Source organism: Haladaptatus cibarius D43, from assembly GCF_000710615.1.
In the GTDB taxonomy this organism is placed as follows: domain Archaea; phylum Halobacteriota; class Halobacteria; order Halobacteriales; family Haladaptataceae; genus Haladaptatus; species Haladaptatus cibarius.
Genome location: NZ_JDTH01000002.1, coordinates 1 through 55,676, shown reverse-complemented (window position 1 = coordinate 55,676; position 55,676 = coordinate 1). Strand labels below are relative to the sequence as shown.

At 59.5% G+C, this 55,676-nt stretch carries 59 protein-coding genes and 1 tRNA gene (1 of these 60 running past the window's edge); 33 read left to right on the top strand and 27 right to left on the bottom strand.

What is annotated here, in order from left to right:
• The 3 genes from HL45_RS05460 to HL45_RS05450 all read right to left on the bottom strand — a co-directional run.
• Window positions 1-493: the 5' portion of an HAD family hydrolase gene (locus tag HL45_RS05460; protein ID WP_049970145.1), read on the bottom strand. The gene continues 26 nt to the left of window position 1, outside the view; 493 of the gene's 519 nt are visible here — the first part of the coding sequence; its start codon is at window positions 491-493; its stop codon lies off the left edge, out of view.
• A gap of 67 nt (window positions 494-560) precedes the next feature.
• Window positions 561-965: a hypothetical protein gene (locus tag HL45_RS05455; protein WP_049970144.1), complete on the bottom strand. Its 405-nt coding sequence runs from the start codon at window positions 963-965 to the stop codon at window positions 561-563.
• Window positions 966-1,025: 60 nt separating this feature from the next.
• Window positions 1,026-2,150: an acyl-CoA dehydrogenase family protein gene (locus HL45_RS05450; protein ID WP_049970143.1), complete on the bottom strand. Its 1,125-nt coding sequence runs from the start codon at window positions 2,148-2,150 to the stop codon at window positions 1,026-1,028.
• 125 nt (window positions 2,151-2,275) lie between these two features.
• Here HL45_RS05450 and HL45_RS05445 point away from each other — a divergent pair, with 125 nt between their 5' ends.
• A complete protein-coding gene (locus HL45_RS05445) occupies window positions 2,276-4,273 on the top strand; it encodes a prolyl oligopeptidase family serine peptidase (protein ID WP_049970142.1) in 1,998 nt (665 codons plus the stop codon).
• Between the two features lie 15 nt (window positions 4,274-4,288).
• Here HL45_RS05445 and HL45_RS05440 read toward each other — a convergent pair whose 3' ends face one another.
• Together HL45_RS05440 and HL45_RS05435 are read right to left on the bottom strand one after the other, a co-directional pair.
• Window positions 4,289-5,587: a serine-tRNA(Ala) deacylase AlaX gene (locus tag HL45_RS05440; protein WP_049970141.1), complete on the bottom strand. Its 1,299-nt coding sequence runs from the start codon at window positions 5,585-5,587 to the stop codon at window positions 4,289-4,291.
• A 49-nt stretch (window positions 5,588-5,636) separates the two neighbouring features.
• Window positions 5,637-6,146, bottom strand: a complete 510-nt coding sequence (locus HL45_RS05435) for a helix-turn-helix domain-containing protein (RefSeq protein WP_049970140.1) — start codon at window positions 6,144-6,146, stop codon at window positions 5,637-5,639.
• A gap of 117 nt (window positions 6,147-6,263) precedes the next feature.
• Between HL45_RS05435 and HL45_RS05430 the strand changes: the two genes are divergently transcribed.
• Entirely contained in the window at window positions 6,264-6,467 is a 204-nt protein-coding gene (locus HL45_RS05430) for a TOBE domain-containing protein (RefSeq protein WP_049970139.1), read from the top strand.
• A 69-nt stretch (window positions 6,468-6,536) separates the two neighbouring features.
• The gene (locus HL45_RS05425) at window positions 6,537-6,887 is read left to right on the top strand and encodes a glyoxalase/bleomycin resistance/dioxygenase family protein (RefSeq protein ID WP_049970138.1); all 351 of its coding nucleotides are present in this window, start codon (window positions 6,537-6,539) and stop codon (window positions 6,885-6,887) included.
• A 9-nt stretch (window positions 6,888-6,896) separates the two neighbouring features.
• Here the strand turns inward: HL45_RS05425 and HL45_RS05420 are convergent, their stop codons facing one another.
• Window positions 6,897-7,091 (bottom strand): hypothetical protein, encoded by a 195-nt coding sequence (locus tag HL45_RS05420; protein ID WP_049970137.1) that lies wholly within the window; start codon window positions 7,089-7,091, stop codon window positions 6,897-6,899.
• Between the two features lie 109 nt (window positions 7,092-7,200).
• Here HL45_RS05420 and HL45_RS05415 point away from each other — a divergent pair, with 109 nt between their 5' ends.
• Window positions 7,201-7,602, top strand: a complete 402-nt coding sequence (locus HL45_RS05415; protein ID WP_049970136.1) for an acyl-CoA thioesterase — start codon at window positions 7,201-7,203, stop codon at window positions 7,600-7,602.
• A gap of 37 nt (window positions 7,603-7,639) precedes the next feature.
• Window positions 7,640-7,792 carry a hypothetical protein gene (locus tag HL45_RS20745; RefSeq protein WP_158413664.1) on the top strand — a complete coding sequence of 51 codons (153 nt, stop codon included), beginning with the start codon at window positions 7,640-7,642 and terminating at the stop codon, window positions 7,790-7,792.
• 243 nt (window positions 7,793-8,035) lie between these two features.
• Here HL45_RS20745 and HL45_RS05410 read toward each other — a convergent pair.
• Window positions 8,036-8,120: transfer RNA gene (locus HL45_RS05410), tRNA-Leu, on the bottom strand.
• 141 nt (window positions 8,121-8,261) lie between these two features.
• Between HL45_RS05410 and HL45_RS21130 the strand changes: the two genes are divergently transcribed.
• The 3 genes from HL45_RS21130 to HL45_RS21125 all read left to right on the top strand — a co-directional run bounded on the left by HL45_RS21130 (window position 8,262) and on the right by HL45_RS21125 (window position 9,269).
• Window positions 8,262-8,402, top strand: coding sequence for an FmdB family zinc ribbon protein (locus HL45_RS21130; RefSeq protein WP_162833852.1), 141 nt, complete (start codon window positions 8,262-8,264; stop codon window positions 8,400-8,402).
• Between the two features lie 58 nt (window positions 8,403-8,460).
• Window positions 8,461-9,021: a DUF420 domain-containing protein gene (locus HL45_RS05405; protein WP_049970135.1), complete on the top strand. Its 561-nt coding sequence runs from the start codon at window positions 8,461-8,463 to the stop codon at window positions 9,019-9,021.
• Window positions 9,022-9,092: 71 nt separating this feature from the next.
• Window positions 9,093-9,269: a hypothetical protein gene (locus tag HL45_RS21125; protein WP_162833851.1), complete on the top strand. Its 177-nt coding sequence runs from the start codon at window positions 9,093-9,095 to the stop codon at window positions 9,267-9,269.
• 599 nt (window positions 9,270-9,868) lie between these two features.
• Here the strand turns inward: HL45_RS21125 and purF are convergent.
• The 4 genes from purF to HL45_RS05390 all read right to left on the bottom strand — a co-directional run bounded on the left by purF (window position 9,869) and on the right by HL45_RS05390 (window position 13,020).
• Window positions 9,869-11,332, bottom strand: coding sequence for an amidophosphoribosyltransferase (purF, locus tag HL45_RS05400; RefSeq protein ID WP_049970134.1), 1,464 nt, complete (start codon window positions 11,330-11,332; stop codon window positions 9,869-9,871).
• A 192-nt stretch (window positions 11,333-11,524) separates the two neighbouring features.
• The gene (locus tag HL45_RS19830) at window positions 11,525-11,701 is read right to left on the bottom strand and encodes a 50S ribosomal protein L37e (RefSeq protein ID WP_084156807.1); all 177 of its coding nucleotides are present in this window, start codon (window positions 11,699-11,701) and stop codon (window positions 11,525-11,527) included.
• Window positions 11,698-11,880, bottom strand: a complete 183-nt coding sequence (locus HL45_RS05395; RefSeq protein WP_049970133.1) for an LSM domain-containing protein — start codon at window positions 11,878-11,880, stop codon at window positions 11,698-11,700. Before HL45_RS05395 ends, HL45_RS19830 begins: the two co-directional genes overlap by 4 nt.
• 72 nt (window positions 11,881-11,952) lie before the next feature.
• Window positions 11,953-13,020, bottom strand: coding sequence for a M20/M25/M40 family metallo-hydrolase (locus HL45_RS05390; RefSeq protein WP_049970132.1), 1,068 nt, complete (start codon window positions 13,018-13,020; stop codon window positions 11,953-11,955).
• A gap of 111 nt (window positions 13,021-13,131) precedes the next feature.
• Here HL45_RS05390 and HL45_RS05385 point away from each other — a divergent pair, with 111 nt between their 5' ends.
• Both HL45_RS05385 and HL45_RS05380 read left to right on the top strand, forming a co-directional pair.
• A complete protein-coding gene (locus tag HL45_RS05385; RefSeq protein ID WP_049970131.1) occupies window positions 13,132-13,329 on the top strand; it encodes a hypothetical protein in 198 nt (65 codons plus the stop codon).
• A gap of 82 nt (window positions 13,330-13,411) precedes the next feature.
• Window positions 13,412-14,368 carry a zinc-dependent metalloprotease gene (locus HL45_RS05380; protein ID WP_049970130.1) on the top strand — a complete coding sequence of 319 codons (957 nt, stop codon included), beginning with the start codon at window positions 13,412-13,414 and terminating at the stop codon, window positions 14,366-14,368.
• A gap of 4 nt (window positions 14,369-14,372) precedes the next feature.
• Here the strand turns inward: HL45_RS05380 and HL45_RS05375 are convergent, their stop codons facing one another.
• A complete protein-coding gene (locus tag HL45_RS05375) occupies window positions 14,373-14,561 on the bottom strand; it encodes a hypothetical protein (protein ID WP_233274696.1) in 189 nt (62 codons plus the stop codon).
• A gap of 217 nt (window positions 14,562-14,778) precedes the next feature.
• Window positions 14,779-15,342, bottom strand: a complete 564-nt coding sequence (locus tag HL45_RS05370) for a hypothetical protein (RefSeq protein WP_049970128.1) — start codon at window positions 15,340-15,342, stop codon at window positions 14,779-14,781.
• Between the two features lie 681 nt (window positions 15,343-16,023).
• On the opposite strand from HL45_RS05370, the gene HL45_RS05365 reads away from it, so the two are divergent.
• Complete coding sequence (locus HL45_RS05365) at window positions 16,024-16,467, top strand: hypothetical protein (RefSeq protein ID WP_049970127.1); 444 nt, start codon at window positions 16,024-16,026, stop codon at window positions 16,465-16,467.
• Window positions 16,468-16,534: 67 nt separating this feature from the next.
• Window positions 16,535-17,506, top strand: a complete 972-nt coding sequence (locus tag HL45_RS05360; protein WP_049970126.1) for a D-2-hydroxyacid dehydrogenase — start codon at window positions 16,535-16,537, stop codon at window positions 17,504-17,506.
• A 34-nt stretch (window positions 17,507-17,540) separates the two neighbouring features.
• Here the strand turns inward: HL45_RS05360 and HL45_RS05355 are convergent, their stop codons facing one another.
• Both HL45_RS05355 and HL45_RS21120 read right to left on the bottom strand, forming a co-directional pair.
• Entirely contained in the window at window positions 17,541-18,416 is an 876-nt protein-coding gene (locus HL45_RS05355; RefSeq protein ID WP_049970125.1) for a hypothetical protein, read from the bottom strand.
• A gap of 141 nt (window positions 18,417-18,557) precedes the next feature.
• The gene (locus HL45_RS21120; RefSeq protein WP_162833850.1) at window positions 18,558-18,710 is read right to left on the bottom strand and encodes an HVO_A0556 family zinc finger protein; all 153 of its coding nucleotides are present in this window, start codon (window positions 18,708-18,710) and stop codon (window positions 18,558-18,560) included.
• 87 nt (window positions 18,711-18,797) lie between these two features.
• Between HL45_RS21120 and msrB the strand changes: the two genes are divergently transcribed.
• From msrB to HL45_RS05330, 5 genes are all read left to right on the top strand, one after another.
• A complete protein-coding gene (msrB, locus tag HL45_RS05350; RefSeq protein WP_049970124.1) occupies window positions 18,798-19,199 on the top strand; it encodes a peptide-methionine (R)-S-oxide reductase MsrB in 402 nt (133 codons plus the stop codon).
• 60 nt (window positions 19,200-19,259) lie between these two features.
• Window positions 19,260-19,844 carry an SHOCT domain-containing protein gene (locus HL45_RS21555; RefSeq protein WP_049970123.1) on the top strand — a complete coding sequence of 195 codons (585 nt, stop codon included), beginning with the start codon at window positions 19,260-19,262 and terminating at the stop codon, window positions 19,842-19,844.
• A gap of 100 nt (window positions 19,845-19,944) precedes the next feature.
• Window positions 19,945-22,047: a ribosome rescue protein RqcH gene (rqcH, locus tag HL45_RS05340; RefSeq protein WP_049970122.1), complete on the top strand. Its 2,103-nt coding sequence runs from the start codon at window positions 19,945-19,947 to the stop codon at window positions 22,045-22,047.
• 164 nt (window positions 22,048-22,211) lie between these two features.
• The gene (locus tag HL45_RS05335; protein ID WP_049970121.1) at window positions 22,212-22,904 is read left to right on the top strand and encodes a DUF4013 domain-containing protein; all 693 of its coding nucleotides are present in this window, start codon (window positions 22,212-22,214) and stop codon (window positions 22,902-22,904) included.
• 90 nt (window positions 22,905-22,994) lie between these two features.
• Entirely contained in the window at window positions 22,995-23,918 is a 924-nt protein-coding gene (locus HL45_RS05330; protein WP_049970120.1) for a DUF4013 domain-containing protein, read from the top strand.
• 10 nt (window positions 23,919-23,928) lie between these two features.
• Here HL45_RS05330 and HL45_RS05325 read toward each other — a convergent pair whose 3' ends face one another.
• On the bottom strand, window positions 23,929-24,636 hold the full coding sequence (locus HL45_RS05325) for a DUF4013 domain-containing protein (protein ID WP_049970119.1): 708 nt from the start codon (window positions 24,634-24,636) through the stop codon (window positions 23,929-23,931).
• Between the two features lie 113 nt (window positions 24,637-24,749).
• On the opposite strand from HL45_RS05325, the gene HL45_RS05320 reads away from it, so the two are divergent.
• Entirely contained in the window at window positions 24,750-25,835 is a 1,086-nt protein-coding gene (locus HL45_RS05320) for an mRNA surveillance protein pelota (RefSeq protein WP_049970118.1), read from the top strand.
• Here HL45_RS05320 and HL45_RS05315 read toward each other — a convergent pair.
• Window positions 25,820-26,032, bottom strand: a complete 213-nt coding sequence (locus HL45_RS05315) for a hypothetical protein (RefSeq protein WP_049970117.1) — start codon at window positions 26,030-26,032, stop codon at window positions 25,820-25,822. The two genes, HL45_RS05320 and HL45_RS05315, sit on opposite strands and share 16 nt — an antisense overlap.
• 83 nt (window positions 26,033-26,115) lie before the next feature.
• On the opposite strand from HL45_RS05315, the gene HL45_RS05310 reads away from it, so the two are divergent.
• On the top strand, window positions 26,116-26,709 hold the full coding sequence (locus HL45_RS05310; RefSeq protein WP_049970116.1) for a hypothetical protein: 594 nt from the start codon (window positions 26,116-26,118) through the stop codon (window positions 26,707-26,709).
• Window positions 26,710-26,733: 24 nt separating this feature from the next.
• Here the strand turns inward: HL45_RS05310 and HL45_RS05305 are convergent, their stop codons facing one another.
• Window positions 26,734-27,465: an MBL fold metallo-hydrolase gene (locus tag HL45_RS05305; RefSeq protein WP_049970115.1), complete on the bottom strand. Its 732-nt coding sequence runs from the start codon at window positions 27,463-27,465 to the stop codon at window positions 26,734-26,736.
• Window positions 27,466-27,583: 118 nt separating this feature from the next.
• On the opposite strand from HL45_RS05305, the gene HL45_RS05300 reads away from it, so the two are divergent.
• Complete coding sequence (locus HL45_RS05300) at window positions 27,584-28,003, top strand: SRPBCC family protein (protein ID WP_049970114.1); 420 nt, start codon at window positions 27,584-27,586, stop codon at window positions 28,001-28,003.
• A 114-nt stretch (window positions 28,004-28,117) separates the two neighbouring features.
• On the top strand, window positions 28,118-30,964 hold the full coding sequence (locus HL45_RS05295; RefSeq protein WP_049970113.1) for an ATP-dependent helicase: 2,847 nt from the start codon (window positions 28,118-28,120) through the stop codon (window positions 30,962-30,964).
• A 36-nt stretch (window positions 30,965-31,000) separates the two neighbouring features.
• Here HL45_RS05295 and HL45_RS05290 read toward each other — a convergent pair whose 3' ends face one another.
• The 3 genes from HL45_RS05290 to HL45_RS05280 form a co-directional block, all read right to left on the bottom strand.
• A complete protein-coding gene (locus tag HL45_RS05290) occupies window positions 31,001-33,475 on the bottom strand; it encodes a hypothetical protein (protein WP_049970112.1) in 2,475 nt (824 codons plus the stop codon).
• 170 nt (window positions 33,476-33,645) lie between these two features.
• Entirely contained in the window at window positions 33,646-34,869 is a 1,224-nt protein-coding gene (locus HL45_RS05285) for a lactate racemase domain-containing protein (RefSeq protein WP_049970111.1), read from the bottom strand.
• 33 nt (window positions 34,870-34,902) lie between these two features.
• A complete protein-coding gene (locus tag HL45_RS05280; RefSeq protein WP_049970110.1) occupies window positions 34,903-37,599 on the bottom strand; it encodes an AAA domain-containing protein in 2,697 nt (898 codons plus the stop codon).
• Between the two features lie 246 nt (window positions 37,600-37,845).
• On the opposite strand from HL45_RS05280, the gene HL45_RS20285 reads away from it, so the two are divergent.
• Entirely contained in the window at window positions 37,846-38,295 is a 450-nt protein-coding gene (locus HL45_RS20285; protein WP_144240014.1) for a hypothetical protein, read from the top strand.
• Between the two features lie 50 nt (window positions 38,296-38,345).
• Here HL45_RS20285 and HL45_RS05275 read toward each other — a convergent pair whose 3' ends face one another.
• On the bottom strand, window positions 38,346-39,548 hold the full coding sequence (locus HL45_RS05275; protein ID WP_049970109.1) for an amidohydrolase: 1,203 nt from the start codon (window positions 39,546-39,548) through the stop codon (window positions 38,346-38,348).
• 72 nt (window positions 39,549-39,620) lie between these two features.
• Window positions 39,621-40,400 carry an enoyl-CoA hydratase/isomerase family protein gene (locus HL45_RS05270; RefSeq protein ID WP_049970108.1) on the bottom strand — a complete coding sequence of 260 codons (780 nt, stop codon included), beginning with the start codon at window positions 40,398-40,400 and terminating at the stop codon, window positions 39,621-39,623.
• A 161-nt stretch (window positions 40,401-40,561) separates the two neighbouring features.
• Here HL45_RS05270 and HL45_RS05265 point away from each other — a divergent pair, with 161 nt between their 5' ends.
• On the top strand, window positions 40,562-41,932 hold the full coding sequence (locus HL45_RS05265; protein ID WP_049970107.1) for an NAD(P)/FAD-dependent oxidoreductase: 1,371 nt from the start codon (window positions 40,562-40,564) through the stop codon (window positions 41,930-41,932).
• A gap of 869 nt (window positions 41,933-42,801) precedes the next feature.
• Here the strand turns inward: HL45_RS05265 and HL45_RS05260 are convergent.
• Both HL45_RS05260 and HL45_RS05255 read right to left on the bottom strand, forming a co-directional pair.
• Complete coding sequence (locus HL45_RS05260) at window positions 42,802-43,647, bottom strand: transcriptional regulator FilR1 domain-containing protein (RefSeq protein WP_049970106.1); 846 nt, start codon at window positions 43,645-43,647, stop codon at window positions 42,802-42,804.
• Window positions 43,648-43,913: 266 nt separating this feature from the next.
• Complete coding sequence (locus HL45_RS05255) at window positions 43,914-44,306, bottom strand: cupin domain-containing protein (protein ID WP_049970105.1); 393 nt, start codon at window positions 44,304-44,306, stop codon at window positions 43,914-43,916.
• A gap of 439 nt (window positions 44,307-44,745) precedes the next feature.
• Here HL45_RS05255 and HL45_RS05250 point away from each other — a divergent pair, with 439 nt between their 5' ends.
• The 5 genes from HL45_RS05250 to HL45_RS05230 all read left to right on the top strand — a co-directional run bounded on the left by HL45_RS05250 (window position 44,746) and on the right by HL45_RS05230 (window position 50,189).
• Window positions 44,746-45,738 carry an extracellular catalytic domain type 1 short-chain-length polyhydroxyalkanoate depolymerase gene (locus HL45_RS05250; protein ID WP_049970104.1) on the top strand — a complete coding sequence of 331 codons (993 nt, stop codon included), beginning with the start codon at window positions 44,746-44,748 and terminating at the stop codon, window positions 45,736-45,738.
• Window positions 45,735-47,219 (top strand): extracellular catalytic domain type 1 short-chain-length polyhydroxyalkanoate depolymerase, encoded by a 1,485-nt coding sequence (locus HL45_RS05245; RefSeq protein ID WP_233274695.1) that lies wholly within the window; start codon window positions 45,735-45,737, stop codon window positions 47,217-47,219. Before HL45_RS05250 ends, HL45_RS05245 begins: the two co-directional genes overlap by 4 nt.
• Before the next feature lie 578 nt (window positions 47,220-47,797).
• Entirely contained in the window at window positions 47,798-49,066 is a 1,269-nt protein-coding gene (hisD, locus tag HL45_RS05240; protein ID WP_049970103.1) for a histidinol dehydrogenase, read from the top strand.
• A 72-nt stretch (window positions 49,067-49,138) separates the two neighbouring features.
• Complete coding sequence (locus tag HL45_RS05235) at window positions 49,139-49,792, top strand: helix-turn-helix domain-containing protein (RefSeq protein ID WP_049970102.1); 654 nt, start codon at window positions 49,139-49,141, stop codon at window positions 49,790-49,792.
• Window positions 49,793-49,853: 61 nt separating this feature from the next.
• Window positions 49,854-50,189, top strand: coding sequence for a HalOD1 output domain-containing protein (locus HL45_RS05230; RefSeq protein WP_049970101.1), 336 nt, complete (start codon window positions 49,854-49,856; stop codon window positions 50,187-50,189).
• 4 nt (window positions 50,190-50,193) lie between these two features.
• On the opposite strand, the gene HL45_RS05225 is transcribed toward HL45_RS05230, so the two are convergent.
• A complete protein-coding gene (locus HL45_RS05225; RefSeq protein ID WP_049970100.1) occupies window positions 50,194-51,378 on the bottom strand; it encodes a pyridoxal-phosphate-dependent aminotransferase family protein in 1,185 nt (394 codons plus the stop codon).
• 192 nt (window positions 51,379-51,570) lie between these two features.
• Between HL45_RS05225 and HL45_RS21550 the strand changes: the two genes are divergently transcribed.
• The 5 genes from HL45_RS21550 to HL45_RS05195 all read left to right on the top strand — a co-directional run bounded on the left by HL45_RS21550 (window position 51,571) and on the right by HL45_RS05195 (window position 55,116).
• Complete coding sequence (locus tag HL45_RS21550; protein WP_233274694.1) at window positions 51,571-52,302, top strand: four-helix bundle copper-binding protein; 732 nt, start codon at window positions 51,571-51,573, stop codon at window positions 52,300-52,302.
• Window positions 52,303-52,506: 204 nt separating this feature from the next.
• Window positions 52,507-53,460 carry a metal-dependent hydrolase gene (locus HL45_RS05210; protein ID WP_211250836.1) on the top strand — a complete coding sequence of 318 codons (954 nt, stop codon included), beginning with the start codon at window positions 52,507-52,509 and terminating at the stop codon, window positions 53,458-53,460.
• A 33-nt stretch (window positions 53,461-53,493) separates the two neighbouring features.
• The gene (locus HL45_RS05205; protein ID WP_049970097.1) at window positions 53,494-54,105 is read left to right on the top strand and encodes a hypothetical protein; all 612 of its coding nucleotides are present in this window, start codon (window positions 53,494-53,496) and stop codon (window positions 54,103-54,105) included.
• Window positions 54,102-54,767 (top strand): hypothetical protein, encoded by a 666-nt coding sequence (locus HL45_RS05200; RefSeq protein ID WP_049970096.1) that lies wholly within the window; start codon window positions 54,102-54,104, stop codon window positions 54,765-54,767. The genes HL45_RS05205 and HL45_RS05200 overlap by 4 nt, the downstream gene beginning before the upstream one ends.
• A gap of 148 nt (window positions 54,768-54,915) precedes the next feature.
• Complete coding sequence (locus HL45_RS05195; protein WP_049970095.1) at window positions 54,916-55,116, top strand: dodecin; 201 nt, start codon at window positions 54,916-54,918, stop codon at window positions 55,114-55,116.
• 49 nt (window positions 55,117-55,165) lie between these two features.
• On the opposite strand, the gene HL45_RS05190 is transcribed toward HL45_RS05195, so the two are convergent.
• Window positions 55,166-55,531, bottom strand: coding sequence for a HesB/IscA family protein (locus HL45_RS05190; RefSeq protein WP_049970094.1), 366 nt, complete (start codon window positions 55,529-55,531; stop codon window positions 55,166-55,168).
• Window positions 55,532-55,676: the final 145 nt, after the last annotated feature.

Sequence of the window (55,676 nt, the reverse complement as noted above, 5' to 3'; positions counted from 1 at the left end):
CGCGTTCTGCGGTCAGTTCGTCCCGACGCGAATCCCCGACGAAAACGGCGTTTCCATCCACACCGAGTTCCCGTAGGGTCGCACGCAGCGGTTCCGGATGGGGCTTTCGCGTTGAAACCGAATCCCGTCCGACGACGGCATCGACGTGTCTCGCAAGTCCGTGCGTTTCGAGGCCGACGTGGCAGGCCGATTCACAGTTCAGCGAACACACGCCGACGGGAACATCACGGGAAAGCAGTTCGTCCGCGTGCGGGAGGCGAGTCGAACGTCGCGCGCCATCACGTTCGTGCTGGCCGATTATCGTCTCGATTTCTCGCCGGACATTCGCCTCGTCGGCTAAATCGAGCATCCGCCAGAGGTCGGCGTCGCTCGCATCGACGCCGTGAGTTTCCAGTTCCATCGCTACGTCCTGTGCCACCGCTTTCCAGTTCACGATGAGTTGCACGAGCGTTCCATCGAGGTCGTACACCACCGCTGCAACGTCGTCAGTCACAGGTTGCTGTAGGAAGGTCGGGCGCAAAGGGACTTCGGTCGGTGAACCACTCGGTTGTTCGGTCTGATTACTCGATTACCTCTTCCACTGTCTCGACCAGCGCCGTCACGTCGGAATCCGTGTCAACCGTGAAAAATAGTCCCTCTTCGCCGACGAGCACCCGAACGAGGATGACGTGATCCATGAAGGTAGCAAACGAACGGACGCTGCCCGCATCGCGGAACACCTCCTCGAAGAGGTCTTTTTCCATGAAATCGACGTGGACGTAGGAGAGGACTTCCTCGAAGTGGTCTACCATTTCCCGTTCGCTGTCGTACAAATCGAGGGTCATCTGGTCGGCATACAGGGTGTTGAAATTCTCGGTGTCGTACTCGACGCAGAGGTGAACAGAATCGCCCGCCGCGTTTTGAAGCGCAGAGACTGCCGAATCGACATCGAAGGAGACGAGGGATGAACGGTTGGAGATAGTCATCGAATCACGAAACTGGGTATCGAATCAGCCATCCCGGCGATGTGGCATAAATCTATGGGGTTAGCCCAGCAGATTGCGGGCGATGACCTTCTTTTGAATCTCGGAGGTTCCCTCGTAGATGGTCGTGATTTTCGAATCGCGGTAGAGGCGTTCCACATCGAAATCCGTCGTGTAGCCGTAGCCGCCGTGAATCTGCACCGCCTCGTTCGTGATTTCGACGGCGGACTCGCTGGCGAAATACTTCGCCATGCTCGCCGCCATCTGGTGTTCCTCGCCAGCGTCCGCGAGTCGGGCGGCATCCCGAGTCAGCAGACGCCCTGCCTGTAGTTTCGTCTGCATGTCCGCGAACTTGTGCCGAATAGTTTGGATGTCGGCAATCGGCTTGCCGAACTGCTCGCGCTCCTCGGCGTAGTCGATGGCTTGGTCGAGTGCGGCCTGCGAGAGTCCGACCGACTGACTGGCGATGCCGATACGGCCGCCGGTCAGAATGTGCAGTGCGGCGGAAAGTCCCTTGCCCTCTTCGGTGAGTCGGTAGTTGGCGGGAATCCGCACGTCGTCGAAAATGAGACTCGTCGTGTCGCTCGCGCGCAGACCGAGTTTCTCCTCTTTCTTCCCGACTTCGACGCCAGCGTCCTTCGGAACCACGAACTGCGTGACGCTTCGCGGGTCGTCCCGGTCGGTTTTAGCGAACAGGACGATCACGTCGGCGCGCTTGCCGTTCGTAATCCACTGTTTTTTGCCGTTGATGACGTACTCGTCGCCCTCCTTTCGCGCCTCGGTGGACATCTCCGCCGGGTTCGACCCGGCTTCGGATTCCGACAGCGCGAACGCACCGACAGGTCGTCCCTCGGCCATCTCGGGAAGCCAGCGTTCTTTTTGCTCTTCGTCGCCGAACTCCGCGAGACAGGACGTTGCAAGGCAGTGAACCGACAGCGCCGTGGCCACCGACAGCGCGCCGTAGGCGACTTGCTCGTTGGCGATGCTGTAGGTCATCTTGTCCACGTCGATGCCGCCGTACTCCTCGGGCACCGTCATGCCCGTCAAATCGAGTTCTGCGAGTCCGTTCCACACGTCCTCGGGGAATTCTTCGTTCTCGTCACAGTCCGCCGCAGTCGGCTGGATTTCCTCGACAGCGAATTCCCGAACCACGTCACGAATGGCCCGTTGTTCCGGGGAGAGGTTCATGGCGGTTCTTCGAGTGCCGGGGGAAAAAGATACCCGTTTTCCGTGACACAGGGATACATTTCAGCATCCTCGACGCGTTGCCGGTTCCCGACAACGTATTAGTTTCCTCCGTGACGAGTGACAGTATGTCAACAGACCCTCCGAAAACCGAAAGACGGGAAACCAGCGAGACGATGCACGGCGAGGATATTTCCGACCCGTATCGGTGGCTGGAAGGTGACGACGGGGCAGTGCAGAAATGGATTTCCACCCAGAACGAATACGCCGACTCCCATCTTCAGACGACGGCACGCGACGAACTCAGACCACAATTCGAAGCTCTCGCAGAAATCGCGGAGTTCTTCCCGATTAAACCCACTTCCGGAGGCTACTTTCAGCGAGTGTCGTTTCCGGACGACGACCTGCCAGTTCTGTCGAGTCGGGACGTGTTCGATGGCGAGCGTCGCGTCCTCGCCGACCCGAACGAGTGGAGCGACGACGGCACGCTGACGATAAACTGGTTCGTCCCGTCACCTGACGGGTCGCTCGTCGCCTATGGCGTCATGGAGGGTGGCACCGAGCAGTACGATATTCGCGTCATCGATAGCGAAACCGGTGGCCTCGTGGACGAACTCCGAGACGTCGGACGAAGCGGCGAGTTCTCCTTTGCGTGGGACGAAACCGGATTTTACTACGGTCGAACCGGAACGCTGGACGAGGAGGGGCAACTCGACAAGTCGCTTGCCTACCACCGACTCGGTGATGACGGCGACGACCACGAGTTCGCAATCGAACTCGACGACCAAACGTGGGGACGCCTCCATACTGGCGGCGACGGCGAGCACGCCGTCGCTGCGCTCATGCGCGACTGGGAACGAACTGACGTGTACTACGAGCAAAACGGGGAGTTCGAGCCGCTCGTCGTGGGCGAAGACGCGATTTTCGACCCGCAAATTCACGACGACCGGGTTTTCTTCCGGACGAGCGCTGACGCCCCGAACTACCGAATCGCACGAACAAATTTCGACGGAGGCGACCGCACCCCGAACGACCTTGAATCGGTGATTCCGGAGAAAGAAGCGATTCTGTGGAAGTTCGCCATCGCGGGCGACCATCTCGTCGTGCAGTACGAACGCAATGCAATTTCCGAACTCTCGGTGTTCACCCTTGACGGCGACCACGTCGAGGACGTTTCCTTGCCCGGAACCGGTTCCATCGACGGATTGCATGGCGTGCGCGAAAGCGGCGAGTGCTTCTTCCGGTTTCAGTCGTTCGACCAACCGCCGACAGTTTATCGGTACGTCGTCGGCGACGGCCTGACAGAAATCGACCGACCGGCGGTGTCCATCGACGCTGACCTCGAAGTCGAACAGGAGTGGTACGAGTCGAAGGACGGTACGGAAGTTCCGATGTTCATCGTCCACGCCGGAGTCGAACTGGACGGCGACAACCCGACAGTTCTCTACGGCTACGGTGGATTCGACCTCAGTCAGTCCCCGACCTTCCGGCAGTACACGATTCCGTTCGTCGAACGGGGCGGCGTCTTCGCCGTCGCAAACGTTCGCGGCGGCGGCGAGTTCGGCGAGGAATGGCACCACGCCGCGCGAAAGGAACGAAAGCAGAACACCTTCGACGATTTCATCGCGGGGGCGGAGTACCTCGCAGAGCGAGGCTATACCCGACCCGAACGTCTCGGAATCGAAGGCCGAAGCAACGGCGGGCTAACTGTCGGGGCGACGCTTACTCAGCGTCCAGACCTATTTTCGGCCTGTCTCTGTGCCGTTCCCTTGCTCGACATGCTCCGGTTCCACAACTTCCTGCTCGGCGCGTCGTGGACTTCCGAGTACGGGTCGCCCGACGACCCGGACGATTTCGAGTACATCCGCGAGTACTCGCCATATCACAACGTCGAAGAACGGGAGTATCCCGCGGTGCTGTTCAAAACCGCCGAAGGCGACAGTCGGGTGCATCCATTTCACGCTCGAAAAATGACCGCGCGAATGCAGGGACTGAACACCGCAGACCGACCGGTTTTGCTCCGCGAAGAACAGAATACGGGCCACGGAACCGGAAAGCCGACGGAGATGGTCGTGCGAGAAAAGCTGGACGAATGGTCGTTCTTTTTCGAGCAGTTAGCAATCTAACACCGGTTTCGGGCACTATTCACGCAAAAACGAAACTACATCTTCCGGTTCAGCCGACAGTCCGCCACCCTGCGCAAACGCCGAACTGCCGCCGCCACCGCCGCCGAACTCGGCGGTTACCTCGTCTATCACGTCACCTGCGGAAATGTCGCCGTCTGCACCAACCACGAGGAACGTCGCGCCGTCTTTTCCTGTGAGTGCGACCACGTCCGCCGCATCGCCTGCAAGTTCCCGGACGCGGTCTGCGAGTTCGTTCGGGCCGACGCCGTCGATGGTGCCGACCAGCCACTCACTGCCGTTTCGGGATGTCGTCTCGTCCGCCAACTCCTCTATTTTCTCGCCAACGAGTGTGGATTTCGCGTCCGCCAGTTCGCTTTCGAGGCTGTCGAGTTCGTCGGTGAGTCTATCGATTTCCTCGGGCAAATCTTCGACACTCGTCCCCGCGATTCGCGCCGAATCGAGCGCCGAGGATTTTTCGTCCGCTTGCTGTTGGATTGCTGGCGGGCCGACGGCGAACTCAACCCGAGTCAATCCCTCGCCGGGGTTCGACCGTGAAAGCATGGTAACCGGGCCGATTTCGTGCGTATTTTCGACGTGTGTTCCGCCGCAGGCCGCCACGTCCCACTGCTCTATTTCCACGACTCGAACCATCTCGGAATCGCTCAGGACGCCCTCCTCCGTTTTGGTGTTGAACGCGATGTCCTCGCGTTGCATCGCTTCTTCCTTCGGGATTTCTTCCCACGACACCGGAAGCGAATCCCAAACCGCGCGGTTCGTCAGGCGTTCGAGTTCCACGAGAATTTCGTCGTCGATGTCCGTCGAGGTTTCGAAATCGACGCGAATTTTCTCCTCGCCGATGTCGAAGCCACCGTAGCCGAGGTCGTCCAAAATTCCCCGACCAGCACCGTAGAGGGCGTGGCTTGCGGTGTGCGCTCGCATGCAATAAGTTCGGAAGGCTTCGTCTATCTGCCCGACGATGGTATCACCCGCTTCGAACTCCGGGCTGGCGGCCGAATCCGGGTTCGATCCGGATTCGGCCGCGATTTCGGCTCCTGAGTCGGCTTTCGTTTTAGTTCCCGACTCGGATTCCATTTCGACTCCGGACTCGATTTTCGTTCCGAGCGTGTGAACCACTTCTCCGTCGTGTTTCTGTACGTCAACGACCGGAACGCCACCGAGGGTTCCTCTGTCGGCGGGTTGACCGCCGCTTTCGGCGTAAAAATACGTCTCCGAGAGAACCACGTCGCGCCCGTCTCGTCGTTCGACAGTCGTTTCGAAGCGCGTTCGATAGGGTTCCGCTGGCGCGCGAGTCATACTCCGTTCTCCGAAACCGGCGGACAAAAACGCTCCGCCGATTCAAACCCTACGCCGATTCCGAGAGCGTCACGTCGAGGTGGTCTTCCAACGCTTCGATGACCGATCCGCCGACGCCCGCCCGGTTTGCCCGGTTCTGTTCGACCGCGAGAAGGTGTTTTTCCGGAATGTCGAGTTCGTCGGCGAGTTCCTCGCGCTGAAGGCCCGCGTCCTGTCGCGCTTCCACGACGTTGTCGCCATAGTTGGAGACGAGGTACGGTAGAGGGTCGCTGTCGTAGTTCGTCCCCTCTTCCTCCCAGTGGCGGGAGTCGCCCTTTCGGGCGTCATCCATCCGCGCCGTCCGCTGGGCGGCCCGGCGCTTTCTGTCCTGTTCGCTGGGTTCTCGGTTCTCGGTTTTCGTGGGCTGTGCCGCGTCGTTGTGGCTCGCACAGTTCTCGCAGACGGACAACTGCGCGCCCGCGACACTCGCCTCGGTCAGCGAATCGGTCGCTTTCCCGCAGAGTTCACAGGAACCGCTGCTACCGCCGCCGGAGGAGTTCCCGGTCGAATATTTAGCCATACACCTGTTAGGGAGGGGCCACATTTCAATATCGCGTTTACATTCCGGAGCAAAGTCGCGGAAACGCGCCCGAACGTTTATTCTCGGCGTCGTCGTCTCCTTGCCGGGGGAATTTGGATGCTAAGCGCACGAAACCGACTGACGGGAGAGGTAGTAGAACTCCAAACCGGTGACGTGACCGCCGAGGTTACAATCGACGTAAACGGCGAGACGATAACCGCGGTCATCACCCGCGAATCGGTCGAAAATCTCGAAATAGAAGAAGGAATGGAACTGACTGCGGTGGTCAAAGCGACCGACGTGATGGTTCGGTCGGACTGATCGAGTGGGGAGTGGCGAAAATCAAACGCGGACGAAAACGCTTTTTCAGCGCGTCGTGTCGTTCGAAATATGAGTGGAATCATCTTTTTCGCCAGCGAAAATCGCGCGGAAACCGTCGAATTCTACACCGATCGACTCGGTGCGGACGTGTGGCTCGAACAAACCGACTGTACGATTCTGAAATACGACAACATGCTGTTCGGATTCTGCGCGCGTGACTCGGCAGACACGGATGGAATTTTGACCTTCATCACCGACGACCGCGCGGGTGTCGATTCGCGGTACGAAGAACTGGCGGACTGTGCACGCGAGGAACCAAATGCGAACCCGGAGTACGACATCTATCACTTCTTCGCGGACGACCCGGAAGGGCGAGCCGTCGAAGTGCAGACGTTCGACCACGAAACTGAATCGGTGTGAATGGAGGAGTTATTTTTCCACCGCGTCGGCGATTCGTTCGACTGCCAGAACCAGTCGCCACATGAGATACAAGAATACGAACGGAACAATCGCACCGAACCACGCCAAAATATTCCCGATAATCAAAAAGCTATACAGTAGCGCGGCAAGCGCGATAACTCCGAGTCCGGCGATGAAAATTCGATCTTTGGAGTTGGAAGACATTCTTGACTGATATACTCATTTGAAGCACACACATTTTTCGAATCACCGAAGGTACACAGATTCGCGCCGAACCAACAGACCGATTTACCCGCTTCCGGTTACGGTTTGCATGGACGAGTTCGGCTACACCACCAAGGTCGAAACGCGGTACAGCGACTTTGACACGATGGGCCACGTCAACAACGCGGTGTACGCGACGTACCTCGAACAGGCGCGAATCGACTATTTTCGGGACGTTATCGGGATTCCACTGAACGAAATCAGCGGCGTCATCGCGCATCTCGAAATCGACTACCGCCGGTCGATAACGCCCGAAGACGAGGTGACCGTCGCCATGGCGGTCACGGAACTCGGCGAATCGAGCATCACGATGAAACACGAAATCCGCGCGGGAGACGATGTGGCCGCCACTGCCGAAGTCGTGCAGGTCGCCATCGACAGGGATACCGGCGAACCTCGCTCGATTCCGTCCGAACTGCGCGACAGAATAATCACGCACGAAGACTGCTAACCGAAATCGCTTTTTTACCCGGTTGTCATCATCTAGCATGAATACCGTTTTTCACGTCTCGACGCCCGAGGCCGCCGAACGCTCGATTGCGAAAGTGCAAAACCTCGTCGCGGGCGTCGAAACCGTTTCTTCGGGAGTGGGTGAACTAACCCGACTCCAGACGCGTGGCTACGCCTCTATTCGTCTTTGAGTCAGTGTAAAAGAAATCAACCAGCAGTTGCTGGTCGGTACAAATACGGACAACGCTCACCAGCAATCGCTGGTGAATGTTGTTTCAGTAGGATTGTGCGTGGGTGATGTCCTCGAAGGGTAACACCGGAACGGCAAACCCGTCCCGGCTAACGGCCAGAAATCACGGTTTCTGGCCACACCACCTGCATCGTGTTCGGCGGTGAAACCGCCTCACGTGTTCGCGGCAAAGCCGCGCATGCGATGCGTGGGACCGGATTTGAACCGGCGGACCCCTACGGGACAGCGCCCTCAACGCTGCGCCGTTGGCCTAGCTTGGCTACCCACGCTCGCTGCGTCTTTCTGCACTCAATCGTAGACGGTGGCCTAATAAAAGACCTTTCATTTGAATCGCCGACGCGAACGGTTCGCACAGAAATGATAGTCGAGGGCCACTACTTTCATATCGTTTGAACCCGTTCGGAAGAAAGATGTCCCTCCGGCGACTCATCAATCGGCTTCGAAACAACCACATCGACTACGTCTGTGCGAACTGCGGGCGGGCGTTCGACCTCCCGCTTGATGCCTGTCCTTCGTGTGAGGGTGAACCCCTGCATCGAATCGTAAAATGACGGAGATGCGATTCGCCGTAAAGTAACTGGTATGCCGCGGGAGTCCTAACGCACGGGCATGGAGTCTACGGTTCGAAACAACGTTCCGGCGCTGACCGCGCTGTTGACGGTCGTTTCGCTCGCGTTAGTGTTTGCCGCGGTGCTCGGAATCGTCCCCAAGGGGTCGATTCCGCGCGCACCCGATTCGGTTCTCGGCGCGATTCCGCACGCCAACGCCGTCATCAGCATCGTCGCGGTTGCGGTCATCGGAACCGCATGGCGCGACATTCGACGTGGAAACGTTGCCCGCCACCGCGCCGGGATGCTGACGGGCGTCGTGCTGTTCGTCGCCTTCCTCGGTCTGTACCTCTACCGCGTGTCGCTGGAGGGGCCGACCAGTTTCGCAGGCCCGGAAACCGTCTACCAGTTCGTCTACCTGCCGGTGCTGGCGATTCACATGCTGTTGGCCATCGCCTGTATTCCCCTGCTCTACTACGTCCTCCTGCTGGCGATTTCGCACCCAATCAACGAACTGTCGCAAACGAACCACCCCCGAGTTGGCCGAATCGCGGCGAGCCTGTGGCTAATTTCCTTTTCGCTCGGCGTGGTCGTTTACGCGCTGTTGTACGTGGTGTACTGAACACGACGACTGTCGGATTCTGGACGCCAATCTGCCACACGATATTTCCGCCAGCAACGCCAATGACACCTATGCCAGTTCCCGGGTACGACGAGGACGATTTGGACGAGATGCTCGAAGAACGACTGGAAGAACGCGACGAACAGTTTCTCACGGCAAGTCAGCGCGAAGAGTACGAAAACGGCGGCAGCCTCCTCGACATCCTCAGCGAGGACGACATCCACCGACTGCTGGACGACGACGAGTGAGTTTGGGATGTGAGAGTGCGAGATGAAAATGGCGTGACAGCAGACCGTTTTCGCCCCGTCTCAGAATCTACACGCCCGGCCTGCGGACCTCGGTGTCCTCGTGAACGACAAAGGAGAACGAGGGCTTGTCAGAACGTGCTCTGACAGTGGATGAAGTGCGAACGAAAGAGGTGCGAGTGGCGAAGCCACGAGTACCGACTGAGTGAGGGCTTCGTTTGGGGCCGAGATTTGATGTCACTCCGTCTGAGTCAGTATCGTTCTCAACCACGGTTACAGAGATGCTAGCTGATGCCGACTCCAAACGAAGCCTGCGAAAAACAGAGTCTTTCGCGGTACCGGAAAACCAAGGATTTTCCGTAGCTCGCAAACGCGAATCGTTTGCTCACCCGTGAAAATCTCCGATTTTCTCCGGCCCTCAGTCATCTCGAAAAACTCGTTTCACTCGTCTTTGTTCGACTCCTTCGCCCTTCATCCGCCAAGGAAAGTGGATGTGAAAATGCCGTTTCCCGGTTGGTTCTCCTGCCTATCGCTCGCGGACGACTCGCTACGCTCGTCGTCCTCGCTGTCGTTCGAAATGCGTTTTCTCTCGAAACTCGTTCTCAGTCGCTCTCGCCTGCAATCACGGGACGCGAAACGTCGCGGTCGGTTTCTTCGTCTTCGATGTCGTAGGGATATTCACCAGTCACACAACCCAAACAGAGGTCACCCTGCTGGACGGCGAGCGATTCCGCGATGGCCTCCTTCGAGAGGTAGGCGAGGCTGTCCGCCGCGATGGCGTCCCGAATCTCCGCCACGGATTTGTTCGAGGCGATGAGTTCTTCGCGGGTGGCCATGTTGATGCCCATGTAGCACGGCGCGACGATTGGCGGCGCACCGATTCGCATGTGGACTGCTTCTGCCCCGCAGTCCTTGAGCAGTTGGACGAGTTGCGTCGAAGTCGTCCCCCGGACGATGCTGTCGTCGATGATGGTCACGGTTCTGCCTTCGACGGTCGATTTGATGGGGTTGAGTTTGAGGCGCACCGCGCGCTCGCGCTCGTCCTGCGTCGGCATGATGAACGTCCGCCCGACGTAGCGGTTTTTCATCATCCCTTCCGCGAACTCCACGTCAGAGCCGTCCTCCTGTGCGGCCTCGGCGTATCCTGAGGCAAACGCGCGACCCGAGTCGGGCACGGGCATGACGACGTCGCTCTCGATGCCGCTTTCCTCCCAGAGTTTTCGGCCGAGTTCCCGCCGCACTTCGTAGACGAGACTGCCGTCGATGACACTGTCCGGGCGCGCGAAATAGACGTGTTCGAAAAAGCAGTGGGCGGTTTGCTCACGCTCCACGAGTTGGTACGAATCGTATCCTTCGCCGTCGTCTTGGAGGACAACGAGTTCGCCGGGGCGCACGTCGCGGACGAGTTCGCCGTCGATGGTGTCGATGGCCGCCGATTCGGAGGCGATGACGTAGCCGTCGTCTACTTTTCCGATGACGAGCGGGCGATTTCCTTCCGGATCGCGCACGCCGAGGACGGTGTCGTCGTGCATGATGGCGAGCGAGTACGACCCATGGATTCGGTTCATCGTTCGCTTGACTGCACGGATGAGGTCTTCTTTCAACAGGTTGCGCGCCAAATCGTGTGCGATGACTTCCGTGTCGCCGTCGGAAGTGAAGGCGTGGCCCTTTCCGGCGAGTTCGTCCCGAATCTCGTCGGAGTTGACCAGATTGCCGTTGTGCGAGAGCGCGAGCGACCCGCTCTTGAACGAGACGGTGAACGGTTGCGCACAGCTTTTGTCCACGCTTCCGGCGGTCGGATAGCGAACGTGGCCGATTCCGGCGCTTCCGTTGAGTCCGTCGATGTCCCCTTCGTCGAAGGCGTCCCCGACGAGGCCCATCGAAACGTGGTCGTGCTGTTGAAACCCGTCATGAGTCACGATGCCCGCCGACTCCTGTCCGCGGTGCTGGAGGGCGTACAGCGAGTAGTAGAGGGGGCGTGCCGCGTCTCGACCTGCGAGTGACGCGCCGACGACGCCGCATTTCTCCGTCGGCCCGCCGAGGTTCGCGTCCCGGCCAGTTGACATAGCTACCCATTGTGCGGGTGGGTAGTAAAAACCCTCGCTATCGTGCCGTATTCAGCACCCCGAAGACATTAAATATGCACATTTATGCATTCTTCATGCACGCAGAAATCTGTTCTTCAAGTTTCATTTCCGACCGACGAGCCAACGGCTCGTCGGTCGAACGAGTAAGAGGGGAAAATCAGCGGCAGGCGCTTAGTTGTCGTCTGTTCGACTCTGCCACTCGTAGCTTCGTTTCTTACTCGACTTACCGAAGCCGCACGACGAGCATTCCTTCTTGCGCGAGTGGTAGGATTTCTCGCCACAGCGGCGGCATTTCACGTGTGTCGTCTTATTCTTCTTGCCCTGGCTCGGGGTTCCTGCGCCAGTCATGGATTAATCGAAACGACGTTATCGCCGCGTATAATGGTTGTGTCTTCGTCTTCGATGACGAGGTTCATGTGCTGGTCGTAGCCGGTGAGTGTGCCGGTGTACTCCTCGCCACCCTTCAACTGTACGGTCACGACAGAGTTCAGCGACGCTTCGAGAACGTCGAGTGGTCGTCCGCTCATATCAACAAACCCAGTGTTTGCGTTCATAAACGTACCGGAACGCGAGTCGGAAACCTTCGTTTTGACCGGAATTTAGAGATCGACCGCGAACCCGTCGCGGTCGCTCGCTCGCACGGCGAACTCGGCGAGCAGGTCGGCGGACAGTTCCAGATCGTCCGTGTCGATGACTTCCACGGGGGTGTGCATGTAGCGATTCGGCAGACCGAGGTTGAGCGACGGCGTGCCGCCGCTGGCCGTGTAGAAGGCGTCAGCATCCGTTCCTGTCTGAACGCCTGCGGCTTGCAGTTGGACGGGAATGTCGGCGTCCTCCGCCGCCTCGCGGATTGCTTTGACCACTTCGATGTGGTTCGTGCTTCCGCGTGCGACGACTGGCCCGCCGCCGAGGTCGATGTCGATGTTCTTGAACTGCTCTTCGTTGGTCACGTCCGGGCTATCCATCGCGTGAGTCACGTCCACGGCGACGATTGCGTCGGGGTCGAGGTCGAAGCCGACCATCTTGGCACCCTGCAATCCGACTTCTTCCTGCACGGTACTCACGGCGTACACAGTCGCGTCCGCGCCGCGCTCTGCCGCGCGGCGCAACGCTTCCGCGGCGACCCACGTTCCGACGCGGTTGTCGATACCCGGCCCGGCGAGTCGCGTGCCGTGAAGTTCCTCGATGTTCGGGGTGAAAACGATAGGGTCGCCGACGTCCACGAGTTCCTCGGCTTCCGATTCACCGCTCGCGCCGATATCGACGTGTTGTTCGGTGATGTCTTCGAACTCGTCGTCCGCGGGGTCGCGCAGGTGAATCGCTCGCTGGCCGACGACGCCGTTGACCACGCCGTCGTCGGTGTGTATCTCGACCTGTTGTCCCTTCGTGACGGTTCTGTCGGAGCCGCCGATTGTATCGACGCGGAGAAATCCGTCTTCGTCGATTCCGGCGACGATGAGGCCGATTTGGTCGGCGTGACCCGCAAAGGCGATTTCGGGGTCGTTACCCTCCACGACGGCCACTGCGTTTCCGTATTCGTCCGTTCGTACTTCGTCCGCGAACTCGGAGACATACTCGACCCACGCGCGCTGTCCGGGAACTTCGAATCCCGACGGACTGGGTGTCGTCAACAGCGTCTGGAGAAACGCACGATGTTGTTCGTTCATATCGGTGTAGGAGAGACGATGTCTCTTCAACCTCCCGAACATCGTCACATAGTGTAACAGTCTAGAGGTTTGTCCCGAACCGATAAGGCCGAGATTACCGAATGGGTGGCTATGGGGGTTTTCGAACTGCACCTACACGAACCGACCGTCACGCTCAACACCGGCAAAAATGGGTCGAAATCGGAGTTGGGTTGGAATCAAAGCGATAGTAGCGAAGAACGACCGCCGATTGCGGGAAAACTCGGGCCGGTGTTCATACTGCTTGCAGTCATCGTTTTCGCCGTTCTTCGAAATCGACGCCGGGAGTAGGAGGACGACGGACGAACGACTGAGAACGATCGAAATCGGCGCGGACAGAAGGATTTTGTCCGCGCAACTACAACGTAACCGCGTGAATATCTATCGTAGTGTGCGTGCCGTCACCGGCGCGTCCGGAAACGGCCCAATCGACTGGGCCGCGGTCGCCGAGGCGGCGAAGTCTGCGACGGAACCGGGTTCTATCGAACTCTCCGACGAACAGAAAACGGGGTACGCGACCGACGTTCGTGATGCTCGCGCCCGCGTCCGGGAGGTTTCGGGCGTCTCGTTCGACGTGCCAGACACCATCGAAATCCAGAATCGCCACCACTGGATAGACGCGAACATCACCACGTTCAAGCGCGTGATGGAACCTGTGGAGGAACACGGCCCAACGGTGCTTCCCGGCGTTTCCCGCGTCGTCAACACGGGCACGATGTCGTTCATGCTCGCCCTCCTCGGCAACAACGTCCTCGGGCAGTACGACCCACTCCTCCTCGCGGATGGCGACGCCGACGACCACGCGCTCTACTTCGTCCATCCGAACATCGAGCGCATCGCCGGAAAGTTGGACGTGGATTTCGACCGATTCCGACGGTGGATAGCCTTCCACGAGGTGACCCACGCCGCGGAGTTCGGCGCAGCCCCGTGGCTCTCCGGCCACCTCGAATCGCGGATGGAATCCGGCATCGAAGCGCTGGCCCACGGCGAAGTTGACCGCGAGGCGTTCCGCGAACTCGACGCCGTGATGACATCCGTCGAAGGTTACGCCGAACTCCTCATGGACGAGGCCTTTGACGACGAGTACGAAGACCTGCGGCGGAAAATCGAGGCTCGCCGAAAGGGAATGAATCCTCTCTCGAAACTCGTCCGGCGGATGCTCGGCCTCGGCATGAAACGCAGACAGTACGAGCGCGGCAAGGAGTTCTTCGAGAACGTCGTTGACGCCGAAAGCGTCGAAACCGCGACGAAAGTGTGGGACGGCCCCGAGAACCTACCCAGTGACGACGAACTCGACCATCCGGAACGGTGGCTTGCGCGAATCGAATAGGAAATCACCGCATAATCCACGTCAGATACCACGTCAACAGCACGCCCAGAAGAAGACCGCTGACCGTTGCGGCGAGCATTCCGACCGTGTTCGCGCCGCTCTGAAACGCGATGAGGCCGCCGGACGCGCCGACCAACAGGACGATTGCGATTTTCAGGCGACTCATCGCCGACGACCGGTCTTCACGACTCATCGGCGCGACCATCATCGCACCCGAAATTTGTGCGTCGCTCGTTGGGTTCGGAGATTCATCTGCGTGCCATCGCCGCGTTCCGGGTGTACTGCCCCCATGAAAACAGGCGCGGTTGGAAGGTTCTTAAACCCCGACGGGACGAGGCTCCGACTGGAAATACGATTCCGATTGGAGATGCGATTCCGACTGAAAATTCGAGTCTGGGATTGAGTGATTGCTACTGGAACCCTCTGCCCACTTCGTCCTCGTCTATGAGGTCGTCTAGTTCTTCGGTCAGCAGTTCCTCGCTCTCCTCGAACGTTTCTGCGAGGTCGCTGACCGATTCCGGGCGGTCGTAGCCGTCGAAATCCATCGGGCCGAACGCCGGACTTTCGACGACTTCCATCACGTCATCGAAGAGGTCTGCGCCCGACGTCGGGGCGTCGGCGTGCGCCTTCAGCACCTCGCCGAGATGCTTTGCGCGCGCCTCTGCTTCTTTTTCGTCGGGCGTTTTTTCCTCAGGATTTCGAACCGCAAACCGCCCCTCGCGAGAATCCGTTTTCGGGAGATAGCTTCCGATTTCGTCGTCCAACTTTCGGGCGACTTGTGCCCCCACGCCGCGAACCTCGTAGGGATTTTTCGCGTAGGTTTTCAGGTGATACAGTCCGGCCTTCTGGTGGCCGAGATACAAATCCTCGCCGACACCGCCCGCTCTCTGCCCCCCTGCGGCCCGCCACCCGTCCGGGTCAACGTCGCGGTCGATAACGTCCTGTAGAATTTCCTGCCACTCTCGAACCCGCATGGGTACACCGTGACACGCCGGGGAGATTAACGTGTCGCTTCCGCTGGATAGTTCGCCAAGGTGAGTTCGGGGTATTTGATTCGGTTTTGTTGTACTGATTCGGCTTTATGACACGAAAATCGGACGGTCGCCATGAAATTAGTTTTTGAGAACGGTGTTACTAGGTAATCACGACTCCAAAATAACCGCTACCGCCCACATGCCTCCCCAACCGATTCCTTCGTTCACTGCGCTCACTCAGTCATCCCTCGCGCGGAAACTGGCAGACCCGAGGACACGTCGTTCTCGGGTCTGCCAACGCACGCGCCGGAGTGGATGTGAAAATTCCAGTGATTCGACTATTCAATGTGGCGCGCGCTGATGAAACTTCGAGGAGTTCTCCTCCGAGAAGTCGAATCAGAGTCGCGCGAGGGATGAGCGAACGAGCCCCAGCGAGTGAGCGAATCGGTCGGGGAGGGTGTGGTGAACGAGATTTCTGCGAAATCTCGCGAGCGAGCGGTGCAACCGCGAGCGCGGTGCGGGGCGGTATGATTGGAGTCGTGACTACCTAGCACCACAACGAACAAACGATATTTATCAAATAAATCTCACCTACCATACCGAGAAGAACCATCTCCAAAACCACCCTTCAAATCCCAGTTCTGTAGAAGATTGATAACGAACACCATCGCACGCTGATATGTGACATACGACCTCGCCGACCTCGGATTCCGCGACACGAACCACCCGACCGCCAGACTGCTGTCCACAACCAAACACCCCGTGGTCGGCGTCCTCGGCATCTGTACGGTCGTGGCGATTGTCGCGCTTCCAGACCCACTCCCGGAACTCCCGGTCGCGCTCTACGCCCTGCTCGGCATCGCGGAAGGGTTCGGACTGGCAGTCGCGGCGGAGAATCTGGTTGCGCGCCCGACCAAACGATTTCGCTTCCGTCGCGCAGTACACACGGTCGGGATGGTCACCGGGGCCGTCCTGACGTTCGTCGCCGCGATGGCGATTTTGGGCGTTCACCTGACGCTCCGCGATTGGGCGCTGTTGGGTGGCTTTTGCGTCTCGGTTCCGACCTCGCTGGCCCTCATCGACTATCTGAAAGACAGGGTTCGAAGGGAACTACACCCCAAATAAACTATCCCTCGAACGCACAGTTACCGCGACACCCAGTTCTATTTCCCTCCGGGAGAAACCGGAGGCCATGACCGACGAAGAAAGCGACTCGCCCACGGTTCTCGTCCTCCGGCGCGGAACCCACGGAATGCCCGTTTTCGACTACGTCGCCGAACTCAGAGAACGGTTGCCGAACCACGAAATTCTCCACGCGAGAACGCCCGAGGAAGAACGCGAGTTTATCGCCGACGCCGACATCGTGGCGGGCATGAGCATTGACGAAGAACTGCTTAGCCACGCGAAGAACCTGCGTCTGTTCGCCTGCGCCTACGCCGGGACGGGTCACCTCCCGCTTTCCGCACTCGAATCGCAGAACGTGGCGGTGACGAACGCCTCGGGGGTTCACGGCCCCAACATCGGCGAACACGTCCTCGGTGCAATTCTGACGTTCAGCCGCGATTTCCTCCGTGCGGGCCGACAACAGTCGCGCCGGGAGTGGCGCCACTTTCAGGCCGACGAATTGCAGGGAAGCACCGTGACCGTCGTCGGACTGGGCGCAATCGGGGAGGCAGTAGTCGAACGATTGGACGGTTTCGGCGTCGAAACCATCGGCGTGCGCTACTCGCCCGAAAAGGGCGGCCAAACCGACGAAGTGCTGGGATTCGACGAGTTGCACGACGCGTTAACCAGAACCGACTACCTCGTGCTGGCCTGCCCGCTGACCGACGAGACTGAAGGATTGCTCGGCACCGCGGAGTTCGACACGCTCCCGCCGAGTGCCGTGCTGGTGAACGTCGCCCGTGGGAGGGTTGTCGAAACCGATGCACTTCTCTCGGCGATTCGTGGGAATCAGATTCGCGGGGCCGCGTTGGACGTGACCGACCCCGAACCACTGCCGGAAGACCATCCGCTGTGGAACTTCGAGAACGTACTCATCACGCCCCACATGGCGGGTCACACGCCGAAATATTTCGCCCGACTCGCGGACATTCTCGCCGAAAACGTTCGGCGCGTGAGCGAAACCGGAGAATACCAGGAACTGCGAAATCAGGTTCGATAGTGGTTTCGGATTCCGCGGTGCCGCGGAATTCGCCTCAGGTTCGGTAGTCGTAAGCGAGGTAGAGAAACAGAAACCCGAACACACCGACCATCGGGGCAAGCAGAACGATGGCGACATCGTCCTCGACCGCGGCGCGACCCACGACGACGATACCGACAGCAGTTCCGAGGAACAGCAGGCCAAACGCCACGAGCGTTGCTTGCACAGTTCGATTCACTTCGGTCGGTTGGCTCGTCGGTTCGTGAGCGATTCCGTCCTCGATACCCTGCTCCACGTCCGGTGCGACCGACGCGGGAACCGTAAGCCACTGTTTGTTGCTCAGGCGTTGTGCCTCGGAGGAGAGCCGAAAAACGGTCATTCCGGCGAGTTCGAATCGGCGGAATCCGTCGTAGTCGTCGAACGTGAGTTCGCGGGCGGGGCGAAAATTGGAGCCGTCTAGTTTGAGAACGCGCCGAGTCAAGTCTAACTCGCCGGAGGCTTCGAACGTCCTGACGACGACGAACATCGCTCCGTAGAGAACCGGAAACAGCAACCACAACCACGGGGCGACCATCGCCACGGCGATGGTCGCCACTGCACTGACGACAGACGCGGCGACCAGCGGGAGCGGTCGAAGATGCTCGGCAAATCCCAGAAATACCGGCTGGTTCGACTCGGTAAACAGTGGTAGCAGATAGAGCAGGGAGAACGGCCCGCCGACCAATCCGAGAAGGAGGGCGAGCGCGAGAATCTCGAACTGGCCCGAGAGCACCGTCGTCACGCCGACGAATGCGATTCCGGACAGTACAATGAGCGTCACGCCGCCGATGATTCCGTAGGCTCCGTGCAGGCAGATGAGTGCGAGACGACTGTCCGTCGGGTCGAGCGACCATCGAATCGTCTCGTCGGAGGACGCGTCGCGGGAAGACACGTTCTACTCACTGTGTGTCAACATCATATACATTCCGTCGAAAAGTCGGAGGGGGGTTGGATGGTAGTTGAGTGGTGATTCGGTCGGGGAAAGGCGGTCGGATAGCAGCTCAGTCGGGAGACGGCGGTTCGGCCAGCCTCCTTACCAGAGCTGTGCGGCGGGCGTCTCGCAAGCGTCACAGACGACCGCGTCGTTTCCTTTGTAGGTGCCTTGCTCCAATCGGCCGTCGTGGCACCACTGGCAATCCTCTCCTTCAAGGCGTCCGATGACGCTCGACTGGGTCGTCAAACTCATCTCGTTCGCACGTTTCGTCGCCCGCGCTATGAATTTGCTGGCCCACCTTGCAGGGAGTTTATCCTTCGTGGCGCACTAGGAATGGACATGAGCGAACAGCAATCCGACCTGCCCGAGAACGAAGACGAATGGCGCGAGCGACTCTCCGACGAGGAGTACCACGTCCTGCGCGAGCAGGGTACCGAACGCCCGGGAACCGGCGAACACCTCGATAGAAAGGACGACGGAACCTACGTCTGCGCCGGTTGTGGCGCGGAACTGTTCGACTCGGACACGAAGTACGATTCGCACTGCGGGTGGCCGAGTTTCTACGACGTGCCCGAGGGGAACGTCGAAACGCGAGAGGACAGGAGCAACGGCATGGTTCGAACCGAAGTCGTCTGTGCGAACTGCGGCGGCCACCTCGGCCACGTCTTCGAGGACGGCCCGGAACCGACCGGACAGCGCTACTGCATCAACAGCGCGGCGATGGATTTCGACGAGGAGTAATCCAAAACGTTCTCGTTTCCTGTCGATTCGTTTTTCACACAGTATCTCTATCGCTCGATTATGGGTCGCCCGAGCGAGAAAACAATCGAACTCTCCACGAAAAAGGTCGTCATCGCGTTCGTGGCGATTGTGCTAAGCCTCTGTGGTGTCATGGTCTACGCCGGGGGAAGCACCTCGGGTGCGCTGTTGTTGTGGTTTCTCGTCGCTATTTCGCTCGGTGGACACCTACTTTTGAAACCGGAGAACGCAGCGGAAGACGAAACCGAGGACACGTCTTCAACTGTCGAATCTCCCTCGCAGGACGACGGGAGTGAATCGGGCGAGAATATCGATAACTCGACGGATACCGCCAACAGTGAATCTCACGACCGCGACCACACCACCGACGACGCGCTTGCCGAACTCCGCCAGCGATACGCTCACGGCGAGGTGAGTGAGGAGCAGTTCGAACACCGTCTCGAAGCGCTCCTCGCCAGCGACGACGGCGGAGATGCGGCTATCGCCGCACTCCGCTATCGCTACGCAATGTGCGGACTGACGGATGAGCAGTTCAAGCGAAAGTACGACCAACTGCGAGCGACGGACACAGTGGAGAACGCTGAAGATAGTTTCAGTCGGTCGGAAGCGATTTCGGAAGGGGAGTGAGTTACGCGCAGGTCGGCAGGCGCGATGTATTGCGCCTGCCGACCAACTAGACCCGCCTGCCGAACGACACGCCTTTCCTCCCGCCCGAGAAAATCCGGATATGGACAGAAAGCGAGAGCTTTCGAGCATCGACCTCGCCGCCGTCGTCCGCGAACTGGCAAGCTACGAGGGCGCGAAGGTCGATAAAGCGTACCTCTACGGTGACGACCTCCTGCGCCTCAAAATGCGGGATTTCGACCGGGGACGCCTCGAACTACTCATCGAAGTGGGCGAAATCAAACGCGCCCACACCGCCGCGCCGGAACACGTTCCCGCCGCGCCGGGTAGACCGCCGAACTTCGCCAAGATGTTGCGAAATCGCCTCTCAGGAGCCGATTTCGCGGGCGTCGAACAGTTCGAGTTCGACCGCATCCTCCAGTTCGAGTTCCGGCGTGAGGACGGCGATACGACCATCGTCGCGGAGCTATTCGGACAGGGCAACATCGCTGTGCTAGGCGAGAACTACGAAGTCGTAGACAGCCTCGACACGGTTCGACTCAAATCCCGAACCGTCGCCCCCGGTTCGCGCTACGAGTTCCCCGACTCGCGGGTGAACCCGCTCGAAATCGACTACGAAGAGTTCGAATACCGGATGAACGATTCGGACACCGACGTGGTTCGGACGCTGGCGACCCAACTCAACTTCGGCGGCCTGTACGCGGAGGAGGTTTGTACCCGCGCGAACGTCGAAAAAGCGATGGACATCGCGGACGCGGGCGAGGAGGAGTACGAGCGACTGTACGCCGCCATCGAGCGACTGAAAGAACCGCTGGAGACAGGGGATTTCGACCCGCGCGTTTACTACGAAGACGACACTCGCGTTGACGTGACGCCGTTCCCGCTCGAAGAGTACGAAGAGCGGGACGTGGAAGCGTTCGACTCGTTCAACGCCGCGCTGGACGACTATTTCACGAACCTCGATTTGAGCGACGACGGCGACGGCGGCGGAGCGAACGCCCACGAACCGCAGAAACCGGATTTCCAGAGTCAAATCGAGAAACAACAGCGCATCATCGACCAACAGCAGGGCGCAATCGAGGGCTTCGAACAGCAGGCGGACGTCGAACGCGAGAAGGCCGAACTGCTGTACGGCAACTACGGCTTTGTCGATGAAATCCTCTCGACGGTGCAAAACGCCCGCGCCGAGGACACGCCGTGGGCGGACATCGAAGCCAGATTCGAGGAGGGCGCGGAGCGCGGAATCGAAGCGGCGGCGGCCGTGCAGAGAATCGACGAGAGCGAGGGAACCGTCACCGTCGAAATCGACGACACCGAAATCACCCTGCTTCCGGGCGACGGGGTCGAGAAGAACGCGGACAGATTGTATCAGGAAGCGAAGCGAATCGAGGAAAAAAAGGAAGGTGCACAAGCCGCAATCGAGGACACCCGCGAGGAACTCGAAGCCGTGAAAAAACGAAAGGAGGAGTGGGACGCCGAACCGGCGGAAGCGCGGGACGACGACGAACCGAAGGACATCGACTGGCTGTCGCGGGCGTCGATTCCGATTCGGAACCAAGAGCAGTGGTACGAGCGATTCCGCTGGTTCCGAACCTCCGACGGGTTCCTCGTCATCGGCGGGCGCAACGCCGACCAGAACGAAGAACTGGTCAAAAAATACATGGACAAAACCGACCTGTTCTTCCACTCGCAGGCCCACGGCGGCCCGATTACCATCTTGAAAACGTCCGACCCGAGCGAACCGTCGAAAGACATTGACGTGCCAGACCAAAGCAAAGAGGAGGCCGTCCAGTTCGCGGTATCCTACTCGTCGGTCTGGAAGGACGGACGCTTTTCGGGCGACGCCTACATGGTGTCGCCAGAACAGGTGTCGAAGACGCCCGAAAGCGGCGAATATCTGGAAAAGGGCGCGTTCGCCATCCGCGGCGACCGAACCTACTTCAACGATACGCCGGTCGGCATCGCGGTCGGTATCACCGCCGAACCGAACACTCGCGTCATCGGCGGCCCGCCGTCGGCAATTGAATCGCAGGCCGAAACCCACATCGAAGTCGAACCGGGCCAGTACGCCCAGAACGACGCCGCGAAGCGACTGTACCGCGAGTTCCGTGAGCGATTCAAAGACACCTCCTTCGTTCGCAAGGTGGCGAGTCCCGACCTGATTCAGGAGTTCCTGCCCGCCGGGGGCAGTCGAATGGTGGACTAAGTCAGTTGAACGGTGGACAGAGTTTGTCAGATGGTGAACCGAGACAGTCGAACGGTGAACTGACACGTCCGGTTTTCGCAAAGAAGGGTTAAGCTCTTAGCAAGCGTTCCTCTAGTAGAGTCAGCGGTTTTGCCCGGTGCATAAACCGCGCTCGGGGGATAAAAATGTTCAACGACAGCATCAATTATCTGAAGGACAGTGACGACGCCGCGAAAACCGTGCTCATCGGCGGAGTACTCGCCATCTTCGGCTTCCTCATCATCCCGGCGCTCATCGTGCAAGGCTACGTGATTCGCGTCCTGCGCCACGTGTCGGCGGGCGACAGCGAAGCGCCGACGTTCGGCGATTGGGGAAAACTCACGGTTGACGGCCTGAAAGCCGCCATCATCACGCTCGTCTACTTCCTCGTGCCTGCGATACTCGCCGCGGTATTCGTCGGCGGAGGAGTCGCGCTCGCAAACGACGTGCCGTTTATCGGTGGACTGGTGGCCCTGCTCGGCGGCTTGCTGACCCTGCTTGCGACGCTCGCAGTCTGGTACGTGGTGCCCGCCGCACTCGTCCGGTTTGCCGAGGACGGGACGATGGGGGCGGGATTCGACTACGAATCGCTCACGCCCATCGTCCGCGACAGGGAGTACGCGACCGGCTGGCTCCTCGCACTCGGCGTCATCGTCGTGGCCGGTGTCATCGTGAGCATCGTCGCCGCCGTTCCGCTGATTGGCTGGCTGGCAGCGGTGTTCCTCGGCTTCTACGCGCAGGTGACTGCGGCGTACATCTACGCCCGGTCGTATGCGGAAGCCACCGAACACCAACTGCGTGAGGGGCCGGAAGTGGACGACCGCAGACCGGCGGTCTGATAGTTCACCGTTCCTTTTTGCCCGCGTACAAGAATAGTTGTATCCGGAACAGCTAATTGTCCAGAAAAGCTAGTTTTAGTCGAGAGAATCGTGATAGCCGACGCGCTTCGATACCCTGTTTCCGGCGACCGTCCGCGACGAACGGTCGCCATCGGAATGCTGTTGAGCGCGCTCGGCGTGTTCGTGATTCCGATGGTGTTGGCAGTCGGCTATATCGGGCGAGTGCTGGATTCGAGTTCGCGTGGCGAATCCGTTCCCCCGTTCGAAAACTGGGACGGCCTGTTCGAAAACGGCTTGCTGGCCGGGTTCGTTCTCGTCTGTTATGCCGGTATCGGCGTCGCAGGCTTCGCCGCAATCGCCCTGCTCTCGCTGTTCTTCAACGAAATCGGTTTCGGCGGGGCCTTCGTCGGCGTTCTCTTTTTCGTTTTTCTCGCGCTGTTTCTCCTCGTCGTAGCGTTGCCGGTGTGGTTTTTCCTCCCTGCCTTAGTGACGAACGTCGTGCGAGAACGGCGACTGCATGCTATGCTCGACTGGGAGACGATTCGGTCGGTTTCCTTCGATATGGGGTATCTGCGTCGTTGGTTCGTCGGGTGTTGTTTCGTCGGCGCGGGGTCGGTCGTCTACACCCTTCTCGGCGGAACCATTGCGACGGGCGTTCTCTTCGCCGAGTACGGTGATTCGGCACTCGTGAGCGCCGTTCAAAGCATCGGTCACCTCGTCGGTGCTGGCGTCAACTTCTACTGTCAGGTGGCCGCCGCCTACTGCTTCGGTCGCGGCTATGCGATAGCAACCGACCGTTCGGTGGCGGACGAACAGCACCGACCAACTCGAATTGGTGCGAGCGGGCGACAGACGGGAGAGCGGCGGGAAGAGAACCGACGAATGGGCGAGGAAGAAAAAGGCGAGAAAAAAGTCGTCGCGGGCGGCATCGACGAACGGCCCGAATGGGGGGCAGAAGCCGCGGCGTGGAGGGAACAACGCAGACGCTCCCGACGGTCAAAAAACGGAGAATAATAGAGCGGTTTTAGTTTGTGAACGATGCGTTCGTTTCCGGTGGCTGGTTTTGCTGGCTTTGTGTCGTCTCTTTGAATGCGAGGCCGAACATGTAGCTTCCGGCGAGATAAACCCAGAACATGGCGAACGGGTAGAACACGTAGCCGAGGCCGAAGGTGAAGATGGAGACGATGGAAAACACGACGCCGACCGCCATGAGGATGAAGAACGAAAACAGCGCACCGAAGAAGTATTTCTTGGTGGTCACGACTGGTTTGAGCGTCCCGAAGTCGAATGCCGAACCCATCTTCCCGGTTCGCCCGAGGTTCGTGTACGCCGCCGGAATGATGTACGCAATTGGCAACGAGAGAAGGAATCCAACCAGCACGCCGACGAGGGAGACGATACCCAAACCGGCACCTAATCCGCTCGTGTCCGTGCTGCCTGCGCCGCTAAGTCCGACGACGATCGACACGATGATGATAAGAGTCGGGACAATCGTGTAGGCGAGGTTGACGACGAACGATTTCAGACCCAACATGAGCAGGTTACCCCAATCCTCGAACGCCGGAAGCTCTTCTTCGCCACGCGAAACGGCGGCCAGTGTCTCGATGACGTAGCCCATCGCAATAAGTCCGGGAATGATGAAAAGAGAGAACAGCATCAGGGCACCACCGATGAGTAGTCGTGCGAGGCCGTTGTCCCCCTTCGTCGGATACGATAATGCGTCTTCTAACATACCAGATGGGATATCAGATGGGTCGCATTTAAGCCTGTCTGATAACTTCCAAAATGCACGACCGAACGCTCCGAATAGCAGGGCACTTATCATCGGAACACACAGTTCTAACCATGCAGATACACGACCGAACGTCCCTCGACGGGAATCGCGAGCAAATTACGCTCGTTCCCGAGAGTTTGGACGACCTCTGGCATCTCACCTATCTCCTCGAACCGGGCGACAGCGTCACGGGCGACACGACCCGGCGTATCCAGCGCGCGGACGACCAGATGCGAGATACGGGCGGCGAGCGAGAACACATGCACATCACGCTCGACGTGGAGGACGTGGAGTTCCACCGATTCGCCAACCGCGTCCGCGTCGGCGGCATCATCACGGACTGTTCGAGAGAAGACCAGTTGGGGTTGCATCACACGGTAAACGTCGAAGAACGTGAGAAGATTTCCATTGCGAAGGTGTGGAAACGCGACCAGTTGGACAGACTGGACGACGCCGTCGAGGCGACCGAAAATCCGGACGTCGTCATCGCCACCGTCGAGGAAGGCCAAGCCCACATTCACACCGTCGCGCAGTACGGTGCCGACGAGTACACCTCGTTCAGCGGAACGACCGGCAAAGGCGAGTACGCGGGTGGCCGAACCGAACTGTTCGACCAGTTGGGGTCGGCGTTGTCCCATCTCGACGTGGACGCCATCATCCTCGCCGGGCCGGGGTTCACGAAACAGGACGCCTACGACCATATCGCGGAGAACTATTCCGATTTGACCGACCTCATCACGCAAGTAGACGTGAGTGCGGTCGGCGACAGAGGTGTTCACGAAGTGTTGAAACGCGGTGCCGTCGCCGAGGTGCAAGAGGAGACGCGAATCGGCGAAGAAGCGGAACTCATCGACGAACTGATGCGGCGAATGGCGGAGGGTGCGAAAGCCGCCTACGGTATCGAGGAGGTGGCGAAAGCCGCCGACTTCGGTGCGGTCGAGCGGCTGCTCGTGCTAGACGAACGCCTCCGAAAGGAGCGCGGCGCGCTCGGCGAGGACGAAGCGGGCGGCGAGTGGGCAATCGACGTGAACGAGGTCATCACCGACGTAGAGAGGAAAGGCGGGGACGTGACTGTCTTTTCCCACGAGTTCGCGCCGGGCGAGCAGTTGTCGAACCTCGGCGGAATCGCGGCCCTGCTTCGCTATCGATTGGAGTAATCTCGCCGAAACACGTACAGCATGAGTCCCGCGAGGCCGAGAAAGCCGACGGCGATACCTCGCGCAATCGGACGATTTTGCTCGCGTCGGACTGAATCCCAGTAGACGTAGTAGCCGACGGTCGGCCAGAAAACCAGCAGATAGAGGGCGATTCGAACCACCGCACCGTTTCCGGCGGTCAAGGTTTGGGCGTCCATTCGTGACAGTACGACAGATAGTATCATATCGTTTTTCCATCGGCAGGAACGTTTAACCGAAATCCGAACCAAATTTCGGCTCGATGTGGCTGTATCTGGTGGGGAAGTTGGCCATCGTGGCGGTGTACTATCTCGTCAGGCTCGTCCCAGTCGTCGGCCTCAAACTCTCCGACAGGTACGAACACGAACTGTTCGGCCCGCTGGTTGACGACCTCTCCGTCGCCGACGTTCGCGCGGAGCGGAACGAAAAGATAGGTTCCGACGGCGATTCGAACCAATCCGGTCGTTCCGTCGTTGTCGAACTCCAGTTCGACAACGACAGCACGCTCGATGCGCGAATCATCGGCGGAACGATTCGATTCGGTCACACGGAAGACGGCGAAACAGCCTGCAACCTCGTCTGGACGGACGATTTCGACTCGGTTCCGAAAAACATCGGAACGGCCAAAATCGAGTCGGAGAGTTCCGGAACCCTCCAACTCGAACGTCGTTTCGACGGCGACGAACTGCATTTGGACGGAGAACTTCGGTTGCGACGAATCGTGACGATTCGTGACCGGGAACTGCCGTTCGGCGTCACTAGTTTCACCGTGTCCGAGCAGGCAATTCACGTCGGAGGAGACGGGAAGAAATTGGATGCTGAATCGAAACCGCCAGAGGGAACAGTGGAGCAGTAGATAGTTCCGAGGGGAAAACCGCGATTAGAGTTCGACCGAAAACAGGTCTTCCGCGAATCGAACGTCGCCGTCGTAGTTCTTCGCAACCGAGGACACCATGGCCTCGTGTTTGCCGTCAGTGTGCGGATAGAGATGCGTCAGATACACCCGGTCGATGTCCGCGCCGGAAAGCGCCTCACCGAGTTGCGTTGGCGTCGGGTGATTCGCCACGTCCACTTCGTCGGGGAACGAACAATCGTGGACGAGGACGGAACAGCCGTCCGCGAAAGCTGTGAGTCCCGAAAACGCCTCGCTGTCGCCGCTGAAAGTGAAATCGTCGCCGAATCGGTAGGCGAGGCAGGGCATCGAATGGCGCGCTTCGAAGCCTTCTACGTCGAATCCCGCGACGGAAAACTCCTGTGCTCCGACTTCGCGGACTTGGAGTTCGACTCGCCCGTCGAGATAGTCGTGAACCGAAAGTAGGCCGTCGAGCAGGGCTTTCGTGCCTTTCGGGCCGACGACTTCGAGATGTTCTTCCCCCGCAAGCCAGCGGGCTTTGAGCAGTGGGAGGAGGTCGGAGACGTGGTCTACGTGATGGTGAGTCAGCAGAACGGTAGAGATATTTTCGTAACCGATTCCCGACTGCTGAAGGCGGTGGAGAACGCCACTGCCACAGTCCACGAGGAGGCGATTTCCGTCGTCTTCGACGACGAGGCCGGTTTGAAACCGCTCGCCGGTCGGCATCGCACTTCCCGTGCCGAGGAATGTGACTCGCATGTGTGGATTCCCGTGCGGGAGGGTCAAAAAGGTTCAGCCGTGCCGGAAGGTAACGTTGGGCGTCGGTTCGAGGGAATCACGCCACTAACGATTTGCATTTGCCGTCCGTCTTTCAGCCATGCAGAGCGAGGTTCGCGTCGAGCGGGATTCCAACGGACGCTATCTCGCGGTTTCGCGCGCAATTGACGCCCCGGCGGAGCGCGTCTGGGACGTGCTGACCAATACGGCCTGCTGGCCGAAATGGGGACCGTCGGTGCGGGCGGTGGAGTGTGCCGATAGAAACATTCGACTCGGTTCGACTGGGAGAATCAAAACGCCGCTCGGAATCGAGTTGTCATTCGAAATCACGGCCTACGACGAGTACTACTGGTCGTGGGATGTCGCAGGGCTTCCAGCAACGGGCCACCGAATAGAAGCGTTGACTGACCGGAACGGCTGTCGCGTCGTGTTCTCTCTCCCGCTTTTCGCGGTGGGGTACGTCCCGGTCTGTCAGCGTGCGCTCTCCCGAATCGACCGACTCGCTGACGAAGATTTATAAGCGATGACGGAACCACTCCAGATTACCAGATGGCCCTAACGCTCCGAACAGACAAGTTTCACTTTCACTCCGCTGGCATAACCCTCTTTGTCGCCCGCTTCCAATCCGGAACAAATGGATGGGAGAACGCTGTTGGCCCGGGAGGGGGTAGAGTTCGACCCGGAGTCGGTCGAACTCGCGGACGGGGAGGTGTTAGACCTCCTCGAACCAGCAGTCAGGAAATGGTGGGTCGAAGCGTTCGGCGAGTTCGTTCCCGAAAACGGCGGTTTTTTCACGCCGCCACAGCGCGACGCGATTCCGTTGATTCACGGGCGGGAAAACGCCCTCATCGCCTCTCCGACTGGAAGCGGGAAGACGCTCGCTTCCTTCACCGCGATTCTGAACGAACTGTTTCGCCGGGAGCGCGAATTCGGACTCGAAAACTCGGTGTACTGCCTCTACGTCTCCCCGCTGAAGTCGCTGGCGAACGACATCCACAGAAACCTCGAAGTGCCACTGTCGGGCATTCGGGAAAAGATGGCAGATGACGAGTCGGGCGGAGAGAGCGGAGAATCGGCGGCGAGCGCCGCCGATTCTCCCAAGTCAGAAACCGCCGAAGGTTCTTCAGACTCAGCCCGAGCAGTAAGCGAGGTTCGTCACGCGATTCGACACGGCGACACGGATTCGTCAGCGCGACAGAAGATGCTGAAGGAGACGCCGCACATCCTCAACACGACGCCGGAAACCCTCGCCATTCTGCTCAACTCGCCGAAATTCAAGGAAAAACTCAGAACCGTCGAATACGTCGTGGTGGACGAAATCCACAGCCTTGCAGACGGAAAAAGAGGGACGCATCTGTCGGTTAGTTTGGAGCGACTCGAAAATCTCGCCCACGACTCCCCGACCAGAATCGGTTGTTCGGCGACCGTCGAACCGCTGTCGGACATCGCGGAATTTCTGGTCGGTCGAAAATCGCCCGGCGGAGAGAGTCGGGAGTACGAAATCGTCGATACTCGATTCGTCCGCGAATTCGACCTCGAACTACACTCCCCGACGGACGACCTGATTCACACGTCTCGGGAGACGGTGCAAGACCGGTTCTACCACCAACTGAACGACCTCATCCAAAATCATACGAACACCCTCGTCTTCACCAACACGCGCTCCGGGGCGGAGCGCGTGTTACAGAACCTCCGCAAGCAGTTCGACGGCTACGACGAGGACAATTCGGGCTGTCACCACGGCAGTCTCTCGAAGGAAGCCCGCCAACGAATCGAGGGGCGGTTGAAGGATGGCGACTTGGACGTGGTGACGACTTCCACGAGCCTCGAACTCGGCATCGACATGCCACACGTCGATTTGGTGGTGCAAGTCGGCTCGCCGAAAAGCGTCGCTTCCCTGCTTCAGCGCGTCGGACGCGCAGGCCACCAACTCGGGCAGACGGTCACCGGCCGGGTCATCGCCCTCGATAGGGACGAACTGATAGAGTGTGCGGTCATGCTGAAGAAAGCGGAGGAGGGCTTCGTAGACCGCGTTTTCGTCCCCAAGCAGGCGCAGGACGTGGCGGCCCAGCACGTCTACGGGATGGCAATTAACGAGATTCGCCCCGAGAGCGAACTAAAAGCCACGCTCCAGCGAGCTTACCCCTACCGAAACTACGACGACGAACAGTGGGAATCACTTCTGCGCTATCTGACCGCAGAGTACGACGGACTTGAGGACAAGAACGTCTACGCGAAGGTGTGGCGCGACGGCAACGACCCGCCGGATGGCGAGTACCACTATCCGGAGTACCCGGTCGATGAAACGCTGATGGGAAAACGGGGTCGCCTCGCCCGCGTCATCTACATGACCAACATCGGGACGATTCCGGATTCGTTTTCCTGCGACGTGGTCACCCGGGCCGACAACGAATGGGTCGGCGACTTGGACGAAAACTACCTCGACACGCTCGAAAAGGGCGACGTGTTCGTCCTCGGCGGCCAGCATTTCGAATACCGCTACCGCCGCGGGTCGAAGGTGTACGCCGACCGAACCAACGCCCGCCCGACGGTTCCCTCGTGGTTTTCGGAACGACTGCCACTTTCCTACGACCTCGGGCAGGAAATCGCGGCGTTCCAAGGCGAACTCCTCTCGCGGCTTTCAGACCGCGGCAAACCGGCAGTCCGGGTGTGGCTTCGTGAGTTCCCGCTGGACGAAAACAGCGTCCGTGCAATCGCCCGGATGTTCGACGAACAGGTTCGCTACGCCGGTTCCGAAAGCGTCAGCACCGAAAATCGCCTCTCCATCGAAATCGAGATGGACAGAGACGAGTACAAACGCCACTACTACGTCCACTCAAACTACGGGCGAAAGTTCAACGACGGCCTCTCCCGCGTCGTCGCCTACCGTTGCGCCCAGTCGGCAAACACCAACGTCACGGTAGCAGTCGCGGACAACGGATTTACCGTCTCCATGCCGCTGAACAGAAAGGTAGACGTTCCGGCCATCCTCCGCGATATTTCGCCGGACGAACTGCGCGAGGATTTACGGTCTGCGCTGTCGGGTACCGACTTACTCCAGCGCTATTTCCGCATCAACGCCACGCGCTCGCTGATGATTCTCAAACGCTACAAAGGGTACGAGAAATCCGCCAGCGAACAGCAGGTGTCGAGCGAGATGTTGCTCGGGTTCGCCGACGAGTTGGACGAGTTCGCCGTCATGGAAGAAACGTATCGGGAAATCATCGAGGACAAACTCGCGCTGTCGGCCGTCGAGGACATCCTCGGGAAGATACAGTCCGGCGATATCGACGTCGTCCAACATCGAGTGCAATCCCCGACCCCCAGAGCGTTCGGCCTCGCAACTCTGATGGCGAGCGACGTCGTTCTCGCTGAGGACGAGAGCGCGGTTTTGCAGGAGTTTCACGAGCGCGTTCTAGAGGAAATCGATGGAAGCGAATCAAAGAACAGCGCTGACGGCGAGGTAGCACAGTCAAAGTGACTTCGTTGCCAGAAAATAATAAACGGCTCGTCCGACTCAGGGCTGGAGCGTGAGCGTCTCCGATCCACTCTCGCCGCTTGCGAGCGTATAGTCGATAGTCACATCGACGGATTTTCCGCCCATCTCGACTAGCGAGTCGTTCGATTCGAATCGTGAGAGAAAAACGCCCGCGGTCGAACCGGACGAGAGGATGGCGTTTGCGTCGGCGCTGTCCGACCAGCCATCGGCATCCATATCGAAGGTTCGAGGGAGCGATGCGCCAGCGCTTACGTCGGTCACGCCAGCCTGCACGTCCGATTCGACGTAGATTTCGCTCTCCCACTTGCCGATTGCTTCGGTGCGACACCACAGACCGTCGATGCTGGTGTCGGCGGGCGTGACGGTCATTTCGGTGAGCGTCATCTCCGTCCCGGCGTTGTTCGTGACGCTGAACTCCACGGCACACTGTTTCGTGCTACTGTCGTGGGAAATGTCGGTCGCCGTCGCGTCGTTGCCATACGTGAGGTCTGCGGTGGTGCCGTCGGTCGGCGTGACGGTGAACGATTTCGTTCCGCTCGTCCCGCCGACGGTGTAGTCGATGCTAATGTCCATGGATTCGCCGACCATCTCGACGGGCGTGGTGCCGGACTCGAATCGGCCGAGCGAGACGGTGGCCGAGGAACCGGCGGAGAGAATGGCGTTGGCGTCGGCGGAATCGTCCCACCCATCAGCATCCAAGTCAAGCGTCGTAGGGAGACTCGTGGCACCGCTTACGTCCGTCACACCGGTTTGCACGTCCGCGTCGATGTACAGCTCGCTGACCCACTCGCCGACGGAATCGCTGTTGTCGTACAGACGGTCGATGCTGGTGTCGGCGGAAGTGATTGACATTCCGGTGATGGTGAGGTTCGAATCGGCTTCGTTCGTGAGGTCGAACTGAACCCCTGCCTTCGTCGTGTCGCTGACGTGAGGGATTTCAACGGCAGTTGCACCGCTGTACGAGGGTTCTGTCGGGGAAGTCCCGTCATCTGGAAGCGGACACGCTTCGTCGTAGGTAATGCCGCTTTTCGAGACGCCGCTTGTTGGCAGAATAGCGGTTCCGTCAACGTTGATGTTCGTGTTCTCGACGGAACAGTTGTCCGAGTTCATGAAGTCGATACCCGGTGCCCCGCCAGTCGTTTCGATACAGGAGTTTCGAACGACTGAACCGGGGCGGTTTTCGAGGACAACGACGCCCTTGTATATGAATCCGTTGTCGTTCGTTCTGAACTCCCCGTTGCCGTTGATGGTGACATTGTCGATGGTCAACCCCCACGGTTTTTCTGGAATTTGATGGGTGCTACCTCGCTGGTCTTCAGGGCCAAGGGCCAATATCGCAGGCATCCCGTCGCTGTCTGTGAGTTCGACCGTAATCGTGGTGTCCTTGATTTCGAGGTTACCGTCGCATGGATTGACGCGGATTGCTCCCATGGAATCGTTGTAGGTAGAGAGCATCTTGATGTCGCAGTTGTAGACGCCGCCGCCGGATTTTCCGAACTGGGCACTGCTGAAGTAGATACCTTGCGCGCCAGTCGGGGATTCGTCTTCGGAGGTGTCAGGGTCGTCGTCAATAAAGACGTTGTCCGGATGGTCGTTGTCGGTGTCCATGACGATTTCACTGTTGTGGAGTTCCGAACCCGCACCGGTTCGAATGGCGGCCATGTCGTTGTTGGCGAAATAGAAATCCTCGAAAATAACTTTTCCGTCGTGTTTGCCGGTGTAGAGGCCGCCGTCTCCACCCTGATTCTCGATGCGACAATTTTTGAACCTGACGAGTCCGTCGTGATTCCGGTTTATGTGTCCACCACCGTCCGATTCGCCATGTCCGACGAATACCGACGGGCCGGTTTTCTTGTAGTTGACGACGTTAGCTTCGCCGGCCGAGTCGTACAGTATCACGTGAATCGATTCGCGGCAGTACGGTTCCTGACCGGAGAAACCAATGGTCTCCACGTCGTGAACTTCGATGTTGTCCTGTCCTTCGAGAATGAGACCGATGTCGCCACCCTCCTTCTGCTTCGTGTTATCGAATGTTACGTTCTCGATGAGCACACCGTCCGAGCTATAGGTGGAGAAGACGAAGTTTTCCGAGTTGCCGTCTGATGTGCGGAACACCACGTCACCGGGACTGGTTCCCGTGCCGCGAATACCCCAGTTCTTGAGCGTTCCATAAACGAAGGCATTGTCCGAGTTGCCGCTCGGGAAGACGTACTCACCCGGTGGCACCTCGATGAGCGTGTCGTCGTCAGTTGGCGGTGGGATTTCGACATCGCCATCCGGGTCCCACCCGAGGTCGTCGACCGCGTCCACTACCGTGCTGAACGAGATTCCCTTGCGCGTCGTTGCGGCACTCACCGACCCAGTTGCGACAGCGCCAGCAAATGCGGCCCCCGTGACGGCAGTCGCGCCTAGTTTCAAATAATCGCGTCGTCGGCAGGATTCGATGTCTTCGTCGGTCTCGCGTTGTCCAGTATCTTCTTTTTCGGAATTCACATTATTCTAACTCTATCATAATAATATAATTATTTTTCCAATTATCTTAATATAGAATGGCCTTGTACCCACCATTGACCCCGTGTGTACGGGCGAGGCAGGACGGCGAACCTGTACGATTCTGTTGCTGATAGTGAACGCCGAAATGTGAAAAACAGTATCCAGTTTCGTTACTCCACCAACAGCGTTTCCAGTGCGTTCGGCACGACCAGCACCTCGCTTCCGGGTTCGACTGCGTCCAAAATCGACTCGCGGGCGTACATCAAGCAGTCTTCAACGATTTCCGGATGCTCGCTTCCCGTCACGTACACGTCGTGGTCGCGCAGCGCGCGCGCCACGACGAACGCCCGCTGTGCGCCCGGTTCGTATCCTGCGCGCATCGCTTCGTACAACGACCCGGCGTCCTCGGCGTCGGCGAGTCGGTCGTAAAACCGCCGTTCGCCACGACCTTCACCCGCACCCTCAGGAAGTTCGGCGGGGACGACGACGCGACCGCCAGAACGCAGTGGATTTCGGTCGCCGAGGACGACGTAGGTCGCGGCGCGCGAGGCTTGATAGAGATTGGTCGCTTTCGTGTCCGGAACGCCCGCGACGACTGCGTCGAATTGTTCTTCGACCTGAACCGACAGTACTTCTTTCGCGGTTTCTGCGAGGTTGAAAACCACATCGCGGTGGTGCCCTGCACTTGCTCCGAGAATCCCGCTCGGCCCGTGTGTAACGTTCAGACAGAAATCGACGCCGATTACGTCGCCCGCCGAATTGAGCGTTTCGCGGAAAGGATTGTCCTCGATTCGACCCAGTCGGACACCGTCGTGCGCGAGCATCTCCGGCCCGTGCGTGTAGCGAATGAGCGATTCGCCACCCGCGCCGATTGCCACCGTCTTCGCCCCGCCGGAAAAGCCCGCGTACTGGTGGGGTTCGACCATCCCCGTCGAAAGCACGCGGTCAGCGTCCGCGACAGTCGGGTTCAGTTCGATTGGGATTTCGTCGTCGCCCGATTCCACCCGGCCGACTTCGACCACGGAATCGGCGTCGTGGTTCTCGGCGAGGTCTGCGTGTTCGCCGAGAGCGTCCGCGATTTCCTCGTCGGACATTGGCCGGTGCAAACCGAGGCCGATGACGACCGTGATTTGGTTTCGGGGAACGCCCGCCTCTTTGAGTTCCGAGAGAAGCACGTCCAACAGAATATCGTCCGGGGTCGCGCGAGTCACGTCCGTGACGACGATTGCGACGGTTTCGTCGGGTGAGACGATTTCGGAAAGCAGTGGCCCGTGTGGAGTTTCGACCGCCTCCTCGGCGGCCTCACGGGGGTCAATTGCGCTTCCGCCGGGAGGTTCGAGAACGGTCACGTCGCAGTCTGGAAGCGAGAGATTCGAGAGATTGCCAAGGTTCACACACCGAAATACGAATCCGACCCACGAAAACGTTCACGTCGCCCAATCGACCATTCGGTCGTACAGCGGAGCAGAGCGGAGGGCGGTTTCGTCGCCGACGAGGACGAGAGCTTTTTTCGCCCGAGTGAGCGCGACGTTCACCCGGCGATAGTCGTCGAAAATCGGACTGTCCAAATCACCTGTCGCAACAAAGGAAACGATGATGGCCTCCTTGCTCGACCCTTGGAACCTGTCCACCGTATCGACCGCGACCGAATCCGGAACCCGGCGCGAGATTTCCGCGACCTGCGCCCGGAACGGCGCAATGACGCCGATGTCTTCGTGATTGACGCCTGCCTCCGCGAACTGGGACACGAGTTCTTTCACGCGCTCTGCCTCTCCCGGATTCGTGTTGCCGACCGCCTTCCCGCCGGAATCGGCGAACGTTACCCAGCCGTCGAGTTCCACCGGAAGCGCTTCCGTATCGACTCCGGGGATGTCGGCGAGTCGCTGGCCAGCGACCTCGCCGTTTGCAGGGCGAAGCACCCCGTCGTAGAACTCCTGCGACGAAAACGCCTGAATCTGCTGGGCCATCCGATACTGACGTTCGAGCATGACCGATGCGTCGGGATACTGTTCCACGAGTCGTTCGAACAGCGATTCGGAAAGGTCGCCGCTCACGGCTTCATCGTTCGCGCTTTCCGCGGAGTGTGACTCCGAGTTTTCCGCTCTCACGACAGGCGGCAGTTGGTGATGGTCGCCGACCAGAACGAACCGCTCCGCGAGGTTGATTGCCGCGAGAGTCGCCGGTTCGGTCAACTGCGAGGCTTCGTCCACGAGTGCCACGTCGAAGGCCTGTTCGCGCATGATACGCGAGCCACAGGTCGCGGTCGTCGCGGCGACGACGCTCGCCTGTTTGAGTTCCGCGGCGCGCGTTCCGGGGTCGCCGCCGTACTCCAATCGAACGTCCTGCATATCCTCACGAACGCCGTTTTCCGTGCCGACGCGAACGATGTCTTCGAAGCCTTGTTCCCGCAGGGCTTCCAGCGCGTTGTCCACCGCGCGATTCGTGAACGCCGAGAGTAAAACCCGGTTGTCGTCCTCAACCAGCGCCCGAATCGTCCGTGCGATGGTGTAGGTTTTTCCGGTACCCGGTGGGCCGTGAATGAGGGCACAGTCCTCGGCGTTGACCGCCAAATTGACTGCCGCGTTCTGCGATTCGTTGTTCTGGATGTAGGCTTCGTTTTGCTCCGCAAACTCGGGTTCTTGCTCCCCGAACAGGACGGCTTTCCGTCGCGGGTCGCCCTTCAAAAGAGCGTCGTGAAGCGCGGTGAGCATCCTGTCCGCGGACAGTTCCGAGGGATACACGTCGAGTCGGTGCAGTTCGACCGGTTCGTCGGTCGTGACGACGATTTCTGTTCCCAATTTCTTCACTCGCGCCAGTTCGCCGTGGCCGTCAACCGGGTGCCCGTCGCTGGCCAGCACCACGTCGCCCTCTCGAATCTTCGAAACCGCGTCGTCCGTCTTTTTCGCGCGGAGTTCCCAGCGCTCCCCCTCGATTTGGGTTTGTCCCGCGGGTTCCAAACCGATGAGTGCGCGGTCGTCGTCCGCGCGTTCTTCTGCCGTCTGCTTCCACAGTTTGGCGTACTCCGCGTGGGTTGCCCGTCGTTCTTTCTCGATTTCCCGGTACTTTCGGTCGAAGTACTCGCGCTCGTGTTCCGGAATCGGCGTGCCGATTTGCCCGGCTTTCGACTCCTGTCCGAGGCGGCCCGAGACGACCATACAGGTGTCCTTCTCGAAACAGTACTGGCACTTCGCGTTCGCCTCGTAGCCCGTCGGAACGCCCATGTCGAACTCCATCGCCGCGATTTCGTTGCGGGTTCTGACGACGAATTCGAGCAGGCCCTTCGCAATCGAGAACTCCTTCGCGGGCGAGAGGTCGCCGGATTCCTCGGTTCTGTCCAAGGCGGAGTTTTTCGTGTAGAGCAGGGTTCCCGTGTCCGCCGGAACGTCGCGCTCTTGCAGGAGCAGGGCGTAGCAGGCCGCCTGAATCTTGTCCTGAAATCGCGGGTCGCGGTTCGTGTTCTTGCCAGTCTTCAACTCGACCGGCATCCCGCGCCGGAGGGCGTCGCATCGTCCTTTGATGCCGAATCGCTCGCTGATGAGCGTGTATTCGCTTCGCCAGTCGTCCGTGTCGTCCAGCACGCCCTGTTCGAGCCACCCCTCGATTGCGGCGGCGTTCTGGCGCACTTCGCCCGCGACTTCGTCGGTTTCGCGTCCGAGCAGGCCGAGTTCGAGGCCCGCTTCCTCGACCCGTTCGTCTATCGAGTCGTCCAACTCCCGCCCCCGGAGTAGGTCGCCGAACACCTCGTGGACGATTGTCCCTTTGATGACCGGATAGTTGAGTGGGATTCCGGACAGTTTGTTCAGATAGTACATCCGGGGGCACTGCACCCACGAGCGAACGTCGGTCACGTTCACCAGAAAGCCGGGTTCGACCACGACGTAGGATTCCTTGCTCGTCGCGTAGGTCGCTTCTCCGTCGAACTCGGACTCCTCGGCGTCCGTTACCAGCAGTTCCATGCCTTCTTCGAGGAGTTCCGCGCTCTCCGTCCACTTGCCCCACAGCGTCACCGTCTTCGGCGCGTCATCGTCCGGTTTGACGAGTATTTCCGCGAGTTCGCGCTCGCCGTACCGAGTGGTCACGGTTCGTACCTCGCCCGGCTCGGCGACAGTCCCCCGTATATTCACGAGGTTTTGTATAGTGTCTCACCGAAAAATTCTATCGATTGCTGCGAGGGGTTTGGGATGGGCTTGGTGTAGTAGTGTTGTTAGTTGTTGCCGGTTTTGGATACAGGAATAGTGGCTTCTTCTCGTATGAAATCATCTCATATCGGCGGATTACAATTCCCGACTCCAATGAAACCGCCACAACGACGAAATCAGCAGTACGCGATTGAGATTGGGTAGTTTTTCGATAGCAATTCACGACAACATATGACCGCCACCGCCACCGCGCTCGCGGCTTCGCCGCTCGCAATCGAGATTCTACGAAATCTCGTTCGCCACACGCCTCCCCAACCGATTCGCTCACTCGCTGGCGCTCGTTCACTCATCCCTCGCGCGACTTTCTCTCACCTTCTCGGACGTGAAGTCCTCGAAGGCTCGTTAGCGCGCGCCACATGGCAAATTCGGAAGTCCGGAATCTTCACAAACCATCGTGGCGCGTGCGCCAGCAGGCCCGAGGCACGTGCCGCCGAGGGTCTGCTGGCTGTCACGCGAGGGACGACTGAACGAAGTGAAGGAGTCGGTTGGGGAGGAATGTGGTCGTCGGGGTGCGGTGGCGGTTTCATTGGAGTCGTGATTTGCTCCCGATTCTCCACTAACCTCACGTTCGTATTGCTGATTTCGCCGTCGGGGCGGTCATGTGTTGTCGTGATTACCTAACGTCTCTTTTGAACATATTCCAGCGACGATACACACAGGCAGTCCACACTTCACCACGCGTATTCGTCGCGGGGGTCGCGGTCGTCGCGCTCCGAATCATACGCGTGCTGACCATCGACGAAAACGTGCGCCGCGTCAGAAGTGATTTCGAACGGTTCGCCATCCCATACGACAACGTCCGCATCAGTGCCTTCTTCCAACGTCCCCACACGGTCTTCGATTCCCAGAATCTCGGCGGGGTTGCGGGTCACGGTTTCCAAGGCAACCTCCTCGGGAAGACCCTCCCGAATCGCCAAGCCGACACAGACGTCCAGATGCTCCTGCGGGAGCACCGGCGCGTCGGTCTGGATGGCGACTTTCACACCTGCATCGTGGAGGATTCCAGCGGTTTCGAACGTAATATTCGACAGTTCGTACTTCGCACCCGAATAGAGCGATGGTCCAACGATGGCTGGCACGTCGCGTTTTACGAACTCGTCGGCGAGGACGTGGCCCTCTGTCGCGTGTTCGATGGAAAGGTCGGCAACACCGAACTCGTCTGCAATACGAAAGACGGTCGCAATGTCGTCCGCGCGGTGGGCGTGAACGCGAAGCGGGAGGTCGCCCTCCACGACTCGCGCGAGGTTTTCCAGTCCCAAATCTCGGTCGAATGGGTCGCCGTCCTCCTCGGCCTTCTCGCGTCGGGAAACGTAATCCTCGGCGTCCATGAGCGCCTGTCGGAGGGTGGCCGCGATTCCGGGCCGCGTGGTGGGTTCGCGCCCGTTCTGGTCGCCGTGAACGCGCTTCGGGTTCTCGCCCAGCGCGGCCTTCATGCCGTCTTCCTGAATCAGCATTTCGTCGGCGAGGTCGCCGTAGGTTTTCATCGAGCAGATGATTCCACCGACGACGTTCGCGCTTCCCATTCGGGCGCTGACGGTCGTCACGCCGCCCTGATAGGCGTGTTGCAGTTCCTCGTCGCGCGGGTGGAAGCCATCGAGCGCGTTGACGTGCGGCGTCACGGGGTCGGTAAGTTCGTTCACGTCGCCGTCTTCCGGTTCGCCCCACTCGCCCATCCCGGCGTGGCTGTGGGCCTCCACGAGTCCCGGCGTGACCGGTTTTCCACCTGCGTCGATGACCTCGGCGTCCTCCGGTACGTCAACGTCCGTATCCGCGCCGACCGCGACGATTTCGCCGTCCTCGAACAGCACGGTTCCGTTTTCGATAGTGCCTGCTTCGGAAACCGTGTGAACCGCTCCATTGACAATTGCCTGCATTGCACAACCCTTCGTAATGAGGGAAATTAGTGTTTCGGTTCGAAATACGAGAATCGGTTTTTCGCAGGCAGTCTATCGCCCCTCGAACTCTGGCGTCTCCTTTTCGAAGAACACCGCCAGTCCGCGTTCGTAATCGTCGGTTTCGGTCATCCGAGCAATCGTATCGGTTTCGCTCGCCATCTGCGCCGAAAGGTCACGGCCCAGTCCGCGGTTGAACAGGCGTTTCGTCGCGCCGTAGGCACGAGTTGGCCCGTCCGCGAGGGATTCTGCGAGGTCAGCGAGTCGGGCGTCGAAGTCGTCCGCGACTTCCGTGGCGAGTCCCATCTCCACGGCCTCCTCCGGAGCAATCGGTTCGTCCAGCAAAGCGATTTCCTTGGCTCGGCGCAGGCCGACGAGGTGCGGGAGGAAATAGGTCGAACCGCCGTCTCCAGTCAGGCCGACTTTCGGGTACGCAAACTCCAGTCGGGAATCCTCTGCGAGCAGAACGATGTCGCCGGAAAGCGCGAGTCCGAACCCACCGCCAGCGGAGACGCCGTTGACGCCCGTAACGACCGGTTTCGGCGCACGAACCAGATTTTCGATGGAGCGGTGTAAACTCGACGCGATTTTCCTGAGCGTGCGCGCGTCGTTCGAATCGCCCGACAGTACCGACAGGTCGGCACCCGTATTGAACACGCCGTCAGTTCCGGTGAGGACGATACAGCGCGAATCGTCGTCGTGCAGGGCCATCGTGACCGTTCGCAGTTCGTTCGCCATCTCGCGGTTCATCGCGTTGTGCGTTTCGGGGCGGTTCATCGTCACGCGGGCGATGTCGCCGACGCGCTCGATATTCAGGTGTTCGAACTCCGTCATACCGTTTTCTGTGCGGGGAATCGTCAAAACCGTACCTGATGAAAGCGTGTATTGTACTGAAAGCGCGCTGTAACTTGTGAAATCCTATCACGCTCGAACGTACTCCATTCGCCGAACAAAAGGTCAAGAATTTAGTACCCCATGTTGAGTACGGTAGCCGTATGGAGCGATTTGACGTTGCTGTCGTGGGCGGCGGTCCCGCCGGAATGTCGGCAGGGGAGCAAGCCGCGGCACACGGTGCGAACGCCGTCGTCTTGGAACAGGGCGTCCCCCGCGCTGACCGAGAGTTTCTCGGCCCGGATTCCACCGACGCCGCCGGAATGTTGGACTACTGGGTGGACATCATGGACGAGGACTATCGGGAGATTCCCGACCACATCATCCTGCAAGAACTCGATAGGGTGGAGTTCCTCGGCCCGAACGAGAATGCTGTCCTCCGACGCACGGGAATCGAAGCGTCGTACCCGAAGATGGGGTTCACCTTCAACCGCACGTGGATGGACGACTGGCTGAGAGAGCGCGCGGAGGATGCCGGAGCGGAGTATCGCGTCGGCGTCGGCGTCAAGCGCACGGAAACCGACCTCGATGTAGAATACCGCCACACCCTCCGACTGGCGGACGGCGAGGACATTGCCGCAAAATATCTGATTCTCGCCGACGGCCCACAGCGTCGCGTCACGCTCTCCGCGCTCGACCAGTTCATGCCCGACGGCCGGTCGGTGAGCGACCACCTCAGCCCGCCGACGGCGAACCACATCGCCTATCAGGAGTATCGGGAGATTCCCGAAGAACTGTTCGAACGTTCGGCGCTGAAATTCTGGTGGGGCTACATCCCCGGCGAGACGGCGTATCCATGGGTTTTCCCGAACGACGGCACAGTTGCCCGCGTCGGCCTCACGATGCCAATCGGGATGAGCATCGAAAATGTCGACAATCCGGAATCCTACGTCCTCCTGAACGAAGACGACGAAAGCCTGCCCCGCGCCGGGGAGTACATCCGCAGACTCCTCGAACACGAGTACGGCGACGAGTACGACATCGAGACGGATTTCCCGCTGGTCGAAGACCGCGGGAAATCCGGCGGCACCGAAACCTATCCGATTTCCTCGACCAAGCCAATAGAATCACCCGTCAAAGCCGGAGTCGCCGTCGCTGGCGGCGCGATGGGAACGACCAGTGCGTTCCACGAAGGCGGCTACCACGTCGCGGTTCGAACCGGAAAAATCGCCGGGGAACTCGCTGCGACCGATTCGCTCGAATCGTACAACGACGAGTGGAAGGCCGCAATCGGCGACGAAATCCTCCGGAACGTCTCCTTCGCGGACATCGTCGCCGACTACGGCCCGGACGATTGGGACGACACATTTTCGATGGCGGACAGTCTGCTCAAAAGCGAAGGAAAGGGACTTCTCCGGTCGAAGTTCGGGTCGGGCGTTCGCGCCGCGAGAGTCGCCGCCAAGTACAAAAAAACCAAATACGGCTATCGAAACGGTGGCTACGTGCAGTTGAAGGAGTCGGAATACACCATCTAAATTCGGACGAAAAACGACGATTTTATCGGATTCGTGACAATGTCTAGTAGAAGACAACCCGAAAGCCCTTATCGGGTTCGACGCTTACCTATTCTTTGCGTACCTCAAGTCCCCGCCGGAGCAGTCCCATTTCGGGAGCGATGACCGAGCGGAGAACCCGGGTGCGCAACAGTTCAGTGAGCGTGGTGACCTCTGAAATCACCCCTTGAGCCGGTGGAATCGGCTCGAACGTGGCAGTTCTCAAAATCGCCCGCCGTGATGATAACTGCATCTCGGTGCTCGGTGGTTCATCCACCCGCCCGGCACGAGGGTTTGCCAGCCGACGCGGCACGCCGCCTCGGGATGAGGCTGGAAGTTAGTGTTCCGGGCGCACATTTCTACTAGTAGATGATTGTGTGCGAAAGCTTTCGGGGTAAATTGCTTACAGATTGACGAACCGGTCGACCGCAATAGATCGCTCGCTAGCGTTCTCGCTCGGCGTGGGTCACAGGTTCGTCCAGTATGCGAAGGATGAAGAAGTCCGTCAGTTTTCCGTTGATCGTCGTGGCCACCGTTGATTTCGTGTGGGTGTTCCGACGTTTCGTTTCGCCGAGGCCATGTCTTGATGAGGCATAGAATACAGTACGTTGATTCAGAGTTTGTACTTATTCGTCGGAACTTTCCGGAAAGTAGGGACGATTTTACCCGCTGGCACCAGTTGGGACGACAACGGTGTGCGCGATAGTATCGTTCAATGTATGATTTATTTCTGTTGAGGGCTACTAATAGAGTCTCGCCCGGTAATGCCGTTCGACATTTTCGATGATATTAAGATAACGTTTGAACGAGACGTGGCCGTTACGACTGGGAGTTCCCGTGCACAGGTGGGACTACTGCGGCTTGACGCGGAGCCGATGCTCCCGTGAACGTGATTCAGCGGTAGACAACTCCTGTATTTCGAACGAACGTGCTTCCTTTCGACACTGCGTGTAAACGGCTTCTGCCCACTCTCGGGCCTCGGGGGACGCTGTGTCGATTACCGCTTCGAGCTGGGCAGTTTCGGGATCGTGGCCACAGATGCCGATACAGTCGTCCATTATATTGAGTCCACACCGGGAATCGTCTGGAAGGGCGTCGTGAAGATAGACGGTGCAATTGTCACACTCGAACGCTTGGGCTGCTAGCTCGGGGTTCCAGTCTACGATTGCTTGGAGAACCGGAAGCGAGTAAATGTACTCCATCTCCATTCCTTCGATTACACGTCGACAAAACACTTCGAGGTTCCCGGACTTGTAGACAGTCGTTCCAAGCCCCCGAATGGAATCGGTCGATTTGAGGAGGCGAGTGACTCGTTCGACGGGCGTGTACGGATAGTTCGAACCGGGATAAGCGACGGTGACGTCTTCGAAATATTCCACCGCGAACCCCTCCATCTCCCGGGGGAGCCATTGCCAGACCTCTCGGAGCGTCTCACCCGTTCTCATCCCCTTCCGCAGTTCGAAGAACCGATCGGTCACGTACTCACCCAGTGGTGTAAGCTCGTAGTACGATCCATCGCGCACAAGCCACGAACGGTTCTCGAAGTCTCGAATGACGCGTCCGATGGTTGGATCCGATGCTCCTGTTATAGCACGCAGATCACGCCGATCTTTGCGTGCTTCGGATAACGCTTCCAGTGCCGCGACTCGGTGCTCTGATCGCGCCAGAAACTCGATGGCCTGAATCGCGGAGCCCATGCTAGATAATAGCAATCATTGTATAAATTCTTTCGTCCGAGCCACAGGTATCGTCGGAAGCGGAGATGTTTGATTTCCTCGATAATTTATCCGATCCGTGCCCGCTGTCTGATAGACGGTACCGTCGTTTTCAACCATGGCGACGTGTAGGATTACCGTTAGTTCGATTTTTCGATCCGTCACCGAAACGTCGATCGGTTGCTCACGGGGAGACGGAACCTCCGTAACTGAGTTCGGGTTTAGTGACGCTACGGAGGCCTTTCTCGTCATTCACTCTCGTTCAATTTTTCCAGTATGTGTTCAATAACTCTATCGTGTTCTTCCTGTGGACTGAACATGACGATCTCGGAGTGCTCGTTCGCTCGGATCGTGTGGCCGGGCGGCCAGTAGAATAGCTCACCGGTTCGAGTTACCTCTTCGCGTCCGTCCGAATAACTGGCCGTGAGCACGCCTTCCAGAACGTACCCCCAATGGGGGCACTGGCAGAAGTCGTTTTCCAGTCCCTCCAAGAGCGGCGTGATATCCGTCCCGGAAGCGAACGTAAAGTACTCTCCACTTAGTTCTCCGTACCCGCTCGTGTCGCCGAAATTCATCTGCTGACGGGCAACGGCGTCGGGCGTATCGATTTTGACTGGCACGTCTTGTTTATCTTGTTTCATCTTGTTTACCTGCTACTAAGAGGCGAACCGAAGTATCACGAATCAACTCGGTGCGATATTCGATCTTGGTTGCCATCACGGCTAATATCTCGGTGGTCGTTCGCATGGGCCGCCTCTTAGTACTGTAACCATCTCTCCCGGAGAAAGTGTACTTATCTAGTGAATATTTTCACTAGGTGAATAGCATTCCACTTTCCCCCAATTCAAGAGTTATCGGGAATAGAAAACTCGGGAAGTTACGTTCGACATCTCGGTTTCGAGCAAAGCAAATCGTTCGGGGTCAGCGCTACCGAGCCTACTAATAAATTTTCGCCAATTAGTGTCTTAGGCGACATCCCACAATTCCATAGCGAAACGTTTCCCGGTACGAGCCAACTATATTTACATATTAACCCATCGTTAGATTTTGCTTGATGGCGTTGGCACGATACGCCATACCATGAAACTCGACAGGCGCACACTCCTGCGGTCGGTCGGCGAAACGGTTGCCACGGCGAGCATCCTCGGAAGCGCGGGAACTGCAACTGCAGCAGGCTCGTACACGAATCACTACTACAGCGGATTCGACTACTGGAAGTACGTGCCCGATTCGGCGGGCGCAGGGTCGCCGCTCGTCGTGATGCTCCACGGCTGTACCCAAGACGCAGACCAGTTTCGCGTCGAAACGGGCATGAACGAACTCGCGGACGAAGAGGGGTTCGTCGTCATCTACCCCGACCAGTACAACGCACGCAACGCAGAACAGTGCTGGAACTGGTTCTACGACGCGAACACCGTCCGCGGAAACGGCGAGGCCGCGGTTATCGCCGGGATGACACAGGAAACGATAGATGTGCACACTCTCGATGCAGAGCGCGTCTACGTTGCGGGACTGTCGGCAGGGGGCGCGATGGTTCCGAATCTACTCGCGGAGTACGCCGACATCTACGCGGCGGGCGGTATCCACTCGGCGCTCGAATACGACGCCGCGGACACCGTAACCGGGGCGACGGCGGCGATGGAGTACGGCGGGCCAGACCCCCACGCGAAAGGTATCGATGCCTACGACGCGATGGAGCACTACGGCATCACGAGTTTGTGCCCAACCATCGTCTTCCACGGCACCGCGGACGACACAGTCGCGCCGGTAAACGGCGACCAAGCGACGATTCAGGCGATACAGACCAATGACCTCGCCTCCGACGACGCGAACGACGACAACGTCGATACGACGGCGGACTCCGTGACGAACGGGCAATCCGAGTCGTTCAGCTACACCGTTTCGGAGTACCACGACGACTCCGGCACAAATCTGGTGGAGTACTGGGAAATCGACGCCATGGGCCACGCGTGGTCGGGCGGAACCGCAGGCGGGGAGTACACCGCGCCGGGCGGCCCGGACGCGAATCGGCGGATGTGGGATTTCTTCGCCGAGCACACGAGGGGTGAGTGAAAGTGGCAGAAAAAATCAACACGAAACGACGAACCCTCCTCAAATCAGTCGGTGCTGGCGTCGGAGCGAGTGCGATTCTCAGCGGTTCGACGAGCGCGGCAAAGGGGTCGTACACCACTGAAACCTACGACGGGCGAACCTACACGAAATACATTCCGACCGGTGCGGATGGGTCGGCGATTCCCCTCGTCGTGATGCTCCACGGCTGTACCCAGAACCCAGACCAGTTCAAAGACGAGACGCAAATGAACGAGGTTGCGGAGCGCGAAACCTTCGCGGTCATCTATCCCGACCAGACGACCAGCGCGAACATCCGGGAGTGTTGGAATTGGTTTCAAGACCAGCACACGACGCGCGGAAGCGGCGAAGCCGAACTCATCGCGGGCATGGCACAGGACGTGATGGCGAGCCATTCGATAGACGACAATCGGGTGTTCGTCGCCGGACTGTCGGCAGGCGCGGCGATGGTGCCGAACCTGCTGGTCGCCTACCCCGACGTGTTCGCGGCGGGCGGGATTCACTCCGGCCTGGTGTACGACGTGGCCGAGAACGTCTCCCAAGCCACGACGGCGATGACGCAGGGCGGCCCCGACCCGCAACAGCAGGGTACCGAAGCCTATCAAGCGATGCAGTCGAACGGCGTCACGGACACGGTTCCGACCATCGTTTTCCACGGAACGGAAGATTATACCGTTTATCCGATAAACGGCCATCAGGCTACGGAACAGGCCACGCAGACGAACGACCTCGCGGCGGACGGGACGGACGACGACAGCACGGATTACACCCCCGACGAGACGACGAACGGGCAATCCGAGTCGTTCAGCTACACCGTCTCGGAGTACCACGACAGCGGCGGGGAAACCGTCGTGGAAAAGTGGATAATCGACGGCATGGCCCACGCGTGGTCGGGCGGCGCACAAGGCGGCGCGTACACCGCCCCCGGCGGCCCGGACGCCAGCCAGCAAATGTGGGACTTTTTCGCGGCCCATCCCCGCAATGGGGACGACGGCGGCGACGGTGGAAATGGCGACAACAACACTCCGACGGCATCCGCCAGTGCGACATCAAATTCCCCCGCAGTCGGCGAATCGGTCAGTTTCGACGGAAGCGGGTCTGTCGATTCCGACGGCACGATTGCGAGTTACGACTGGGAGCTCGGCGACGGTGCGACCGGAACCGGCGCGGCGGTAAGCCACAGTTACGATTCCGCGGGCGAGTACACCGCCACGCTGACCGTCAGCGATGATGCTGGCGCAACTGACACGGATTCTGTGGTCGTGACGGTCGGGGACGAATTTTCGGGCTACTGTGGTTCTGCGACCAACTACGACCACGGCACTGCTGGCCGGGCTTATCAGGACACTTCGACCGGAGCCTACTACGCCGTGGGGTCGGACGACTACCTCGGATTCCCGGCCTACACGAGTACGCTGAAGGAGACTTCTGCGGGATACTTCGAAACAGTCAGTTCGTGCTAGCAATTCGGTTTTCAGATTTTTCGTGACGAAATGACGCTTCGTGATGTATTCGATTTGCGGTTGTCTCGAACGAGGCGATTGCAATTGCCGACGACAAAACCACCATCGCACGAAGAAACAATTGTGACGTGAGGCGATTTTTAAATCACGACAACAAATAACCCCTCCGCAACAATCCACACACCTCCCCAACCGATTTTCGAAGATGCCGGACTTCTGAATTTGCCTCCCGGCGCGCGCTGTCGAGTCGCCTCGGATACGGTCGTCCGAGGCGGCGAGTTGCAGTCGCGCGAGGGACGACCGAGCACCGACAGGTGCGAAAGAGTCGGGTGGGGAGAGTGTGGCCTGCGGTAGCGGTTGCGGTATGTGTTGTCGTGATTTGCTTTTTCGCTCCAAACGAATCCTCAATCACGCGGTTAAGGGGTGTGTTGTCGACACCAGATGACAACGCCGCTCCAAATACGTTGACTGCTTCTGACATTGGAAGTGACAGAATGTCGAGTGGTGGACTCACACGAAAAATCAATTTTGAATCCAAGAGCGCAACTCGTTTTTCACACCCCCACCAACACCACGGCATGAACACGAAGGAAATCGCAGACCTCGGGCCGGACGAGCGCCGCGCACTGTTCGACCGAGACGCCGGAATCGAGAGCGTCCGAAGCGACGTGCGCGACATTATCGACCGAGTACGAACCGAGGGCGACGTGGCAGTCCGGGAGTTCTGCCGCGACTTCGACGGCGTGGAAGTCGGCAACATCGACATCACGGACGACGCCGAACGCGCCTACGAGGAAATCGACGCGGAGATACGCGAGGCAATCGAGGACGCCGCGGAAAACATCCGCGAGTTCCACGAAGCTCAGTTGCCCGAAGACTGGCACGAAGACTTCGACGGGCGCGAACTCGGACGCCGATTCCGACCCATCGAGCGCGTTGGCGTGTACGCTCCCGGGGGCACCGCGGCGTACCCCTCCAGCGCGTTGATGGGCGTCATCCCCGCGAAAGTCGCCGGAGTAGAACAGGTCGCGGTGGCCACGCCGCCGGGGGAACCACAGAATTCCATCACGCTGGCCGCGATTCACGCCGCGGGCGCGGACAGGGTGTACCGCGTCGGCGGAGCGCAGGCAATCGCCGCGATGGCCTACGGAACCGAGCAGGTAGACCGCGTACAGAAAATCGTCGGCCCCGGCAATCGCTGGGTGACGGCGGCGAAAGCCGAGGTACAGGGCGATGTGGCAATCGACTTCCTCGCCGGGCCGAGCGAACTGCTCGTCCTCGCCGACGCGTCGGCGAATCCGAAACACGTCGCCAGCGACATGGTCGCGCAGGCCGAACACGACGAAAATGCGTCGGCGGTTACGGTGACCGACGATGCCGACTTTGCCGAGGAAATCGTCGAAGAAATCGACCGGCAGGCGGGCGAACGCGAGCGCGAGGACGTGATTTGGGCCGCACTCGAAAACGACGCGAGCGGCGTGTTCGTCGCCAGGTCGATGAGCGAGGGGCTGCTGTTCGCGGAGGAGTACGCCGCAGAACACCTCTCGATTCAGGCCGAAAACGACGAGGAACTCCTGAACCGCATCGACAGCGCGGGAAGTGTCTTTTTGGGTTCGTACACCCCTGTCGCGGCGGGCGATTACGCCTCGGGGACGAACCACGTCCTGCCGACGACTGGATTGGCGAAAATCACGGGTGGGCTGTCGGTCGATACGTTCCTTCGCTCGACCACGGTTCAGCGACTGGACGAAGATTCGCTCGATTCGCTCTCGGCGACGATTACGACGCTCGCGGAGGCAGAAGGGTTGGAGGCACACGCCGAAAGCGTGCGAAAACGGTTCGAGTAGGTTGATATATTTGACACTAGTTCCGGGGTAGTATTTTACCGTTTCAGTCCGTCTTTCGGAAACGTTCGAGCGATGAACGTCATAGCAGAGTTCGACCTCTCCACGCCGATTTTGGCTGAAACGCGACACGCCGTCACCGGGTTGGTCGTCGATGTAGAGGATTTGCAACTCCGGTCGGGGAAGGCACCGGCCCTCGTCTGCTGGGTGGACTGTGACGACTTCGACACCATCGACAGGGAACTGCCGAACGACCCGACCGTCGAAGCGTTCGAAATTCTTGCCGAAAGCAACGGACGGCGACTGTATCGCGTGGCGCTGTCAGAGGAAGGCGAAACCTCGCTCGTCTATCCAATCGCGGTGGAACACGGCATCACATTCCTCGAAGTGCGGGCCACGGACGACGGAACGCATATCAGCGCCCGAATTCCCAACCGGGACGTGCTGTTCTCGTTACAAAGTCTGTTAGAAGAACGCGACGTGTCGCTTCAACTCAAGCGAATCTATCGCGCGGACGACCCGGGCGAAGCGTCCTACGGCATCTCCGAACGACAGCGGGAAATACTGTTGTACGCCGTGGAAAAAGGGTTCTTCGAGGTGCCGCGAAAAATCACGCTTCGAGAAATCGCTGCGGAGTTCGACATTTCCGACCAAGCCGTTTCGACGCTCTTGCGGCGAGGGCTGACGAACCTCCTCCGCCACACCCTCGTCTCGTCCTCCGACACTTAAAGCGTTGAGTAGCCAACGAAAGGCAATACCTCAACAGACCCGCTAGGCCCGGGTGCATCAGATGTCCCCGAAAACAGCCACATCGGACGACTGCGGAACGGAACAGTTCTCGTACCAACGACAGCCGAACGAAACGCCGACCGAGGCGGTTCTCTCCGCCGTTTCTGCGGTTTCCAATCGAAAAATCATTCCGAGTGCGGCAAGCGATGACGACCTCAGCGCCCTCGAACCGCTCTACGAGGCCATCGATCCGGACGCACTTGATGCGCTTATCGGCTCTATCGAGGATAGTTCGGGCAGTGACGGAAGTGTGACGTTCGATTACAGCGACCACGAGGTGACGGTGAAAAGTACGGGCGAAATACAGGTCTGTGCGTCCTCGTCTCGCAACTACTGAGAGTCTATCTGCCGAGTGCAGTGCTCGTCGCGGATAATCCGGCCTCCACGTTCACGTTTGCACCCTGTTTTTCCAAGGCATCGCCGAGCGCGCTGACTAGATAGGACACCGTCTCGGGCCGGGCGGAGTAGCCCATACAGCCGATACGGAAGATTTCGCCGTCCAAATCACCGAGTCCAGTCGCAATTTCGAGATCGTACTGTTCCAGCAGGTAGTCCGTCACGTCCGTATCCGTGACCCCCGCAGGCACCCGAACCGCGTTCAGACTCGGCAACCAGTAGTCGTCGGGTGCGTTCATCTCGACTCCCATCGCCTCGACGCCCGCCTTGAGCGCGCCAGCCATCTTTCGGTGGCGTTCCCATCGCGCTTCGATACCTTCCTCGGCGACGAGGCGGAGAGCTTCGCGGAGCGCGTAGACGTTCGTAATCGGGGCGGTGTGGTGGTAGGCGCGCTCGTCGCCCCAGTAGCCTTCGAGCAAGCTGAGGTCGAGATACCACGACCGAGCGGGTTCCTCGCGCGACAACACTTTGTCCATCGCGCGGTCGTTGAGCGTCAACGGACTGGCTCCGGGTGGACAGGAGAGGCATTTCTGCGGGCCGGAGTAGGCCACGTCGATGTCCCATTCGTCAACACGGAGTTCGACGCCGCCGAGGGAGGTGACACAGTCGGCAATCACCAGTGCGTCGTGATCGTGTGCGATGTCCGTGAGTGCAGAAACGTCGGGTTGAACCACGCCGGTACTCGTTTCGGCGTGAACGAATCCAAACACGTCCGGGTCGTGTTCTTCGAACGCGACGCGAACATCTGCCGGGTCAAGGGGTTCGCCCCACGGCGCGTCCACGTGGACGACCTCGCCGCCTGCGCGAGTCGCCATCGACTCCATCCGCCCGCCGAAGTAGCCGTTCGTCGGGACGAGCATGGTGTCGCCGGGTTCGACCACGTTGCCTATCGCGGCCTCCATCGACGCCGACCCCGTGCCGGATACCGGAATCGTCCACTTATTGTCGGTTCGGAAGGTGTACCGGAGCAGGTCTTGCACGTCGTTCATCACCTCGATAAACGACGGGTCTAAATGACCGACCAACGGCGTACTCATCGCCCTGAGTACGCGGGGATGCACTTCGCTCGGGCCGGGTCCCATCAGCGTCCTGTCGGGTGGTGTCAACTCGCCTACGGTGGGCTTTTCCATGCGCCACAGTATCACGCGAGGTACCAAAAACCCCGCCTTCCCGGCACCCCGCGTCCAACGACTCGTTGAATCGGGCAACGCGGCGTTTCTCCGGTCGAACGGTTTCCAAACGGTGGAAACAGTCGCCGCCGTTTATTCGGGCTATCGGTGTATCGCGGGACACCCCAGCACGTTGCTGGGTGGAGGAAAACAATGGCACAACAGAGACACATGCAGGGTTCACACGGACAGCAACACGGTCAGAGTCAGCAGTACGGTCAACCGCAGACACAGCAGCACGGCCAACCACAACAACAGGGCCAGATGCAAGGACAGCAGTATGGCCCAACACAGGGACAGCAGCGGCAACAGACACAGCAGCACGGCCAGCCGCAACAACAGAGCCAGATTCCCGGTGGCCAGCAGGGCCAGCAAGGAATCGGTCAGGAAACTCAACAGGGAATCGGCCAGCAAGGCATGGGTCAACAGGGGATGACCCAGCAGGGCCAGCAAACGACACAGCAGGTTGGCCAGTTCGAAGACCAACTGCCGGGCGAGATGCGAATCGCGCTCGAAGACTTCGAGAAGGCCGCGAAGGTGTGTGACTGGTGTGCCGACCAGTGCATTGACGAAGGGCCGCAGATGGCAAACTGCATCCGACTCTGCCGCGACGTTGCAGACCTCGGAACGCTGAACGCGAAGCTCATCTCCCGCGATTCGGTCTTCGGGCCGGAAGTCGCGGAAGTGTTCGCGCGTGCCGCCGAGGAATGCGCCGACGAGTGCAGACAACACCCGCACGCGCACTGTCAGGAGTGTGCAACCGTGCTTTCCCGAGCCGTCGATTCGACCTACCGACTGCTCGACGGACTCCAAAGCGGACAGGAGTCGTCCACCCAACAGCAATCGCCGATGCAGCAGTCGCCCGTCCAGCAGTCGCAGTTCTAAGGTCGCACTCTTTTTTCGCGTAACGACGCGCTCTCGACAGTCGAGACTCGGTTCGGTGGTCGAGGGGGGGGGAGCGCGTTCGTGGCCACGAACACGCCGAACTCGCGTTCTCGCAGTATCGCCGCGAGAACGCGAGTTCGCCGATAGGCGCCCATCCGTTTTCGGAGAGAACTTTATAGTCACCGAATACGAAGAAGAACTCCCATGATGGTCGGCCACGCTCTGTTAGCCTTCGCGTTGGCGGCGCTCGTCGCCAACCGATACTGGCCCGCAGAGCGCGCGTTCGCGTTCGGCGTAGTCGCGGGCGCGTTCGCCGCGGTTCCCGACGTGGATATGGCCTACGCGCTGGTCGGACTCGCGCAAGCCGGATTCGGCGGCGTCTGGTCGATGACCAACGCGTTCTGGGGGAGTTCACAACTCGTCCACAGAGCGGTGACGCACTCCCTCGTCGTCGCGCTCGTCGCGGCTCCCGGATTCGTCCTGCTAACCGGACGAAGGGACAAAAGAACGGTCGGCGCGGTCGTTCTCTCGGCGCTCGTCTGGATTGGCTTCGTGGAAAGCGGCGTCCTCGGTGCGGGCGTCATGCTCGTCTTCGTACTGGCGGGGGCGGCGGTCGCACTCGCCGCGAATGCGAGCACCGACCTCCAATCCCGAGAGCTACTCGCCGCGGCGGCGTTCGGCCTGCTGTCCCATCCCTTCGGCGACGTGTTCACGGGCGAACCGCCGCAGTTTCTCTACCCCTTCGACACCGTCCTGCTTCACAACCGAGTCGCCCTGTATCCGCCCGACGCGACGCTGAACCTGCTCGCAATCTTCGGCGTGGAACTGGCGGCCGCGTGGCTCGCCGTCTTCGCGTACTTCCGCTTGCGCGACGGTTCCCATGACCACGAAAAACACCTGCTGGGTCACGTCCACGGGCGAGCAACGCTCGGCGCAGGCTACGCGCTCACTGCGCTGTTCCTTCCGGCACCGACGCTCGACGTTTCGTACCACTTCGTCTTCTCGGTGCTCGCCGTCGGGGCCGTCGGCGTCGGCCCGAAGCTGTATCCACTGCGCTCGTTCCGCGTCGAGCGAGACCCACGGGCGTGGCTCTGTACCGGCATGGCCGCGGTTACCGTCGCGGTACTGGCCTACGCAGGTGCCTACCTCACGGCCTAACATTTCTTACCGACGGCAGCCCTATCGGCCGATATGGCACAGCGAATCGGTCGGTTGGGCGCACTCGTGGAAAACGAGCGCATCAACGCCGGACTGGCGTGGGTTCTGGTCGGATTTCTGCTCGTCGTCGTCGTGGCGAGTCTGCTTCAGGCGGATTTCCTGTGGGCTATCTTCGCCGGATTCGTCTTCGCGGTGGCGGTAATTCCGCCGCTTTCCTACCGAAACGCCGAGGCGATGCTGCCGTGGGAAGTGTTGCTTCTCGCCGCGCTTCCCGTCCTCGGGCGCGCGCTCGCAACGCTCGCGCTCACGACACGGGTGGCGACGTACCTCTCGGTGGCCGCGCTCGCGCTCATCGTCGCCGTCGAACTGCACGTTTTCACGCCGGTTCGGATGACACACTGGTTCGCCGTTCTCTTCGTTGTCATCGCCACAATTGCGACGGCGGGCGTCTGGGCGGTCATCGAATGGCTCTCCGACATCTACCTCGGCACCGCATTCATCGAGAGCGAACACCTGCTGATGTGGGACTTCGTCTACGCGACGGCTATCGGTATCGTGGCGGGCATCGTCTTCGAACTGTACTTCCGGCGGGTTGCACCGCCCCGGACGCGACTGCCGAACGACGTTCAGGAGCGAATCCGATGAAACTTCGTGAACAGATCGGGATTTCGCCCCGACGACAGCGACAGTTAACTCGCGCAATGGAGTTGAGCCTCGTCGGCATCTTCTTCGTCGGACTGGACAGGGGCAACCTCGGAATCATGGTCAACGCCGGAATGGCGTTCGCCATCACGCTCGTTCCGGCAATCCTCGAACGCGACTATCAGATTCCGATGGACGCCGGACTGACGCTGTGGATTACGACCGCCGTTTTCCTCCACGCCGTCGGCACCCTCGGCCCGTACCAGAACGTCTGGTGGTGGGATCACCTTACACACCTCCTCTCCGCTTCCATCGTCGCGGCAGTCGGCTACGCGACAGTTCGGGCGTTGGACGCCCACTACGACGACGTGTATCTCCCGCCGCGATTCATGTTCGTGTTCATCCTCATGTTCGTGGTCGCCTTCGGCGTCATCTGGGAAGTCATCGAGTTCGGCGTCAGCGGACTGGCGGTCGTCTTTGGCGGGAGGGCGGTGTTGACCCAGTACGGACTGGAAGATACGATGCTCGACCTCATGTTCGATACGGTCGGCGGCCTCATCACCGCGATTTGGGGCATCGCGTACCTGTCCGACGTGGTCGGCGCGCTGACGGAACGACTCGACGGTCGAATGCGCGGCACGGAGTACGGACGGCGGGACGATTGAACAACCGGAGAACGACTATGGAACACCCGCGAAGCGACTACGGAACAACCGTGAAACAATCGGATATATCACCGAATGACCAAATAATCGGAGATGCCGACAAACGGCCAATGCGACTTTTACCTGCGGCGGGAAATGGAAGGACGCTATGGTGTTCAAGAAAATCACCCTCATCGGAACCAGCGACGAGAGTTTCGACGCCGCCGCCGACGACGCCATCGACCGAGCCGAAGCGACGCTCGACAACGTGAAATGGGTCGAAGTAGACCACCTCGGCGTCGAAATCGCCTCGGCAGACGGGCGGCAGTATCAGGCCGAAGTGACGGTTGCCTTCGAACTGGAGGAGTAATCGGACGCCGCGAGAAGCGAGTTATTTTCCGTAAATCGTCCAGCGTTGCTTACGTCCGGAAGCTTTCGCCACAGCCGCATTCGGAGACGACGTTCGGATTATCGACGTGGAAGCCAGCGCCCTGCAAACCGGTTTCGTAGTCCACGACGCTTCCCTCGATGTAGTTCATGCTCGCGGGGTCAACGAACACGCGCAGGTCGTGGTGCGTAAAGACCGTGTCGTCCGATTCCGGTTCGTCGTCGAATCGCATGCCGTAGGAGAGTCCGGCACAGCCACCCTGTTGGACGAACAGACGCAGTCCGGCGACTCCAGGGTCTAAGCCCTCGCTATCCAGCAAGTCAAGAGCCTGTTCGGCGGCAGTTTCGGTCACCTCGATTTGCGGCGTCTCCCCACTTTGCGCAGCGTCAGTGCTCATGGATGGTGTTTGTCGTCCCGGCCTCATTAACGTTCGCCTAGCAAGGAGTTTTGAGGGAACTGGTGTGAAGAAGTTTGGGCGGAGAGTGGTACTTCTGTGAAAATGTCGTTAGCAGGTTATTTTTCGAGATTCGTGCTAGTCAGTG

Excerpts from the sequence above, each read along its gene's own strand:
- HL45_RS05455 (WP_049970144.1), bottom strand. The coding sequence starts at position 965 with ATGACTATCTCCAACCGTTCATCCCTCGTCTCCTTCGATGTCGATTCG.
- HL45_RS05450 (WP_049970143.1), bottom strand. The coding sequence starts at position 2,150 with ATGAACCTCTCCCCGGAACAACGGGCCATTCGTGACGTGGTTCGGGAA.
- HL45_RS05445 (WP_049970142.1), top strand. The coding sequence starts at position 2,276 with ATGTCAACAGACCCTCCGAAAACCGAAAGACGGGAAACCAGCGAGACG.
- HL45_RS05440 (WP_049970141.1), bottom strand. The coding sequence starts at position 5,587 with ATGACTCGCGCGCCAGCGGAACCCTATCGAACGCGCTTCGAAACGACT.
- HL45_RS05435 (WP_049970140.1), bottom strand. The coding sequence starts at position 6,146 with ATGGCTAAATATTCGACCGGGAACTCCTCCGGCGGCGGTAGCAGCGGT.
- HL45_RS05430 (WP_049970139.1), top strand. The coding sequence starts at position 6,264 with ATGCTAAGCGCACGAAACCGACTGACGGGAGAGGTAGTAGAACTCCAA.
- HL45_RS05425 (WP_049970138.1), top strand. The coding sequence starts at position 6,537 with ATGAGTGGAATCATCTTTTTCGCCAGCGAAAATCGCGCGGAAACCGTC.
- HL45_RS05420 (WP_049970137.1), bottom strand. The coding sequence starts at position 7,091 with ATGTCTTCCAACTCCAAAGATCGAATTTTCATCGCCGGACTCGGAGTT.
- HL45_RS05415 (WP_049970136.1), top strand. The coding sequence starts at position 7,201 with ATGGACGAGTTCGGCTACACCACCAAGGTCGAAACGCGGTACAGCGAC.
- HL45_RS20745 (WP_158413664.1), top strand. The coding sequence starts at position 7,640 with ATGAATACCGTTTTTCACGTCTCGACGCCCGAGGCCGCCGAACGCTCG.
- HL45_RS21130 (WP_162833852.1), top strand. The coding sequence starts at position 8,262 with ATGTCCCTCCGGCGACTCATCAATCGGCTTCGAAACAACCACATCGAC.
- HL45_RS05405 (WP_049970135.1), top strand. The coding sequence starts at position 8,461 with ATGGAGTCTACGGTTCGAAACAACGTTCCGGCGCTGACCGCGCTGTTG.
- HL45_RS21125 (WP_162833851.1), top strand. The coding sequence starts at position 9,093 with ATGCCAGTTCCCGGGTACGACGAGGACGATTTGGACGAGATGCTCGAA.
- purF (WP_049970134.1), bottom strand. The coding sequence starts at position 11,332 with ATGTCAACTGGCCGGGACGCGAACCTCGGCGGGCCGACGGAGAAATGC.
- HL45_RS19830 (WP_084156807.1), bottom strand. The coding sequence starts at position 11,701 with ATGACTGGCGCAGGAACCCCGAGCCAGGGCAAGAAGAATAAGACGACA.
- HL45_RS05395 (WP_049970133.1), bottom strand. The coding sequence starts at position 11,880 with ATGAGCGGACGACCACTCGACGTTCTCGAAGCGTCGCTGAACTCTGTC.
- HL45_RS05390 (WP_049970132.1), bottom strand. The coding sequence starts at position 13,020 with ATGAACGAACAACATCGTGCGTTTCTCCAGACGCTGTTGACGACACCC.
- HL45_RS05385 (WP_049970131.1), top strand. The coding sequence starts at position 13,132 with ATGGGGGTTTTCGAACTGCACCTACACGAACCGACCGTCACGCTCAAC.
- HL45_RS05375 (WP_233274696.1), bottom strand. The coding sequence starts at position 14,561 with ATGAGTCGTGAAGACCGGTCGTCGGCGATGAGTCGCCTGAAAATCGCA.
- HL45_RS05370 (WP_049970128.1), bottom strand. The coding sequence starts at position 15,342 with ATGCGGGTTCGAGAGTGGCAGGAAATTCTACAGGACGTTATCGACCGC.
- HL45_RS05360 (WP_049970126.1), top strand. The coding sequence starts at position 16,535 with ATGACCGACGAAGAAAGCGACTCGCCCACGGTTCTCGTCCTCCGGCGC.
- HL45_RS21120 (WP_162833850.1), bottom strand. The coding sequence starts at position 18,710 with ATGAGTTTGACGACCCAGTCGAGCGTCATCGGACGCCTTGAAGGAGAG.
- msrB (WP_049970124.1), top strand. The coding sequence starts at position 18,798 with ATGAGCGAACAGCAATCCGACCTGCCCGAGAACGAAGACGAATGGCGC.
- HL45_RS21555 (WP_049970123.1), top strand. The coding sequence starts at position 19,260 with ATGGGTCGCCCGAGCGAGAAAACAATCGAACTCTCCACGAAAAAGGTC.
- rqcH (WP_049970122.1), top strand. The coding sequence starts at position 19,945 with ATGGACAGAAAGCGAGAGCTTTCGAGCATCGACCTCGCCGCCGTCGTC.
- HL45_RS05335 (WP_049970121.1), top strand. The coding sequence starts at position 22,212 with ATGTTCAACGACAGCATCAATTATCTGAAGGACAGTGACGACGCCGCG.
- HL45_RS05325 (WP_049970119.1), bottom strand. The coding sequence starts at position 24,636 with ATGTTAGAAGACGCATTATCGTATCCGACGAAGGGGGACAACGGCCTC.
- HL45_RS05320 (WP_049970118.1), top strand. The coding sequence starts at position 24,750 with ATGCAGATACACGACCGAACGTCCCTCGACGGGAATCGCGAGCAAATT.
- HL45_RS05315 (WP_049970117.1), bottom strand. The coding sequence starts at position 26,032 with ATGGACGCCCAAACCTTGACCGCCGGAAACGGTGCGGTGGTTCGAATC.
- HL45_RS05310 (WP_049970116.1), top strand. The coding sequence starts at position 26,116 with ATGTGGCTGTATCTGGTGGGGAAGTTGGCCATCGTGGCGGTGTACTAT.
- HL45_RS05305 (WP_049970115.1), bottom strand. The coding sequence starts at position 27,465 with ATGCGAGTCACATTCCTCGGCACGGGAAGTGCGATGCCGACCGGCGAG.
- HL45_RS05300 (WP_049970114.1), top strand. The coding sequence starts at position 27,584 with ATGCAGAGCGAGGTTCGCGTCGAGCGGGATTCCAACGGACGCTATCTC.
- HL45_RS05295 (WP_049970113.1), top strand. The coding sequence starts at position 28,118 with ATGGATGGGAGAACGCTGTTGGCCCGGGAGGGGGTAGAGTTCGACCCG.
- HL45_RS20285 (WP_144240014.1), top strand. The coding sequence starts at position 37,846 with ATGACCGCCACCGCCACCGCGCTCGCGGCTTCGCCGCTCGCAATCGAG.
- HL45_RS05275 (WP_049970109.1), bottom strand. The coding sequence starts at position 39,548 with ATGCAGGCAATTGTCAATGGAGCGGTTCACACGGTTTCCGAAGCAGGC.
- HL45_RS05270 (WP_049970108.1), bottom strand. The coding sequence starts at position 40,400 with ATGACGGAGTTCGAACACCTGAATATCGAGCGCGTCGGCGACATCGCC.
- HL45_RS05265 (WP_049970107.1), top strand. The coding sequence starts at position 40,562 with ATGGAGCGATTTGACGTTGCTGTCGTGGGCGGCGGTCCCGCCGGAATG.
- HL45_RS05260 (WP_049970106.1), bottom strand. The coding sequence starts at position 43,647 with ATGGGCTCCGCGATTCAGGCCATCGAGTTTCTGGCGCGATCAGAGCAC.
- HL45_RS05255 (WP_049970105.1), bottom strand. The coding sequence starts at position 44,306 with ATGAAACAAGATAAACAAGACGTGCCAGTCAAAATCGATACGCCCGAC.
- HL45_RS05250 (WP_049970104.1), top strand. The coding sequence starts at position 44,746 with ATGAAACTCGACAGGCGCACACTCCTGCGGTCGGTCGGCGAAACGGTT.
- hisD (WP_049970103.1), top strand. The coding sequence starts at position 47,798 with ATGAACACGAAGGAAATCGCAGACCTCGGGCCGGACGAGCGCCGCGCA.
- HL45_RS05235 (WP_049970102.1), top strand. The coding sequence starts at position 49,139 with ATGAACGTCATAGCAGAGTTCGACCTCTCCACGCCGATTTTGGCTGAA.
- HL45_RS05230 (WP_049970101.1), top strand. The coding sequence starts at position 49,854 with ATGTCCCCGAAAACAGCCACATCGGACGACTGCGGAACGGAACAGTTC.
- HL45_RS05225 (WP_049970100.1), bottom strand. The coding sequence starts at position 51,378 with ATGGAAAAGCCCACCGTAGGCGAGTTGACACCACCCGACAGGACGCTG.
- HL45_RS21550 (WP_233274694.1), top strand. The coding sequence starts at position 51,571 with ATGGCACAACAGAGACACATGCAGGGTTCACACGGACAGCAACACGGT.
- HL45_RS05210 (WP_211250836.1), top strand. The coding sequence starts at position 52,507 with ATGATGGTCGGCCACGCTCTGTTAGCCTTCGCGTTGGCGGCGCTCGTC.
- HL45_RS05205 (WP_049970097.1), top strand. The coding sequence starts at position 53,494 with ATGGCACAGCGAATCGGTCGGTTGGGCGCACTCGTGGAAAACGAGCGC.
- HL45_RS05200 (WP_049970096.1), top strand. The coding sequence starts at position 54,102 with ATGAAACTTCGTGAACAGATCGGGATTTCGCCCCGACGACAGCGACAG.
- HL45_RS05195 (WP_049970095.1), top strand. The coding sequence starts at position 54,916 with ATGGTGTTCAAGAAAATCACCCTCATCGGAACCAGCGACGAGAGTTTC.
- HL45_RS05190 (WP_049970094.1), bottom strand. The coding sequence starts at position 55,531 with ATGAGCACTGACGCTGCGCAAAGTGGGGAGACGCCGCAAATCGAGGTG.